Raw genomic sequence first — 57,488 nt, 5'->3', positions numbered from 1 at the left:
CGCGGCACTGCTCTGCGTGGCCACTCTGGTGTTCGCGGTCGTCCTCGTGATCCGCCTGTTCAAGGCCCGCCGCCTGCTGCGCGACGCCGGCATCCCCGTCCAGAACAAGCTCGCGTTCTGGGGCGCCCTGATCTACACGGTCAGCCCGGTCGACCTGATCCCCGACCCGGTCTACCTCGACGACATAGGAGTGCTCCTGCTGGCGCTGCACACCCTCCATGCGGCAGCCCGCAAGACAGGGCTGCCGCAGCGGACCGCCCGCTGAGCCGGCCGCCTACGGAGCGGTGCCCCAGACCAGCGTGCCGTTGACGTAGACCGCGATCTTCGGGGCGTCCGCGAACGCGGTGTTCGTACCCCGGCTGTAGTCGTCCGCCTCACTGAAATTCGACCAGTCGGACTTGTTGAGCCGCAGCTGGATCTCGCCGGTCGAAGCGCCCGCCGCGAGGCTGCCCGCACCCGAGGTGAAGCCCACCTCCAGGTAGCGGTCGGCGCCGGTCTTGGCCGTGGCGGCCGCGACGACCCGGGACGTGATCTTCGCGGCACCGATCGCCGCCCAGTCGCACCAGGTCTGGTACACCGTCGAGCCCGCCTCCCCACTGAACCAATAGCGCACCTTGACCTGCGAGAGATTCAGCGCGCCCGTCCCGGTGTTGACGACCTGCAGGGCCGGGCGGATGGCATTGTCCGTGGGGTTGCTGTCGTTGTTCTTGTACTGGACCTTCGCCGCACCCGTGCCCCCACCGCCCGCGGCCGTCGTGGCGGTCACCGCCGCCGAGAGCGCGGAGGCGTTGCCCGCCGCGTCCTTGGCGCGCACCTGGTAGGCGTACGCGGTGGACGCGCTCAGCCCGGTGTCCGTATAGCCGGCGACCGAGGGGCTGCCCACCACCGTGCCGTCGCGCAGCACGTCGTACGCCGTCACCCCCGTGTCGTCGGTCGAGGCCGTCCAGGACAGCGCGACCGTGCTGCCCGTCGTGGCCGTCACGGCGAGGCCCGCCGGCACCGTCGGCGCCTGGGTGTCGCCGGTGGAGCCGCCCGCCGGGGCGTCGGCGAAGAGGATGCCCCGGCCGTTGGTGCCGAGGTAGACGCGGCCGTAGGTGCGGGGGTCGCCGGTGATCGCCGCGCCCATGTTGCCGTAGCTGTGCTGGTCGTCGTTGATACGCCGCCAGGTGGCACCGGAGTCGTCGGAGGCGTGGACGCCCGTCACGCCGCCCACCGTGCCCGCGAGATAGAGCGCGGCATTGGTGCGTCCCGGGGCGGCCTTTCCGTAGCCGAGGTTCACGCCCGACGTGATCCCTGCGGCCTTGGTGAAGGTCGCGCCGCCGTCCGTCGAGTGCCACAGGCCCCCGGTGCCGGTCAGCCAGATCTCGCCCTCCCTGCCGGGTACGGGCTTGAACGCGGCGTCCGTGGCGGGCAGTCCGGTCGCCGCCGTGGCGGTGAAGGTGGCGCCGCCGTCCGTGGAGGCGTAGAAACGGCCGCCGGAACAGCCGTAGAACTTCTTCGGGTTGACCCGGTCCGCCCGTACGAGCGCGCCCTGCGGAATGCCCGAACCGGCGCTCCAAGAGCTGCCGTTGGTGGTGGTGCGCTGCACCGCCGCACCCTGCGGACTCCATACGACCGCCGAGCCGTCGGCGGCCACGGCGACGGTCCCGCCGCCCGTCACCCCGCTCGGCTCGCTGCTCGCCTGGAACCAGCTGGAGCCTCCGTCGGTGGAGAACCCTGCCCGGTTGACGTTCGGGGACGCGGTCTTGTCGACGTTCCCCACCCGGACGAGGAGCGCGGGCTTGAGCTCCGCGAAGTCGATGCCGGTGGTGCTGGTGAGGTTGGGCTGGGTGTACATCAGCGCCGGGACCTTGGTGAGGTCCGTATGCGCGAAGCCGCCGATGTCGCCGAGTGCGGAGAACAGGGTGGTGCCGGTGGGCGGGCTGATGAGGTCGAGTACGGCGGTCTCCTCCAGGCCCGCCACCATGGGCTTGATCGTGAGCTGGGTGTTCTTGTCCCAGTTGGTGAGGTCGGTGGAGGCGTAGAGGGTGGCGCCGGTGCCGTAGAGGAAGCGGTCCGGGTTGTGCGGGTCGATCTCCAGCGCCTCGGTCATCCAGCCCAGTTTCGGGGTGACTTCGGGGAGGGTGGGGCCGGCGCCGAAGGTCAGCCAGGGGACGGAGGTGACGTCCATGGTGTAACGGAAGGAGCGGGACGGGTAGTTGGCGAAGTCCCAGATGCGGGTCCAGGTCGCACCGGCGTCCGTGGAGCGGAAGATGATGTCGTCGGGCCACCAGGAGATCTGGGTGGCGACCATCAGGGTGTCGGGGTTCGTGCGGTCGATGGACAGGCCCGAGTAGCCGAAGTAGTCGTCCGCGCTGTCGGAGGGGACGGGGCTGATGCGGGTCCAGGTCGCTGCGGTGATGTCGTAGCGCCATACGTCGCCCTTGGCTCCGTCGTAGGGGCCGCCGGTGTCCGAAGTCGCCAGATACAGACGCTTGTTGACGTGGTCGAGTACGCCCTTGTGCGCGATGTAGCCGGTGGGTTGGCCCGCGAGGCGAGACCAGGTGGCGCCCGCGTCGGTGGAGCGGTAGACGGTGTTGTCCTTGTCGGCGACGCCCGCGTAGATGTGCTGGGTGCGGGTGCCCGCGGTGCCGGTGGACGGGTCGAAAGTCACCCAGACGACCCCTTGGAGGTCGGAGTTGTAGCCGCTGGTGTCGCTGGGATCGGCGCGGTACGTACCGGCGTTGGTGAAGCTCGCCACCTTGGCCCAGGTGGCGCCCGAGTCGGTGGAACGCCACAGGCCGTTGCCGCTGGGCGTGCCGAGGTAGAGGACGCTGCCGAGGTTCGGGTCGACGGCCAGCCGCTCGCCCATGCCGCGTCCCGGCATGTTCCCGCCGAGTTTGAAGGGGAGTTGGGCCGACTGCCAGGTGGCGCCGAGGTCGGAGGAGCGGAGCACGGCGCCGTTGCCCGGGTCCCAGCTGTTGGTGTACATCCCCACGGCCGCGTACACCTTGTCGGGGGCGGTCTCGTCGATGGCCATGCTGACCACGCCGTTCCAGCCCCAGTGGTCGTAGCCGACCGAGTCGAGGAGCGGGATCCAGGTGCTGGTGGCCGTGGACCAGCGGTAGGCGCCGCCGATGTCGGTGCGTGCGTAGACGAGGTCCTTGCGGGTGCGGCTGAAGATGATGCCGGGGATGAAGCCGCCGCCGTGGATCGCCACGTTCTTCCAGGCGGCCGCCGCGGCTTCGGCGCCTGCGGCCGGGGCGGTGGCGGCGCGGGCGAGCGGGATCCGCGTGAGTACGGGGACGGCGGCGGTGACGACGGCCAGGCCGATGAAGCGTCTTCTGTCCATGGGTGGAATGCCTTCGGGGGGAGGGGGCGGGGAAGGGGAAAGCCCCGGTGCGGAGCGCGGCAGTTGCCGCTGGGAGGCCCGCACCGGGGCTTGGTGTGCGCGTACGAGGGAGTACGAGGGGAGATGGGGCTTACGGGGCGGTGCCCCAGACGAGCGTGGAGCCGACGTAGACCGCGATCTTCGGGGCGTCCGCGAACGCCGTGTTCGTGCCGCGGCTGTAGTCGTCCGTCTCGCTGAAGTTCGACCAGTCGGTCTTGTTGAAACGCAGCTGCATCTCGCCGGTCGAGGCGCCCGCCGCCAGGCTGCCGCCGGAGAAGCCGACCTCCAGGTAGTGATCGGCGCCCGTCGTGCCCGAACCCGACGTGCCGACCGACTGGTTGACCGAGCCGCAGCCGATCACCGCCCAGTCGCACCAGCTGGAGTACGCGGAGGCACCGGACTCACCGCTGAACCAGTAGCGGACCTTCACCGAGGCGAGGCCGACGGCGCTGCTGCCCGTGTTGACCAGCTGGATCCCCGGTTTGATCTGGTTGTCGCCGGGAGCCGAGTCGTTGTTCTTGTACTGGACCTTCAGCGAGCCGCCGCCGGTCGATCCGCCCGCTGTGGTGCCGGTGACCTCGGCCGTCCGGGCAGAGACGTTGCCCGCCGCGTCCTTGGCGCGCACCGTGTAGGCGTACGCGGTCGAGGGCGTCAGGCCGCTGTCGGTGAAAGCGGCGGCGGTGGACGAACCCACCTGCGTACCGCCGCGGAAGATGTCGTATCCGCTCACCCCGACGTCGTCCGTCGAAGCGGCCCACGACAGGGACACGCTGGAGGACGTGGTGCCCGTGACCGCAAGACCCGTCGGCACCGTCGGGGCCTGCGTGTCCGCCGTGCCGGTGTAGCCGAGGGCCGTGCGCACCGCGTCGAGCACCGGTTTGGGCTGGAGGTTCTCGTCCCACAGGCAGGCCGAGCCCTGTCCGGAGAAGGTGCCCGGAACCCACGAGTACTTGTCCGTGTAGTCCCAGATCGTGATCCCGACGCACCGGGAGACGGCCAGGCACGCCTCGGTGACCTGGCGGTAGTACGTGGACTGGGTGGCCAGTTTCGTGGCGTCCGCGGGCAGCACCATCCGTACGTCGAGTTCGGTGAGCGCGACGTCCACGCCGAGGTCGGCGAAGCGCTGGAGGTTCTGCTGCATCTGCGAGGGGAAGCCGTACTGGGTGGCCAGGTGGGCCTGGAAGCCCACGCCGTCGATGGGCACGCCCGCTGCCTTGAGGTCTCTGACCAGGTTGTACATGGCGTCGCTCTTCGCGCCCATGCCGTCGGTGTTGTAGTCGTTGATGTAGAGCTTCGCGCCCGGGTCGGCGGCGCGGGCGGCCTGCAGCGCGTAGGTGACGTAGCTCTTGCCCATCGCGTTGTAGAACGGCGAAGTCCGGTACGTGCCATCGTCGTTGAAGGGTTCGTTGACCACGTCCCAGGCCTTGACCTGGCCCTTGTAGTGGCCGGCCTCCCCCGCGATGTGGCTCTCCATGGCGGAGCGCACCTCGCTCGCGGGGAGCGCCGAGACCCAGCCGGGGAGCTGGCTGTGCCAGACCAGGGTGTGGCCGCGTACGCCCTCTCCGTGTGCCTGGGCGAAGCTCACGACCGCGTCACCCCGGGCGAAGCTGAACTGGCCGCGCGTGGGCTCGGTGGTGTCCCACTTCATCGAGTTGCCGGGGGTGATCTGCCCGAACTCGCTGCCCAGGGTTGCCGTGTACGCGGTGTCCGACAGCTCCGGATTGTCGGTCGCGGAGGCGAAGTACCGGCCCTTGGCGGCGGCGAGCTGGTTGAGCGTGGGGGGTGCGGCGGCGACGGCCGCACCTGCGGTTCCGGGTGCCGCGGGCGGTGCCGCGGCGGCCGACTGGACCGACAGCAGCGCCACTGCCGCGACGGCCATCGCGATGATCGGACGGCGTCGTAAGGTGCGCTGCCGTCTTCCGTACGGGGGTGCTGGCGCCAGCGTCATCGCTGGGTCCTCTCTCCGTGGTTGCGGGGCCTTGGGAGCGCTCCCACAGTGGAGGGGCGGGCGTGGACCTGTCAAGAGGTGAAGGCATGACGGGCCCACGCACCGCCCGGACTACGCCGCCTGTTCGGGGGCCGGGCTGTCGTCGAGGAAACCGCCCGACTGATGCGTCCACAACTTGGCGTAGACGCCGTCGGACGCCAGCAGCTCCTGGTGCGCGCCCTGTTCGACGATGTGGCCGCGGTCCAGCACGACGAGCCGGTCCATCCCCGCGACCGTGCTCAGCCGGTGCGCCACCACCAGCGCGGTCCTGCCCTCCATGAGCCGCCACAGCGCTTCCTGGACGAGGAGTTCGCTCTCCGAGTCCAGCGCGCTGGTCGCCTCGTCGAGCAGCAGGATCGGCGCATCGCGCAGAATGGCGCGGGCCAGTGCGACGCGCTGGCGCTGACCGCCGGACAGCTTGATGCCGCGCTCGCCCACCATGGTGTCGAAGCCCTCCGGCAGCGCGTCGGCGAACTCCGTGACGTGTGCCGCGTCCGCGGCGCGCCTGACCTCCGCCTCCGTCGCACCCGGCCGGGCGAAGGCGATGTTGTCGCGCAGCGTGCGGTGGAACATCGCCGGGTCCTGCGGGACGTAGGCGATGAGACTGCGCAGGTCCGACTGGCGCAGCCGGCTGATGTCCTGCCCTCCGATGAGGATCCGGCCGCCGTCGATGTCCGTCATCCGCAGCAGCAGCCTGGTCAGCGTGGTCTTGCCCCCGCCTGACCTGCCGACGAAGCCGATCCGCGCCCCGCTCTCGACCTCCAGGTCGAGGCCCTCGAAGAGCGGCGGCCCGCCCGCGTGGGCGAAGTCGACCTTCTCGAAGCGGACGGCCGCACCCTGCTTGCCCTGTGCCGACAGCGCCTGCGGCGACGGCGGGTCGAGCACGGTCGGAGAGTCGAGGAGCAGCTCGGTGAATTGCGCCGCCTCCGTCAGGGAGCTCTCCAGACGGCGGTAGATCTGGTTGAACTCGAACATGATCCGGGTGGCGTTGGAGTAGTACGTGAAGGCCACCACGATCCCCTCCACCCCGTGCGCGCCCCCGCCGAGCGTGACCGCGAGCAGCAGGCCAAGTGCGTTGGTGGCGACGGACATCGGCGCCACCAGGGTGTCGATGCGCAGGTTCCCGTAATCCCACGACCTGATCGTGAGCCGCCTCGACTCGGCGACGCGCGAGCGGTGCTCGGCCGCCTCACGCTCCTCCGCGGCGAAGGCCCTGACCGTGTCCATGTTCATCAGGCTGTCGGCGACATGCCCCGACACCCGGGCGATCGCCGCCTCCCGCTCGGCGACGAGCGCCTGGCGGCGGCGGATGAGAGGCACCACGCACACCCCCGTCACCGCGATCATCACCAACAGGCCGACCACGAGCAGGGGTTCGTACCGCCACAGCACCACGGACCCGAACAGCAGCGGCACGAAACTGCCGACCACATTGAAGGTCAGTGTGTCGACGAGTTCCTCGAAGCGGGTGGCGAAACTCAGGACGCGCTTGGTGAGCGACCCCGCGAAGTTGTCGTGGAAGAAGGCGGCGTCCTTGGCGAACAGCTCGTCCATCCCGACCACGTACAGGCGCTCGATGCCGAGCGCGTCCAGGCGGTTGAGGAAGTGCAGGCCCACCCGCCACAGCGCCTCGGCGCCCAACAGCACGCCGGCGAAGCCGAGTACGTAGGGCAGCGCCGAGCCGACGGAGATCTCCCCGTGGCCCGCGATACGGCCGATGAGCTTGGCGACGACGAGCGGCGCGATGTAGTTGAGGCCGATGTTGCCCACTGCGGGCAGCAGCAGGCCGGGGGCCGCCAGCAGACGTAGCCTGGCCAACTCCCTTGCGTAGTAGCGGATGACGAGCAGTACGGCGCCTCGGCGCGACGGACCCTCGGATTTCTTGCGTAAATCGGACGCTGACATCCCACCCCGTTTCTTCGAGTGGCAGCCGCCGGCCGGCGCGAACGGCCGGCGGGGGAAGGGGTCATTGTCCCGCGACGGCTTCCGCCGCGTCCAAGCGTTTTCCGTCAGCGCCGCGCGCCCGGCATCACCTCTCGTCGCGCAGGCGGGCCGCCAGCGTGGTCAGGGGCTCGGCTTCCTCGGGCCGGCCCAGCGCGGTCAGCCGGGAGGCCGCCGCGTCGAGGCGGGCGAGGGCGGGGGCGGTGCGCTCCAGGTAGATGCCCTCGACGGCACCGGCCAGGCGGATGCTCTCGGCCCACTCGCCGAGGTGGGCGTCCTGCGGACCCGGCTCGCCGAGGAGGCCGAGGGCCTTCTCCAGCGCGGCCAGGGCGCTCTCGTACTCGCCCGCGTAGGCGTAGACGCGTCCGTACTCGTAGGCCAGCGCCGCGTCCAGGGGGCGGCCCTGGGCCTCGTATCCGGCGGTGCGCGCCGCGTCGGCGACCCGGCCGGCGTCGGCGAGCAGGGCGAGGGCGTCGGCCAGGCCTTCGGACCCCTGCCGCTGGCCCTGGAGGCGGGCGATCTCGCGCAGCGCGTTGCTGAGCTGCTCGTGGCGCGGGGCCTGTCCGTGGGCGGCCAGGGCCTGGTCCACGGCCTCGCGCGCACGGCCGAACTCACCTGATTCGGCGAGGAGTACGGCCGCCTCCCCGGCGATCATGGCGTGGCTTCCCGGGTCGTCCTCCCAGCCGGCCGACTCGGCGGCGAGGGCGACGAACTCGGCCGTGGCGGCCTTGAGGTCCTCCCCCGCGTACAGCGCTCTGGCGCGGGTGAGGCGCAGTTGCGCGGCGAGCCGGTCGTCCAACTCGCCCGAGGTGACGTCCGGTTCGGCCAGGATCGAGTCGAGGAGAGCGATGCAGTCCTCGATGCGTCCCAGGTCGAGGCTGAGCTGGGCGGCGTTGCTGTACGTACAGAACGCGTCGATCCGGCTGCCCTCGCGAAGGTGCAGCTCGGCGGCGCGCGTGAGGTGCCGCAGCGCTTCGTCCTGGCTGCCCAGGTGCATGCAGGCCTGGGCCAGATCGCCGTGGAGGCGTCCGGTGTCGACCGCGCCTGCCGCCCAGTCGGCGGCGAGCCGCAGCGCTTCCGTCAGGTTCGCGTGGGCCGCCTTCGCGTCCCCGAGGCCGAGTTGGAGCCGGCCGCGCAGGCCGAGCGCGCGGGGGATGTGCCAGGCGGGGCCGTGCGCGGCGAGCCGGTCGAGCAGACCGTCCATCTCGACGGTCGCGGCGGGCAGGTCGCCGGAGAGCGCGAGCGTGCTGACGCGGAGCAGCAGGGCGGAGGCGAGCGGGCCGGCGAGGTCGTGCCGCGTGGCGAACTCCTGGAACAGGTCCACCTCCGCGAAGGCCGGCGCGACATCCTCGTCGCTGCCCGATGCCTGCAGACGCAGGCCGAGGGCGGACGACCGCAACCGCAGGAGGCGTGCCTCCTGGAGCGGGGTGAGACCGGGCGTCTCCTGGTGCAGACGCACCAGGGACGCGTGGGCGGCGGCCAGTGCGGCGGCCTTCGTCTCCCCGGCGTCCTCCGCCTCCGCCCGCGCGTTCCCCGCGGGAATCTCGGCGGTGGAGATCAGCGCGCAGCCCCGGGCGATCGCCGCGTCGCCCGGCAGGCCGGTGTCCTCGTAGAGGCCCGAGGCCTCCTCGTACAGGCCTGCGGCTTCGGCGTGCTCGTCCTTGACGTCCGCCAGATGGGCCTCGTCGCGCAGCAGGTCCGCGCGCAGCTGTACGAGCGTGCCCACCGCCGGGTCGTCGGGGTGGGTGTAGTCGCGGGCGGCGGCGAGCGTACGCAGCCGTGCCCACAGGGCGACGGCGTCCGGATGCCCGTCGTCGTCCAACACCCTTGCCTGGAGGATGAGTTCGGTCAGCGATTCGGGGACCGCGGCGACCGTACGAGGGGCGGCCGGAGCGACCGCCCCCGCCTGGGCCACGTCGTCGAGACCCCGGGTGCGCAGGGTCAGCTCCAGGGCGTCCAGGAGCGGGCCGCGCTCCAGGCGTGCGCGGCGGTGGCCGGTGTGGGCGCCGGTGCCGTTGCGGGCGTCGAAGCGGGCGGCGAGGTCGTCGGCCCGGCCTCGTACCTCGGCGCGAAGATCCGTCACCGTCCAGACGCGGCCCGCGTATCCGGCGGTGTGAAGCTCGCCACGTCCGAGCAACTCGATGCGCTGCAGCAGGACTTCGACGCCGGTGAGGAAGTCGAGCTGTTCCTGCGGGGAGTCCACCTCCTCGAACAGTCCGCGGTTCTCGGCGAGCAGTTCGAGCCCGCGCGCCTCGTTCCCGGTCAGCGCGCAGAACTCCAGGTGCCGGCCGACCTCCCCGGACATCGAGGGGTTGCGGCGGCAGGCGCGGTAGCCGGCGAGGTGCAGTTCACGGGCCCGGTCGGTGCGGCCCGTGCGCAGCAGCGGGAGCAGGGCGTACGAGATGGAGCGGGCCGGCTCCTCCTTGCAGGAGTCCTTCCCCTCCAGTACGGGCTCCCAGGTGCGCAGCGCCCGCTCGTCGTCGCCCGACGTGACGTGGTGGTTGGCGCGCACGCAGATCTCGCAGGCCTCGCAGTCGCTGAGCCTGCTGCGGTCGCGGCCCGCCCACAGTTCGTAGGCGAGGGCGGTGTCCTCACCGGTGTGGGAGGCGAGTTGGTAGGCCTGCCCGTAGTACGGCTGGAGGTCGATGCCGGCCTTGACGTACCGGTCGCGCATCTCCTTCAGCCACTGGCGCAGGCTGCTCAGCGGTATCTCGGGGATCGCGAGCAGGGCGTGCGCCACCCACTTGAACCGCCAGAAGAGCTGGTGGCGCAGGCGCTCGTCGAAGACGTCGGGCTGCTCGTCGAAGAGGTTGAGCAGGCGCGCGAAGACGACGGGCGACTTACGGGGCTCGGAGCCGTAGGTGTAGGCCTCCTGCAGTTCCAGGAGGGCGTGCACGAGCGTGGTGGGATCCGCGAACTGCTCGGCGGCTTCGACGAGTTCCTCGGCGGTGACGGTACGGGTGCGTCCGTAGGGGCGCCGGTCGTTCTCGCCCAGCGCCTGCATGAGCTCGTCGGTGTTCTGAGGTGCGGTCGGCATCGTCAGCTGTCCTTGCGGAGGGCGTGGGCGAGGAGGTCGAGGAAGGAGCGGTTGATGAGGCTCGACTCGGCGGGCCTGAGCGGACGCCGGGACAGCAGCGCCGCCTGCCCGTAGAGGGCTTCGGCACTGGTGCGGGCCAGTTCGGGCTCGTCGATGGTGACGGCGGTGCGGACCAGCGGGTTGAGCTGGTTGAGGATCAGCTGGGCGCGCGGAACTTCCTGGCGCAGCGCGCCGAGGATGTCGCCCCAGACGCCGCCGTCCTGCTCGCGGGCGAGCTGGGAGCGGGTGCGCTCGTGCCGGGCCTCGCGGCCGTCGACGAGCAGGGCGGGCGCGGAGGCGGGGTGGAAGGTGCGCAGGGCGACATCGCAGTCGAAGACGGCGAGGGCGTCGCGGGCGCGGGCGAGATAGGTCGCCGCGGCCAGTTCCGTCTCCCGGTCGACGGGGTCGAGATGGGCGGTGAGCGTCTCCGGGTCGAGGTCGGCGACCGCGGTCTCCGGCCTGATCTCGGGCAGCCGGTGCACCAGTTCACGGTCGTACGTGTAACCGCCGTTGACGACGCCGAGCCCGGCGGCCGAGGCGATCGCCGCGACCTGCCGGAACTCCTCCACGCTGGAGGTGACGAGCACGGTGCGGTGGGTGCGGGCGAACTCGTCGAGGGTGCAGTGCCCGTCGGTGGTCTCGAACGGCAGCCACGGCAGCAGCATCCGCAGGATCTCGTCGTCGTGCACGGCCAGGGACTTCACGGCCAGGTGGTGGGCCTGCAGGAAGCGCGAGAGCAGGTCGGGGTCGCTGGCGGCGGCCTGGGCGATCCACGCGCGCAGCCGCTCGGCGAGGGCGTCGCGTACGGCGGCGAGGGTGTCGTCCTCGTACAGCGCCTCGCGGGATGCCGTCGGCCGCAGACTCTCGGCGTCGACGACGCAGCGTACGAAGAACGCCCACTCGGGCAGGATCTCCTCGGCCCGCTCGGACAGCAGCATGCCCTTGACGTGCACACGGTGGCCGTGGCGGCGCCCGGCGGGCACCGCCTCGGGAAGGATGCACGCGATGCCCTTGAGGCCGACGGCCGGCAGGTCAAGCTCGATGGTGTCCAGGGGCGTGAACCCGAAGACGTCCTCGCCGTACGCGGCAAGCGCCCGGGAGCGGGCGCCCGGCGTCGGGTAGGTGCGCGCCCAGGGGGCGGGCTCGGGGTTGACGGGGGCGGCCGCGGAGCCCGTGGTGCCGTCGTCGAAGGTCACCGGGTGACGCAGCAGCGAGCCGAAGTGCCGTGCCAGCGCCTGCACTTGCGACGGCTTGGTCCACTCACCGGCATCGGCGCGGGGCGTCAGGGTGACGGTGGTGCCGGGCCGGGGGCGGGCGGATGCGGGCAGGGTGCGGACGGTGTAGCTGCCGTCGCCGCGTCCGCGCCACTCGACGGCGGGCGCGTCGGGCGTACGGGCGGACCGGCTGAGGACGTGGATCTCGTCGGCGACGAGGAAGCAGGAGAGCAGACCGATGCCGAACTGGCCGATGAAATCGGCGCGTTGCTCGGCGATCTTCTCGGCGCGCTTGCTGCTGCGGCCGATCGTGGCGAGGAAGGTGTGGACGTCGGCCTCGGTGAGACCTACGCCGTCGTCCTCGACGCGCACCACCGCGCCGTCGGCGTACAGCCGGATGCCGAAAGCCCCTTCGGGAGCGGCCGGTTCGAGGATGCGCCGGGCGGTCAGGGCGTCCACCGCGTTCTGCAGGAGCTCCCGCAGGTAGACGCGGGGGCTGGAGTAGAGGTGGTGGGAGAGGAGGTCGACGAGGCCGCGCAGATCCACCTGGAAGGTGCGGTCGGCGCCGGCCGGTCCGGAAACGGTTTCGGGCAGAGTCATCGGGCAGTCCGGGGTGAGGTGTTCGACGGATGGCGGACGTACGGGGGCAGAAGCGGGAAGGCGGAGAACCGACCGGCCTCAGGCGCGCTGCCGGAAACGGGCGTACGCCTTCTCCGGGCCCGCCATGTACGTCCACGGCCACGAGGTGTAGGCGCCGCCCAGTTCACGGAAGACGCGCGGGGCCAGCGTGCTGTCGCAGGCCAGCGACAGCGCCATGGCGAACATGTTGAAGTCGTGCTGCCAGCCCGGGCGGCGCTCGTAGCGCGCGTGGAGGATGGTGTGCCAGGCCGCGTTTCTCAGTTCGTCCCTGATCTGCGACGAGTTGAGGACGTTCTCGTCCTCCGACTCCACCCACTCCTCGATGTGGGCCATGGCGATCACACAGCCGAGCCGATGGCCTTCGGGCGTACGGGCAAGAGCCGCGCGGGCGAAGGCCAGAGCCTCCCCCGGCTCGCCGCCCCAGCGGGGCTGCAGCTGTGACACCCACGAGTTGTGGGTCTCCAGGTCCAGCGGATCACGGCGCAGGGCGGCGTCCAGCCGGGCCTCGTTGACCGCGGAACCGAGCGACATGCCCCGCCCGGAGGTCAGCAGCTGACTCCACGGCGTGGCCCAGTCCGGCCGCAGTTCGGCAGCTTCGAGCAGCTGCTCCTCGGCGATGTGGAGCCGCTCGTGGAAGACCCTCCACTGGTCCCGTGAGACATCCGAAGCGCGCGCGGAGGTACGCGCCTCCCAGCCCCACTTGATGTGCCGGGTGCCGGATATCAGGAGCGCGGTCGCCCGGTGCTCCTTGTCCTCCTCGGCCGCCCGCCCGATCCAGTCCTGCAGGCCGTCGATCTCGGCGAACTGACCGAGGACCAGCTGGTCATGGCCCAGGTCGAAGGGGGCCAGCGCTTCCTTGACCGCCTCCCAGTCCTCCGCGTCGGCGGCCTCCACCAGCGCCAGGACGCGCCTGTCCCCCAGCGCACGCAGCGCGTAGACCCCGTTCCGCTGCCTGCGCGTGGCAGGCAGGGCGTACGGATCCGCCCCCGGATCCGCCCCGGGTCTGTCCTCGCCCCTCCCGAACAGCTTGCCGAACATGCCGCACCCTCCCCTGGTCCTGCGCGATCGTCCGGGCAGCATAAGCGGCCCCTATGACAGCGCGTCCACAGGGTTGTCCCCGATGCGGGCAGGTCAGGCGCGCAGCAGCGCGGCGATCTCGTCCTGGCCCTTCTCCTCGGCGTGTTCGAGCGCGGTCTTCCCGTTCTTGTCCTCGATGGACCGGTCCGCGCCTCCGTCCAGGAGGAGCTTCACCGACTCCTGGTGGTCCTCGCCGCCGTCGCCGAGGATCACGGCCTCCAACAGGGCTGTCCAGCCAGGGTTGTTGACGTGGTCGATGTCGACGTCGATGTCCGGGTTGGTGGTGACCTCCCGGATGTAGTCGGCGAATCCGTGCTCGCCGGCCGGGATGAGGGAGGTGCCGCCGAAGCGGTTGAGGATGCTGTAGTCCGGGTCGGCATCGGCCAGTACGCGGGCCATCTTGACGCTGCCGGTCACGCCGGTGACCAGCCACGGGGTGTCGTGCTGCGCGTCCAGGGCATCCGGGTCGGCGCCCGCGTCGACGAGCAGCCGCGCGGCCACGTCGTGGTCGCCGGTGGCGGCGAGGAGCAGCGGCGTACGGCGGTTGCCGTCGCGGGTCTCCAGGTCGGCGCCACGCGCGATGGCGTCGCGTACGGCGTCGGGGTGTCCTTCGCGCGCCGCCGCGAGCAGGTCCCGGCTCGCGGCCGCCGAGGCGGCGGCGGAGGTGGGAGTGGAGGAGGAAGCAGAGGCGGACGCGGACGAGGAAGCGGAAGCGGAGGAAGAAACGGAGGAAGAAACGGAGGCCGACGGCTTCGGACGGTCCTCGGCTTCGGAGGACGTACTGCAGCCGGCCACGAGCACGGCGGTCCCGGCGACCGAGACGAGCAGCAGCGTGGAACGACGGGCGATTCGGCTCGATGCCATGAGCTTCCTCTTCTCTGTGCGGTGGGGGTGAGGGGCCGTACGTCCATGCTCGGGCCGTTCCGCGCCCCCACGGGTCGCCGGACCGACCACGTAATCGGCGGCACTCGGCCGACCCGGGGGTCGTCCGATCGGTTGATGACAGGCGCGGTCGCGCTGCCGCGCCCAGAATCGGGCAGCAGAGACCGAGAACGCACCGGACACCTGGAGGCTCACTCGTGGCGACGACGGACGGACGACCGGACACGGAGCGGCTGCACTGCCTGGTCACCGGGGCGTCCGGGTACGTCGGCGGGCGGCTGGTCCCCGAGCTGCTGGAGGCGGGCCACCGCGTCCGGTGCCTGGCCCGCTCCCCCGGCAAGCTCCGCGACCACCCCTGGGCGCAGGACGTCGAGACGGTCCGCGGGGATGTCACGGACGCCGCATCCGTCGCCGGGGCGATGCGCGGAGTCGACGTCGCGTACTACCTGGTGCACGCACTCGGCACCGGATCCGACTTCGAGAAGACGGACCGCCGCGCGGCCCGGATCTTCGCCGAGCAGGCGTCCGCGGCCGGTGTGCGCCGGATCGTGTACCTCGGCGGACTCACCCCGAAGGACGTACCCGAGCACTCCCTCTCCCCGCATCTGCGCTCCAGGGCCGAGGTCGGCCGCATCTTCCTCGACGGCCCGGTGCCCGCGACCGTGCTGCGCGCGGCGGTGGTCATCGGCTCGGGTTCGGCGTCGTTCGAGATGCTGCGCTACCTCACCGAACGGCTGCCGGTCATGGTGACCCCCAGCTGGGTGCACACCCGTACGCAGCCCATCGGGATCCGTGACGTGCTGCGCTGTCTCGTCGGCTCGGCGGCCATGCCCGCCGACGTGGACCGGGCGTTCGACATCGGAGGCCCCGACGTCCTCACGTACCGCGAGATGATGCGCAGGTACGCCGCCGTGGCCGGCCTCCCGCGACGCCTCATCGTGCCGGTCCCGGTCCTCACCCCGCGCCTGTCCAGCCACTGGGTCGGCCTCGTCACCCCCGTACCGGCTTCCCTCGCCCGCCCGCTGACCGAGTCGCTGCGTCACGAGGTGATCTGCCACGAAAACGACATCGCCCGGTACGTGCCCGAAGGACCGGGCCACCCGCTGCCGTTCGACGAAGCCCTGGCCCTGGCACTGCGGCGGGTCCAGGAGGCCCAGGTGGCCACCCGCTGGTCCTCCGCCGCACTGCCCGGCGCACCCAGCGATCCCTTGCCCACCGACCCGGACTGGGCGGGCGGGAGCCTCTACCAGGACGACCGGCAGCTCACGGTCGACGCGTCCCCGGAGTCGCTGTGGAAGGTGATCGAGGGCATCGGCGGCGACAACGGCTGGTACTCCTTTCCGCTGGCCTGGGCGGTCCGCGGCTGGCTGGACCGCTTCGCCGGCGGAGTGGGCCTGCGCCGCGGCCGACGGGACGCCGAGCGCCTGCGGGTGGGCGATTCCCTGGACTTCTGGCGGGTCGAGGAGATCGAGCCGGGCCACCTGCTGAGGCTGCGCGCCGAGATGCGGCTGCCGGGCCTCGCCTGGCTGGAGATGTACGCCGAGACGGACGACGGGGGCCGCACCCGCTACCGCCAGCGCGCCCTGTTCCACCCGCGCGGCCTGCTCGGCCACGCCTATTGGTGGAGCGTCTCCCCGTTCCACGCCGTCGTCTTCGGCGGCATGGCCCGCAACATCGCCCGGGCCGCCGCCGGGCAGGGGGCCGTCCGTAGCGGCCGTTGACGGGTCGCCGACGGCTGCCTACCGTCCAAGCGCAGCGATACCGAACCGCCGTCGAAATATCGAACGGAAGAAGGTCGGGATGGACGGCATGGAGAAAGCACGTCGATCGCTGTCCGCTCTCGGACTGCCGGACCGGGATCTCGGGGAGCTCCCCGACTCGGACAAACGCTTCCCCGACGGCGCGCAGTACCGGGTGGAGATCCCGTCGGTCGAAGGCCCGGGACCGTTCCAGGCGGTTCTGGAGGAGGCCGAGCGGTACGAGATCCGCGTACACCGCATCAGCCAGGGCAGCGGCATGATGCTGCTCACCGACGCGGAGATCCGGAGGATGGTGTCGCTCGGCCACGAACGCGGCGTCGAGGTCTGCCTCTTCGTCGGGCCGCGCGGCGGCTGGGACATCGGCATCCAGGCGACCTCTGCCGCGGGCGGCGGTGCGGCGGCGGTGCTGCGCGGCGCCGACCAGCTCGCGTACGGGCTGGAGGACGTCATCCGCGGCTGTGAACTCGGCGTGCGCAGCGTGCTGGTGGCCGACATCGGACAGCTGTGGATCATCGGCCGGCTGCGGCGCTCCGGTGACCTGCCGCCGGACCTGGAGATCAAGGCGTCGATCTCGATGCCGACGGCCAATCCGGCGGCCGCCCGGGTCCTCGAGGACCTCGGGGTCACCACGATCAACCTGCCGATCGACCTCACCCTGGCCCAGATGGCGGCGATCCGAAGCGCCGTCGACGTGCCCCTCGACGTGTACGTGGAGAGCTCCGACGACTTCGGCGGCGTCGTCCGCTACTACGAGATCCCGGCCCTCGTGCGGGTGGCGGCCCCGGTCCACCTGAAGTTCACCGTACGGAACGCGCCCCCGCTCTATCCGTCCGGCGCCCACCTCGCCGAGCTCGCCGTGGCGACCGCACGTGAGCGCGTACGGCGGGCGGCGATCGGCCTGTCGGTGCTCCGCCGGCACTACCCGGAGGCTGCGGCCGCAGGCTCTTGACGACCCGTTGGGCCGGTCCTATGTTGCAGGCCACCGAGCCTACCGAACGTTGTTCGAAATGTCGGACGATGCGGGCCGAGCTCACCAGGGTGGGGCCATGAAGAAGATCGATCCTCAGGTGGAAGAGGCCGTCGACACGATCGGCCTGAACGGTATCGCCAGGCGGCGGCTGCTCAGCGGGGCCGGCATGGTGAGCGCCTCGGCCGCCGCGGCCGCGCTGCTGTCCGCCTGCTCGTCCAGCAACAAGAGCGACGACAGTTCATCGGGCGACGGCGTGGGGGACTTCCCGAAGACGCCGAAGTGGAAGTTCGTGTTCGTCAACCACGTCACGACGAACCCTTTCTTCACCCCGACGCAGTACGGCGCGCATGACGCCTGCGCGCTGCTGGGCGCCTCGTTCCAGTGGACCGGTTCGAAGGATTCGAGCGTCCCGGAGATGGTCAGTGCCATGACGTCGGCCGTCACCGCGAAGGCCGACGGCATCGCGATCGCGGTCGTCGACAAGAACGCCTTCACGAAGCCCGTCGACAACGCCCTGCAGGCCGGGATCCCGACCGTCGCGTACAACGCGGACGGCGCGAAGGGAGACCCGGGGACCAGCCGGCTCTGCTACATCGGGCAGGACCTCTACCAGTCCGGGGTCCAGATGGGCCGGCGCATCGCCTCGCTGATGCCGGACGGCGGGGACGCGGTCGGGTTCATCGCCACTCCGGGCGCGCTCAACATCCAGCCGCGTATCGACGGCGCCACCGACGCGATCAAGGCAGCGGGCGCGTCGATCAACTTTGCCACGGTCGCCAGCGGAGCGGAGCTCCCCAAGGAGCTGTCGACCGTCGACGCGTATTCGATCGGGCACAAGAGCCTCAAGGGTCTGTTCGCGGTCGACGCGGGCTCGACGGAGGCCGTCGGCAAGGTCATGAAGAAGTACGGCCTCAAGCAGAAGGGGGTGGTCGCGGGCGGCTTCGACCTGAACCCGAACACCCTCACCGCGATCAAAGAGGGCAGCCTCGACTTCACCATCGACCAACAGCCCTATCTCCAGGGCTTCCTGACGGTTCTTTATCTGTGGATGTACAAACTGTCCGGCGGCCTCATGATGCCGAGCATCACCGACACCGGCCTGCTCTTCGTGACCAAGGGCAACGTCGATCCGTATCTGCAGACCAAGACCCGGTACGAGGGCTCCAGCACGAAGCAGCAGCTGCTCAAGCGCTCCGGACCCATCGCACACGCATGAGCGACAGCACCGCGCAGCGGGCGGTCGGCGGGGAGCCCACCGGGGCAGGCTCCCCGCCGGAAAAGCAACCCGGCCCGCTGCGCCTCGCCTTCGACGCCTTCGTCGTCCGCCGTGAGGCCACGATCTTCATCGTCGCGGCGGGCCTGCTGGTGTACTTCTGGGCCAACAACGCGGACTTCCTCTCCCACAACAACCTGGTCAACCTCTCGCAGCAGACCGCGCCGTACGCGATCGTCGCGGCAGGCATGGTGATGCTGCTGGTCTGCGGGGAGATCGACCTGTCCGTCGGCAGCGTCTTCGCGCTGTCGCCCTTCCTGATGCACTACCTGATCGACTACTACGGCGTGTACCCGATCATCGCGATCATCGGCTCCGTGCTGGCCGGCGCCCTGATCGGGCTGTTCAACGGGTTCGTGGTGGTCGTGCTGCGGGTGCCGTCGTTCGTCGCCACGCTGGGCACGCTCTTCCTCTTCCTGGGCATCATGCTGACCAGCTCGCACGCGTACCCCGCACAGATTCCCGAGGCGGCGCAGGGGCTGCAGGGCTGGTTCGGGGAGTCGGACTGGTCGGAGCTGATCTGGTGCCTGATCATCATCGCGTTCTTCCACGTCCTGCTCACCCGCTCCCGCTGGGGCCTGCACACCGTCGCCACCGGCGGCAATCCGCTCGGCGCGAGCGAGGCCGGCATCAAGACCGGCCGTATCAAGACCGGAAACTTCATGGCCAGCGGTGCGCTCGGGGCCTTCGCCGGACTCCTGGAGGCCTTCCGTGTCAGCTCGATCGACCCGAGCTCGGCGGGCGCGGACGGCGCGGCCCCGATGTTCGTCGCCGTCTCGGCAGCGGTCATCGGCGGTACGGCGCTGGCCGGCGGCTCGGGAACGGTCATCGGCGCGCTGCTCGGCGCGCTCGTCCTCGCGGAGCTGCGCAACGGGTTCAACCTCATCGGCATCAGCGCCAATCCGTTCAACATCATCCTCGGCGCGGCGATCATCATCTCCATGGTGCTCAACGTGCACCTGACCAGGCTGCGAAGGGCGGGCCGCCGATGACGGAGCAGGGGACGACCACACCACCACCTGCGCTCTCGGTGGAGCACATGGCCAAGGGCTACGGCGCGATCACGGCACTGAAGGACGTGAACCTGCGGCTGGAAAAGGGCGAGGTCCTCGCCCTGGTCGGCGACAACGGCGCCGGGAAATCAACACTGCTGAAGATCCTCTGCGGCTTCCACCGCCCCGACTCCGGCCGCATCCTCCTCGACGGCCAGGAGGTGACCCTCAAGTCGGTCGACCACGCCCGCTCGCTCGGCATCGACGCGGTCTACCAGGACCTGGCGCTGGTGAACGAACTGACCGTCTACCACAACATGTTCCTCAACCGGGAGCGGATCGGACCCACCCGACTCCTGCGCAACCGTGCGATGCGCAGGATCGCCAAGGAGCACCTGGCCACCATGGGGGTGAACATCCCGTCGGTCGACGTCGAGGTGGCCAAACTGTCCGGCGGCCAGCGGCAGGCCATCGCCGTGGCCCGCTCGATCTACTCCGAGGCGAGGATCCTGCTCCTCGACGAGCCGCTCGCCGCGATGGGCGCCAAGGAGGGCGCGCTCATCCTCGACCTGGTCAACGACCTCAAGGCGCACGGCGAGGTCTCCGTCGTCATCATCGCGCACAACTACGCGCAGGTCTTCGAGATCTGCGACCGGGTCAACCTGCTCCAGCACGGCGAGATCACCTTCGACAAGCGCACGTCGGAGACCTCGGTGGCCGAGCTGACCGACCTGGTGGTCGAGGAGTACCGCAGGTCCCGCACCACGTAGCCGCCCCGTCCCGGACGAGGACGAGGACGAGGGCACCCGCGTCGCGGGTGCCCTCGGTGTGACCTCTGCCGGTGCTGCTACACGTTGAAGCGGAACTCCACGACGTCGCCGTCCTGCATGACGTACTCCTTGCCCTCCATACGGGCCTTGCCCTTCGCGCGGGCCTCGGCGACCGAGCCGGTCTCCACCAGGTCGGCGAAGGAGATGATCTCCGCCTTGATGAAGCCCTTCTGGAAGTCGGTGTGGATCACACCGGCCGCCTCGGGAGCCGTCGCGCCCTGCGGGATCGTCCAGGCGCGGGACTCCTTGGGGCCTGCCGTGAGGTAGGTCTGGAGGCCCAGCGTGGCGAAGCCGACGCGGCCGAGGGTGGCGAGGCCGGGCTCCTCCTGGCCCATGGACTGGAGGAGTTCGAGGGCCTCGTCGTCGTCGAGCTCGATGAGCTCGGACTCGATCTTGGCGTTCAGGAAGATCGCCTCGGCGGGGGCGACCAGGGCGCGCTGCTCGTTCTTGAACTCCTCGTCGACCAGCTCGTCCTCGTCGACGTTGAAGACGTAGAGGAACGGCTTGGTGGTGAGGAGGTGCAGCTCGTGCAGGAGGTCGCCCTGCTCGGTGCCCTTGGTGATGCCCGCGGAGAACAGCGTCTCGCCGGCCTCCAGGATCTTCTGGGCCTTCTCGACCGCGGCGAGGACGAGGACCTTCTCCTTCTGGAGGCGGGACTCCTTCTGGAGGCGGGGGATCTGCTTCTCGACGGACTGGAGGTCGGCGAGGATCAGCTCGGTGTTGATGGTCTCGATGTCGTCCTTCGGCGAGACCTTGCCGTCGACGTGCACGACGTTCTCGTCCTTGAAGGCCCGGATGACCTGGCAGATCGCGTCGGACTCGCGGATGTTCGCCAGGAACTTGTTGCCCAGGCCCTCACCCTCGGAGGCGCCGCGGACGATGCCCGCGATGTCGACGAAGTCCACCGTGGCGGGGATGAGCTTCTGCGAGCTGAAGATCTCGGCGAGCTTGGTCAGGCGGGCGTCGGGGACACCGACGACGCCGACGTTCGGCTCGATCGTGGCGAACGGGTAGTTGGCCGCCAGCACGTCGTTCTTGGTCAGGGCGTTGAACAGGGTCGACTTGCCGACATTCGGCAGACCGACGATTCCGATCGTGAGCGACACGTTGGCGACTTCCCGTTACGAAGGGTGATGGATCGGCCCTGGTAGAGCGGGCCGGTGTACCAGTTTACGGGCGCGCGGAGGGCGGTCTTCTGTTCCCGTACGTCGAACTCAGCGCCAAGGTCACCCAAAGCGCGTGTCCCGCGCCGGATTCACCCCACCTCGCGACCTACGTTGGTCGGGTGGAGCAGCAACACAGGACCCGGACCCCCCGTCCCGACGTGCCCTCACAGGCCGGTCGCGGCGAGACCGCGACCGTCTACCGGGTCTCCCGGACCCGCCCCGCACGGCCCGTGGCACCTCTGGTGCTGGCCCTGCGGAAGATGCCCAGTCCGCGGCTGACGGGGCTCGGCGGCGGGCTCTTCGCGATGGTGGCCATGCTGGCGGCCGGCGCGCTGGACTGGCTGCTCTTCGGCGGGTCGGCGATCGCGTACGGGCTGCTCTTCCTGCCGGTGAGTGTGGCGACCGCGATGTGGGTGCGGCCGGCCGACCTCGTGACCGCGCCGATCAGCGTGCCGATCGCCTTCGCCGTCGGGTCCGTGCTGATCTCCGACGGGGCGGGCGACGGGCTGGCCGGGAGCCTCATGGGCGTCCTGACCACGCTGGCGCTGCATGCCGGCTGGCTGTACACCGGCACGCTCGTCGCCGCGGTGATCATGGTCGTACGCCGCGTACGCGTGATCTCCGAGCGCCGCCGCGGGCGTTAGCCCTCGCGCTTCGAGGCGGCCATCGCCGCTCCTACGATGCCCGCGTTGTTCTCCAGTTCCGCCGGCACGATCTCGGCCCTGATGTCCTCGATGAGGTGCAGGAACTTGTCCGCCTTGCGGCTCACACCGCCGCCGATGATGAAGAGCTCGGGCGAGAAGAGCATCTCCACATGGGCCAGGTACTTCTGCACCCGGTGCGCCCAGTGCTGCCAGCTCAGGTCCTCGTCTTCCTTGGCCTTGGTGGAGGCGCGGGTCTCCGCGTCGTGGCCGTGCAGTTCCAGGTGTCCGAGCTCGGTGTTCGGGACGAGGAGGCCGCCGCTGAAGACCGCCGAGCCGATGCCCGTACCGAACGTGAGCAGGATGACCGTGCCCTTGCGGTCGCGGCCCGCGCCGAAGGCCATCTCCGCGATGCCGGCCGCGTCCGCGTCGTTCAGGACGGTGACGGGGCGGCCGTCCAGGCGCTGGGAGAGGAGGGTCGCCGCGTCGGTGTCGACCCAGCCCTTGTCCACGTTCGCCGCCGTACGGACCGTGCCGTCCGTGACCACGCCGGGGAACGTGATGCCCACCGGGCCCTCCCAGGAGAAGTGGGAGACGACCTCGGCCACGCAGTCGGCCACACCGTCGGGTGTGGCCGGCTGCGGGGTCAGAACCTTGTGCCGCTCCTGGGCGAGGTCGCCGCGGTCGAGGTCGACCGGAGCGCCCTTGATGCCGGAACCGCCGATGTCCACGCCGAAGATCTGCATGGACTCAACGTTACGGCGTACCGCTGACAGTTACTTGGTGACCGGGGTGACCGGCTGCTTCGCGGACAGCTCGGCCGCTTCGGCGCGCAGGTCGCGGCGGAGCTCCTTGGGCAGCGAGAAAGTGATCGACTCGTCGGCCGTCTTCACCGTCTCCACGTCCGCGTAGCCGCGCTCGGAGAGCCACTCCAGTACGCCGTCGACCAGGACGTCCGGGACCGAGGCGCCCGAGGTCAGGCCGACCGTCGTGACGCCCTCCAGCCAGGCCTCGTCGATCTCGGCGGCGAAGTCCACCAGGTGGGCCGCGGGGGCTCCGGCGTCGAGGGCGACCTCGACCATGCGGATGGAGTTGGAGGAGTTCTTGGAGCCGACGACGATGACCAGTTCGGCGTCCTCGGCGAGCTTCTTCACCGCGATCTGGCGGTTCTGCGTGGCGTAGCAGATGTCGTCGCTCGGCGGCGAGAGGAGGTTGGGGAACTTCGACTTCAGGGCGTCGACCGTCTCCATCGTCTCGTCGACGGAGAGCGTGGTCTGGGAGAGCCAGACGACCTTCGACTCGTCGCGCACGGAGACGTTCGCGACGTCCTCGGGGCCGTCGACCAGCGTGATGTGGTCGGGGGCCTCGCCGCTCGTGCCGATGACCTCCTCGTGGCCCTCGTGGCCGATCAGGAGGATGTCGTAGTCGTCGGCCGCGTACCGGACGGCTTCCTTGTGGACCTTGGTGACCAGGGGGCAGGTCGCGTCGATCGTCGCGAGCCTGCGCTCGGCGGCCTCGGCATGGACGGTCGGGGCCACCCCGTGCGCGGAGAACATCACGATGGAGCCCTCGGGCACCTCGTCCGTGCGCTCGACGAAGATCGCGCCCTTCTTCTCCAGCGTCTGCACCACGTACTTGTTGTGCACGATCTCGTGGCGGACGTAGACCGGCGCGCCGTACTGCTCCAGGGCCTTCTCGACGGCGATCACGGCACGGTCCACACCCGCGCAGTACCCACGGGGCGCGGCGAGCAGGACACGGCGGGCTGTCGTTGCAGTCATGTTCTCCATCGTAAGGCCGTGCCCGGCGGGCCAAAGATCGGCTCTGCGGGAAGACTGTGACGCATGAGCACGGGCAAGAGCACAGACAGTGAAGAGACCGGGACGCTGCGACGGAACCTCGGCTTCCGGGACCTGGTCGTCTACGGGCTGCTCTTCATCGCCCCCATGGCCCCGGTCGGCGTCTTCGGCACGCTCGACGCCAAGTCGCACGGCGCGGTGGCGCTGGTCTATCTGGTCGCGACCGTGGCGATGGCGTTCACCGCTTTCAGCTACGCACAGATGGTGCGGGTCATCCCCAAGACGGGTTCGGTCTTCGCGTACGCCCGAAAGGGCCTCGGCGAGGGGCCCGGTTTCATCGCCGGGTGGATGGCGATGCTGGACTATCTGCTGATCCCGGCCGTCGCGTATCTCTTCTCCGGGATCGCGATGAACGCGCTGGTGCCGTCCGTCTCGCGCTGGGTGTGGACCGCGATCGCCGTCGTCGTGACGACGCTGCTGAACCTGTGGGGCGTTCGGGCGGCCGCGCGGGTCGGCTTCGCGGTGCTCGCCATGGAGATCGTGGTGCTCCTCGTCTTCGTGGTGGCCGCGCTGGTGGAGATCTCGCAGGGCGGGGCGACCCGGGGGCTGATGACGCCGTTCACCAGCGACATCGGGTTCTCGATGAGCGCGGTCCTGGGGGCGGTGTCGGTGGCCGTCCTGTCGTATCTCGGCTTCGACGCGATCGCCTCGTTCGCCGAGGAGGTGACCGGGGGGTCGGCGAAGGTGGCGCGGGCGGTGCTGTTCTGCCTGGTCCTGGCGGGCGTGCTGTTCATCGCGCAGACCTATCTGGCGGCCGTACTCGAACCGGTCTCCTCCGCCCAGCTGGCCGCCGATCCCGCTGCCCAGGGGGATGCGTTCTACACCACGGTGGACGCGGCCGTGGGCGGCTGGCTGCACGACCTCGTCGCGGTGTCCAAGGCGATCGGCGCCGCCTTCGCCGCGCTGGCCGGGCAGGCCGCGGCGGGACGGCTGCTCTTCGCGATGGCCAGGAACCGGCGGCTGCCGCACGTGCTGTCGAAGGTGGACGGCCCGTCCGGGGTGCCGCGGGTCGCACTGCTGCTGGCCGCGGCCGTGACGCTGGTGGCCGCGGTGTGGGCGGCCCGGCGCGACGACGGTCTGGACCATCTCGTCTCGGTGGTCAACGTCGGGGCGCTGACCGCCTTCGTGCTGCTGCACGCCTCGGTGGTGGGCTGGTTCGCCGTACGGAAGATGGAGGGCCCCGTCATCTGGTGGCGGCATGTGCTGGTGCCGGTGCTGGGTGCGGCGATCACCATCGCGGTGATCGTGGAGGCGACGGGGACCGCGCAGGTCGTCGGGCTGATCTGGCTGGGGATCGGACTGGTGGTGCTCGCCGTTCAGCTGGGACGTCCTGTCAGTGCGGACGGCTAGCCTTCCCGTATGGCTCTGAATACGAGTGCGGATGCGCCGCTGCCCGTCGGCGAGGTCTCGCGGCTCATCGGGGGGTGGATCGACCGCCTCGGCGCGGTCTGGGTCGAGGGGCAGATCACGCAGCTGTCCCGGCGTCCCGGGGCAGGGGTCGTCTTCCTGACGCTGCGCGACCCGTCGCACGACATCTCGGTGGGCGTGACCTGTTTCCGGCAGGTCTTCGACGCGGTCGCCGATGTGGTGACCGAGGGCGCGCGGGTCGTCGTCCACGCGAAGCCCGAGTGGTACGCACCGCGGGGGCAGCTGTCGCTGCGCGCCGTGGAGATCAAGCCGGTGGGCATCGGTGAACTGCTCGCCCGCCTGGAGCAGTTGAAGAAGACCCTCGCGGCGGAGGGCCTCTTCGCACTGGACCGCAAGAAGCCGCTGCCGTTCCTGCCGCAGCTGATCGGGCTGGTGACGGGGCGTGCGTCGGCGGCCGAGCGCGATGTCCTGGAGAACGCGCGGCGGCGTTGGCCCGCCGTCCGCTTCGAGGTGCGGAACGTGGCGGTCCAGGGGGTGCACGCGGTGCCGGGAGTCGTCCAGGCGGTGAAGGAGCTGGACGCGCTGCCGGAGGTCGACGTGATCATCGTGGCGCGCGGCGGCGGGAGCGTGGAGGATCTGCTGCCGTTCTCGGACGAGCAGCTGGTGCGTGCGGTGGGCGCGTGCCGTACGCCGGTCGTCTCCGCGATCGGCCACGAGCCCGACTCCCCGCTGCTCGACCTGGTGGCGGACCTGCGGGCCTCGACCCCGACGGACGCGGCGAAGAAGGTCGTCCCCGATGTCGGGGAGGAGCTGGACCGGGTGCAGGGGCTGCGCGACCGGGCGCTGCGCACCGTCCAGGGGGCCCTCGACCGGGAGGAGCGGGGGCTGGCCGCCGCGCTGGCCCGGCCCTCCATGGAGCGGCCGCAGCGGATGGTGGAGGAGCGCGAGGCGGTGGTGGACGCGCTGGTGGAGCGCAGCCGGCGCACGCTGGGGCACCTCCTGGACCGCGCGGACTCCGAGCTCTCGCACACCAGGGCCCGGGTGGTGGCACTCTCGCCCGCGGCGACGCTGGAGCGCGGCTATGCGGTGCTGCAGCGTGCGGACGGTGCGGTCGTACGGGACCCGGCGGAGGTCGGGGACGGGGACGTGCTGCGGGCCCGGGTGGCCGGGGGCGACTTGAACGTGACAGTGACGGCACAGGACTAGGTGGAGATCATGGCGAAGACCGAGACTGCGGAAACAGCGGAAACGGCCCTGGGGTACGAGCAGGCGCGGGACGAACTGATCGAGGTCGTACGGAAGTTGGAGGCAGGCGGCACCACCCTGGAGGAGTCGCTCGCCCTCTGGGAGCGCGGCGAGGAGCTGGCCAAGGTCTGCCGCCGCTGGCTGGACGGAGCACGGGCGCGCCTGAACGCGGCGCTGAAGGAGGACACTGGGGAGGAGTAACCCCAGCTCAGGAGGCGTGGCCTGTGAGGCCGCTCACTCGGGGACGGGTTTAGTTGAAACTTAATCTATTGCGTCGTACAGTCGGAGCATCGCTTGATGCACACGCACGTCCGGAAGGTACGACAGATGTCCCTCGTTCTTGACCCCGCCGCCCAGGACCTCCTGTTCCGCGAGGCCCGCACCGCCAACACCTTCACCGACGAGCCGGTGACCGAGGAGCAGGTGCAGGCGATCTACGACCTGGTCAAGTTCGGGCCGACCGCCTTCAACCAGTCGCCGCTGCGCATCACCCTGGTCCGCTCCCCCGAGGCCCGCGAGCGCCTGGTGAACCTGATGGCCGAGGGCAACCAGCCCAAGACCGCCACCGCCCCGCTGGTCGCGATCCTCTCCGCCGACAACGAGTTCCACGACGAGCTCCCGGCCCTGCTCCCGCACTTCCCGCAGGCCAAGGACATGTTCTTCTCCGAGCGCCCGGTCCGCGAGCAGGCCGCCCTGGTCAACGCCACCCTGCAGGCCGGCTACTTCATCGTCGGCGTCCGCGCCGCCGGTCTGGCCGCGGGCCCGATGACGGGCTTCGACTTCGCCGGTGTCCAGAAGGAGTTCCTGGACGACGACCACACCCCGCTGATGATCATCAACATCGGCAAGCCGGGCGAGGACGCCTGGTTCCCGCGCTCCCCGCGCCTGGAGCTCGACGAGGTCATCACCACCGTCTGAGCCCCCGCTCACTCGCGAAAGAGGCGGTCACCCCCGGTCCCGGGGTGGCCGCCTCTTTCGCGTACACGCGTCTTGGCTTCGCTTCACTTCGTGCGCAGCGCCGCCGCCATCTTCGCCAGCTGCTCGTACGACGCCGTGCCGGTCACCACCGTGGTGGACCCCTTGTCCAGGCGCACCAGGGCGTCGTAGTGCGAGCCCTCCCAGCGCTGCCAGGTCTCGCCGTTGACCTGCTGCGTCTGCGCGGTCTTCTTCGCCTGCTGGCTCACCGCGCGGGCGTACTTGTCCGCCGCAGCCCCGGTCACCGCCGACTGCTCTATGGCCACGTACTGGTCGTCCGGGTCGACGAAGCCCAGGTGCCAGGCCTTGCCGTTCTTCCCGTCGTACGTCACCGAGCTCGCGCGCCACTCCTTGGACAGGCCCTCCGGTGCGGCCACCGGGTACCCGGCGTAGCGCCGCGCCTGCAGGAGCTCGACCCGGTAATCGGTCGGCTTCTTGATCGGACTCGCCTTGTCGTCGTGCGGGACGAACACGTAGATCCCCGCGACGATCACCCCGATCACCGCCAGGGACTGCACCGCACCCCGGACTGTCTGCTTTCGCGCACCTGCCATGTGCCCCATGGTCTCAGGTGGTGACTGTGCTCATACGTGGGGGCCCCTGCTCATTTTATCGCCCAAACGATAGAATCGAACGAACCCTCAACATCTACATACGGCCGTCGTCGTATCAGAAAGGTGCGTGCCGATGACCGAGCATCAGCTTCCTTCCCAGCTCGAGGTCTCTCCCGAGGCCCCCGACCGCAACCTCGCCCTGGAGCTCGTACGGGTCACCGAGGCCGCCGCCATGGCCGCCGGGCGATGGGTCGGGCGCGGCGACAAGATCGGCGCGGACGGCGCGGCCGTCAATGCCATGCGCACCCTGGTCTCCACCGTCTCGATGAACGGCGTCGTCGTCATCGGCGAGGGCGAGAAGGACGAAGCGCCGATGCTCTTCAACGGGGAGCACATCGGTGATGGCACCGGCCCCGAGGTGGACATCGCCGTCGACCCGATCGACGGGACGACGCTGAACGCCAAGGGCCAGCCGAACGCCATCGCGGTGCTCGCGGCCGCCGACCGCGGGACGATGTTCGACCCGTCCGCCGTCTTCTACATGGAGAAGCTGGTCACCGGACCCGAGGCAGCCGACTTCGTCGACATCAACGCCCCGGTCTCGGTCAACATCCGGCGCGTGGCCAAGGCGAAGAACTCCAGCCCCGAAGACGTCACCGTGATGATCCTCGACCGGCCGCGCCACGAGGGCATGGTCAAGGAGATCCGCGAGACGGGCGCGCGGATCAAGTTCATCTCGGACGGCGACGTCGCCGGGTCGATCATGGCCGTACGGGAAGGGACCGGCGTCGACCTGCTGATGGGCATCGGCGGCACCCCCGAGGGCATCATCTCCGCGTGCGCGATCAAGTGCCTCGGCGGCACCATCCAGGGCAAGCTCTGGCCCAAGGACGAGGCCGAGCGGCAGCGGGCGATCGACGCCGGCCACGATCTCGACCGGGTGCTCTCGACCAACGACCTGGTCAGCGGCGACAACGTCTTCTTCGTCGCCACCGGGATCACCGACGGCGAGCTGCTGCGCGGCGTGCGCTACCGCGCGGAGACCGCGACCACCGAGTCGCTGGTGATGCGGTCCAAGTCGGGCACGATCCGCAGGATCGACTCGACGCACCGCCTCTCCAAGCTGCGCGCGTACAGCCAGATCGACTTCGACCGCGCGAAGTAGCAGCGCCGGTAAGCGACTTGGGGCGCCCCCTGTGCGGTGGGGCGCCCCTTTTGCGTACCCGGGACCTTCTTAGAAGACCGGCGTGCCCGCCTGCGTCAGCTTCCAGTTGGAGACCGCGAAGTCCTTCGGGTCGAGGGCGCCCTTGGCGATCACGTAGTCGATCATCGTCTGGCGGATCTCGGTGGTGGAGGAGAAGGCGATCTCGGCGGTCGCGATGTGCGGATAGCCGCTGCCGCCGTTGGCACGGTAGTTGTTGACCGCGATAACGAAGACCTGGGCGTCGTCGATCGCCGCGCCGTTGTGGGTGAGGTTCTTGATGCGTGAGCCGACCGGCTGGGCGATGTCGATCTCGTACGCGACGCCGGCCATGGTGTCGTACATGTAGTCCCAGAAGCTGTTGGCGTTGGTGAGGGTCGCGGTGTCGACCTTCGTGCCCGCCGGGACCTGGGCGTAGTACTTCGCCGCGTACTCCAGGTAGTCCTTGAGCTGGGCGCCGGTGAGCTTCTTTCCGTACAGCGTGTTGTCGTACGTGTAGAGCCCGGCGATGTCGCGGATCGTCACGTCGCCCGCCGGGATGTCCGCGGTGCGGCTGAAGGGCGCGGCGATGGAGACCATCGGCAGGGCGGCGTCGGCGGCCGAGAGACCTGCGGTCACCGTGTCCATCTGGACCTTCTGGATGAAGTCCATGACCGGGACGTCCTTCCAGCACGCCTCAGCGGCCGACAGGTCCTCGGTGCAGGTGCCGATGGCCGTGTTGACGTAGGCGACGGTCGCGTCGTGGTCCGCCTTGACGAGGCGCGTGATGACCGGGTCCTCGTCCTCCTGCTCGGTGGGGAGCGTGTCGGAGGTGACGGAGGTGACCTTCCAGCGGCCGTGCTCCAGCTCCAGTTCGAAGTCGAAGACCGAGAGCCGCTTGCCGTAGCAGAACGGCTCGGAGAGCACGACGTTCTTGCCCGTCTCCTTGTTGGCGACGGTGTATGTGGGGACGTTGGTGTGGGTGTGGCCGACGAGGATCGCGTCGATGCCGGGGACCTCCTCGGCGACCAGGTTCGACGCGTTCTCGACGTACGGCAGCGAATCGCCGTACGAGGACGAGCCGTCGAGACCGGAGTGGTCGGTCAGGAAGATCACGTCGCAGCCGAGCGCGCGCAGCCGCGGGACGTACTTCTTCGCCTGCTCGACCAGGCCGGGGAAGGTCATCTTCCCGGCGACGTTGTCCTTGTCCCACAGGGCGATCCCGGGGTTGGTGAGCCCCAGGATGCCGACCTTGACGTCAGGGCCGCCGTGGACGCGCAGCCGCTTGACGGCGTATGGCGGGAAGCCGGGGCGCAGCGTCTTGGCGTCCAGGGCGTTGGCGCCCAGGAGCGGGAAGTCGAGCTGCTTCTCGAAGGTGCGCAGCAGCGGGATGCCGTAGTTGAACTCATGGTTGCCGAGCGCGGCGGCGTCGTAGCGCATGGCATTCATGGCGAGCGCCATCGGGTGCTTGGGGCCGCGCCTGCCGTCCTTGCCGGTGATGGGGTCGACGCGGGCGAAGTAGTACGCGAGCGAGGTGCCCTGGATGATGTCGCCGGCGTCGACCAACAGACAGCGGTCGGCGCCCTTTTCGGCGCGCAGCTTCTTCACCAGGGTGGCGACCTTGGCGATGCCGACCGCGTCGCCCGCGCTGTCCTTGTACGCCGCGTCCGTGTAGTAGTCCCAGTCGAAGACGTGGCTGTGCAGGTCGGTCGTGCCGAGGATGGAGAAGGAGTGCGTCTTCTTCGGCTTCGCCGCCTTCTCCGGGTTACCCGCCGGCGCGGCGCTCGCGGCGGTGGTTCCTGCTGTGGTGGCGATGGCCATGGCGGCCCCGGTCACGGCTGTCCTGTTGATGAATGCGCGGCGGTCGATCGGCATGCACGTCTCCTGTGGGACGGGGAGGGCTGGTCTGACAGAAGGGGTTACGCGCGTAGATCCTTGCCGCTTCAGGGGTGTTGGCTGAATCCCGATCCGGTCATCTCCCGGTCAAGGGAGCGTATGCACAGGCAGCACACAGGGAAGGGACACCCGGCCGTCCGGGCGTCCCTTCCCTGGCAGAACTGCCAACTCGGCTCTGTCTCAGCCCGCTTGGGCGATGTGATCCGCCGCGGCGCTCCTCAGCTCGACTTCACGGCGGCGGCGCCTGGCCAGCACGACGCGGCGCTCGGCGGCGGTCAGACCTCCCCAGACTCCGTACGGTTCGGGCTGGAGCAGGGCGTGTTCCCGGCAGTCGACCATCACGGGACAGCGCGCACAGACGCGCTTCGCCGCCTCTTCCCGGGCCAGCCGGGCGGCCGTCGGCTCCTTGGACGGGGCGAAGAAGAGGCCCGCCTCGTCCCGGCGGCACACCGCCTCCGCATGCCAGGGGCCGGCCTGATCCTCACGCGCAGGACCTCGCTGCGGCGGGACGGCGGCGACCTGCACGGACTGGTACGGCGGATGCAGCACGGTCTACTCCTGACGACGGCTTCGCGAGCGAGAGACGATGCAGCACTCCCTACCCGCTGTACGCGCGCCTATGCACTGAGTTCCGATGTGCACACGTTCCTACAAACGCGAAAGCTTCAGCCCAGGTGCTTTCGCAGGTGCTTGTCGAGGTGCTTCTCCAGCCGCTTGTGCAGGTCGGTGACGAACTTGCCGCGCTTGGGCTTGGCCTCGATGTTCCCGAAGACCGAGTAGCCGTTGACCACGACGACCGGAGCCTCGGGATTCTCCGACTCCAGGTTCTCCACCTCGAAGTTGCCGAAGATCCCGGTGCCGCTGCCGCGCAGCGAGATGTTCTCCGGGACGGTGATCTCGACGTTGCCGAAGATGGAGGTGGCGTCGATGACGGTGAGGCGCTGCTCGAAGAGGGCCTCGGTGAGGTCGATCTCGATGTTGCCGAAGAGCGAGAAGGCCTTCGTACGGGCCCCGATGCGCCAGCGGCCCTTGCGGGTCGAGCTGGAGAAGACCGCGATCAGGCTCTCCGCGGTGACGGGAACGTTCGGATCGGCCTGCGCCCAGGGGGCGGCGGTCTGGTCGCGCCGGCCGCCGCCGGGCGCGGGCAAGTCCTCGACCAGCGGCTGCAGTTCACCGACGGTCTTGGCGCGGTAGACCGAGTCGATGCGCTCGGCGTGCTCCTCGGCGGTCAGGCGCCCCTCGGCCAGGGCGTCCCTGAGGATGTCCGCGATGCGGTCGCGGTCGGCGTCGGAGGCGCGGAGGCCGGGCGCGGTGGGTGCGGCCTGCGCGACGGGCGCGGCCTGGGCGACAGGCGCGGTGGGTGCGGCCGGGGCCGTCGGCGCCTGGGGCGGGTGGGGGTGCTTTTCGAGGTCCACCGACCCAGCGTACCCAAACGCGATAGATCGCGACTACCCCGTGGTGAGCCTTACCTCACAGACGGACCGGGTCCGCGGGGTTCTACGCTGGTGGGCGCCGGGCCAATGGGGGCCGGGCGCCGTCTGCCGAGTGAGGAATGGCCGTAATGCCAGAGTTTGCGTACTCCGATCTGCTCCCGCTGGGAGAGGACACCACGCCGTACCGGCTGGTGACCGCCGACGGTGTCTCCACCTTCGAGGCCGACGGCCGTACGTTCCTCAAGGTCGACCCCGAGGCACTGCGCAAGCTCTCCGCCGAGGCCATCCACGACATCCAGCACTACCTGCGGCCGGCGCACCTCGCCCAGCTGCGCAAGATCATCGACGACCCCGAGGCCTCGGGCAACGACAAGTTCGTCGCGCTCGACCTCCTCAAGAACGCGAACATCGCGGCAGCCGGGGTCCTCCCGATGTGCCAGGACACCGGCACCGCGATCGTCATGGGCAAGCGCGGCCAGAACGTCCTGACCGAGGGCGGCGACGAGGAGGCCCTGTCGCGGGGCATCTTCGACGCGTACACCCAACTCAACCTGCGCTACTCGCAGATGGCGCCGATCACCATGTGGGAGGAGAAGAACACCGGCTCGAACCTGCCCGCGCAGATCGAGCTGTACGCGACCGACGGCGGCGCGTACAAGTTCCTCTTCATGGCCAAGGGCGGCGGCTCGGCCAACAAGTCCTTCCTCTACCAGGAGACGAAGGCCGTCCTCAACGAGGCGTCCATGATGAAGTTCCTGGAGGAGAAGATCCGCTCCCTGGGCACGGCCGCGTGCCCGCCGTACCACCTGGCGATCACCGTCGGCGGCACGAGCGCCGAGTTCGCCCTGAAGACCGCGAAGTACGCCTCCGCGCACTACCTGGACGAGCTGCCCACCGAGGGCTCGGCGACCGGCCACGGTTTCCGCGATGTCGAGCTGGAGCAGAAGGTCTTCGAGCTGACCCAGAAGATCGGGATCGGCGCGCAGTTCGGCGGCAAGTACTTCTGCCACGACGTACGGGTCGTGCGCCTGCCGCGCCACGGCGCGTCGCTGCCGGTGGCGATCGCCGTCTCCTGTTCGGCGGACCGCCAGGCGCTGGCGAAGATCACCGCCGAGGGCGTCTTCCTGGAGCAGTTGGAGCGCGACCCGGCGCGCTTCCTCCCGGAGACGACGGACGAGCACCTCGACGAGGCCGGCGACGTCGTCAAGATCGACCTCAACCAGCCGATGGACGAGATCCTGGCCGAGCTCTCCAAGTACCCGGTCAAGACCCGCCTCTCCCTCAACGGCCCGCTGGTCGTCGCCCGCGACATCGCGCACGCCAAGATCAAGGAGCGGCTGGACGCGGGCGAGGAGATGCCCCAGTACCTGAAGGACCACCCGGTCTACTACGCGGGCCCCGCCAAGACCCCCGAGGGCTACGCCTCCGGCTCCTTCGGCCCGACCACGGCCGGCCGTATGGACTCCTACGTCGAGCAGTTCCAGGCGGCGGGCGGCTCCAAGGTGATGCTCGCCAAGGGCAACCGGAGCAAGCAGGTCACGGACGCGTGCGACGCGCACGGCGGCTTCTACCTGGGCTCGATCGGCGGCCCGGCGGCGCGGCTGGCGCAGGACTGCATCAAGAAGGTCGAGGTCGTCGAGTACGAGGAGCTCGGCATGGAAGCGGTCTGGAAGATCGAGGTCGAGGACTTCCCCGCGTTCATCGTGGTCGACGACAAGGGAAACGACTTCTTCACGGAACCCGCCCCGGCCCCCACCTTCACCAGCATCCCGGTGCGGGGCCCCGGGCTCGCGTAACCGCTCGGCGGACGGAGTCCGACGCAGCCGCGCGAAGCCTGGGAGGCCCCACGGGCCGAGCAGTGCGAGCGCGGCGTGGAAGAGCGGTGGCCCCCAAGGGCCGAGCAGTGCGAGCGCGGCGTGGAAGAGCGGTGCGAGGCCCCGGGCTCGCGTAAGGCTGTGGCTCCACCAATGGATTACCCTCCGCAGTTCATCGATTGCGGAGGGTGATCACTTGTCTGAGGGTGGGACTCACGCGTGCTTCGTGTGTCCCGTGCGGAAGGAATCCCCACCCTCATGGCCCGCAGAAGAATCTGTCTAGCCGTCACGAAGGACGACAACAAGAACCCTCGCTTCGGCTTCTCCACCTGGACGGCGATCTCGTTCTCGGTGTCGCTGCTGCTGGTCGTGGTGGTGGACCAGACGCAGATCCGGGAGATCGCCGGGGACACCTCGCTCACCTATCTGGAGTACTTCGCGATCGCCCAGTACATCGTGATCATGGGGATCTTCGCCAACGCCATCCTGATCGGGTCCGAGACGAAATTCCGCGCGCTGGAGTGGAAGGACAACCTGCTCCCGACGCTGCTGTACTGGCCGGTCCTGATCGGTCTGTTCTTCGTCTTCACGCTCTTCGTCTTCGCGACGTAGCGCGGGGCCCGGGTGCGGGGACAGGCACCCGGGCCCTGCCGCCGTACCGCTACAACCGGCCCTGCTCGTCATGGAGTCGACGCGCCGCGCCGTCGAACATCGCCCCCCACGCCTCGTCGCCGGCCCCCGCCGAGGTCTGCCGCGCACTCGTCACCCCCACCTGGACGTCCTCGCCCTTCGGGGTGCGCGCGTACCAGGGGCCGCCGCTCGCGCCGTTCGTCATCCGGCACGGCTTGAGCTGCTCGCCGCCGGCGAGGCGGGAGTCGTGGATCGGGGTGGTGGGCCCGGAGCAGTACTGGAGGATCTCCCCGTCGTACGGCTTCACATACGGGTACCCGAGCGCCGTCTTCTCCCCCGCCACCGGGGCGAAGACCGCCTTCCGGGCGCCGACCACGTCCTGGACATGGCGGTTCTTCACGTCGGTGTCGAGCGCGACGAACGCGAAGTCGGCCTTGTGGTCCTCCTTGTCCGCCCAGGCCGGGGCGATGCCCACGGAGCGGGCGGTGAACCCGCCGTGGGGCCAGTCGTCCCTGTCGCACCCCGGCACGAACAGCAGCGACTTCATGAAGCCGCCGTACGCGTGGAGGTGGACACAGTGCCCCGCAGTGGCGATGGTGTCGCGGTTCGGGGAGTCGACGACAGCAGCGGTGCAGGTGGCTTTCTGTCCGGTGGGCAGGACCATGAAGAGACGGCCCACCTGACGGACGGAGCCCCTGCCCAGCACCCAGGGGACACCGTCCGGCGGGGCCGGGTCCGCGGAGGCCGGGGCAGGATCGGAGGCGGCTATCGCCTCGTGCATCCGCTCGGGGGTCCAGTACGCGCGTATGGCGTCCGCGTTCTGGCTCTGCTGGGTGGGCGCGAGAGTCACGGCGAGTGCCGTGGCGACCACGGAGAGTATTCCGATCATAAATCGAACGTAACGCCGGACGGGAACATCCACTACCGGACGGTTGCTGCTCCAGAAGGAGGTACGACGATGACCGAGAAGTTCCGTATCGAGCACGACTCCATGGGTGAGGTACGGGTGCCGGCCGACGCCAAATGGCGGGCCCAGACCCAGCGCGCGGTGGAGAACTTCCCCGTGTCGGGGCAGCGCCTGGAGCGCGCCCACATCGAGGCGCTGGCCCGGATCAAGGCGGCCGCCGCGAAGGTCAACGCGGATCTCGGGGTCCTCGACAAGGACATCGCCGGGGCGGTGGCGGAGGCGGCCGGGGAGGTCGCGGACGGGCGCTGGGACGACCAGTTCCCGGTGGACGTCTTCCAGACCGGCTCGGGCACCTCCTCCAACATGAACATGAACGAGGTCGTGGCGACGCTGGCGGGCGAGCGTCTGGGCCGCGACGTGCACCCGAACGACCACGTGAACGCCTCCCAGTCGTCCAACGACGTCTTCCCCTCCTCGATCCACATCGCGGCGACGGCCGCCGTGACAGCCGATCTGATCCCGGCGCTGGAGCACCTGGCGCTGGCCCTGGAGCGCAAGGCCGAGGAGTTCGCGGAGGTCGTGAAGTCGGGGCGTACGCATCTGATGGACGCGACGCCGGTGACGCTGGGCCAGGAGTTCGGGGGGTACGCGGCGCAGGTGCGGTACGGCGTCGAGCGGCTCTCCGCGTCCCTGCCGCGACTGGCCGAACTCCCGCTCGGGGGAACGGCGGTGGGCACCGGCATCAACACCCCGCCCGGCTTCTCGGCCGCCGTCATCGCGGAGGTCGCGCGGGCGACGGGCCTGCCGCTGACCGAGGCGCGCAACCACTTCGAGGCACAGGGTGCGCGGGACGGTCTGGTGGAGACGTCCGGACAATTGCGGGTGATCGGGGTCGGCCTGACGAAGATCTCGAACGATCTGCGGTGGATGGCGTCGGGGCCGCGCACGGGCCTGGCGGAGATCTCGCTCCCGGATCTGCAGCCGGGCTCCTCGATCATGCCGGGGAAGGTCAACCCGGTGATCCCCGAGGCGGTGCTGATGGTCGCCGCACAGGTGACGGGGAACGACGCGACGGTGGCCGCGGCAGGGGCCGCGGGCAACTTCGAGCTCAATGTGATGCTGCCGGTGATCGCGAAGAACGTGCTGGAGTCGGTGCGGCTGCTCGCCAATGTCTCGCGGCTGCTGGCGGACCGGACGGTGGACGGGATCACGGCGCATGTGGAACGGGCACGGGAGTACGCGGAGTCCTCGCCGTCGGTGGTGACGCCGCTGAACAAGTACATCGGGTACGAGGAGGCGGCGAAGGTGGCCAAGCGGGCGCTGGCCGCGAACCAGACGATCCGCGAGGCGGTCCTTGAAGGCGGCTACGTGGAGCGGGGCGACCTCACGGAGGCCCAGCTGGACGAGGCCCTGGACGTCCTGCGCATGACACGGCCCTGACGCGAGGAACGGGGCCGCACCTGGTGACGTGGATCGCAGCACACCGGACCCCACTCTCACTAAGATCTCCGCATGACAGGCACCGGAGGTAATCAGCACTGGGCGCCCGGAGATCACATCCTCTGGCGCTACCGCGGGCACGCCTCCGGCGACCCGCACATCTGCCGGCCCGTCACCGTCGTCCAGGACACCGACGATCTCCTCGCCGTGTGGATGGCGCCCGGCACCGAGTGCGTACGGCCCGTGCTGGCCGACGGCACCCCCGTGCACCGCGAGCCACTCGCCACCCGCTACACCAAGCCCCGTACCACCGAGCGCTCCCAGTGGTTCGGCATGGGCGTGCTGAAACTGGCGCGGCCCGGGGAGCCCTGGTCGGTGTGGCTGTTCTGGGATCGCGGGTGGCGATTCAAGAACTGGTACGTGAACCTGGAGTCGCCGCGCACCCGTTGGGCCGGCGGCGTCGACTCCGTGGACCACTTTCTGGACATCGCCGTGGAGCCCGACCGCAGCTGGCGCTGGCTGGACGAGGACGAGTTCGCGCAGGCCCAGCGCGACGGGCTGATGAACGCGGACGAGGCACTGCGCGTACAACAGGCGGGGCGGGCCGCGGTCGCGACCGTCGAGTCCTGGGGCGCGCCGTTCTCCGACGGATGGGAGAACTGGCGGCCCGATGCGCGATGGCCGGTTCCCGAGCTGCCGAAGGACTGGGATAGCGCCCCGGCGCATATGCCTGCGTGAGACCCTTGATGCGCCCCCGGGGTGCAAACGTAGGATCGGCTTCCGTAAGGCTGCGCCGTACAACGAACCACCGGGCGCGGTGCACCAACTGACCGAATGTCACTACAGGGGGGTGCGGCCATGACAGCGGGTATACGACCTCACGAAGCGGTTGCACCGCACACCTGCCCCGGACGGACGGAACCCCACGCGTGACGGAGCACTCCACCTCCCACGAAGGCCGGCAGCCCAGCACCGCTGCCAGGCCCTTTGAACGTACCCGGCCGCGCCAGGAGACGGACGAGTCCGGCGCGGCCGTGTCCGCCAAAGCCGCCAAGGACGTCGCCGCGGCCACGGCGGCGGCGGCCATCCCCGCGCCCGCGGCCCCCGCACGCCCCGAAGGCGACAGGCTGCGCTTCGTGGGGGCGGCGACGCGACGGATCGCGCGCGGCATAGACCTCGACGAGATCGTGCTCGGGCTCTGCCGGGCGACCGTGCCGACATTCTCGGACGCGATACTCGTCTTCCTCCGGGATCCGCTGCCGGTGGGCGACGAGCGCCCGGTGACCCCGTTCGTGCTGCGGCTGCGCCGCACCGACCGGCTGCGTTTACCTGAGGAAAGGGATCCCGACGAGGCAGCGGAGACGCTCGAGCCCCTGGCGGCCGAGCTCTGCGAGGTCCGTTCCGGAGGCGCGCTGGCCGAAGTGCTCCGTGGCGTACGCCCGGTCTTCGGCGACTCCGCGGCCGCCCGCGCCGCACTGCCCGAGCTGCTCGGCGGCGGCCACCCGGTCCCGACCGGGCACCGTACGATCCTCGCCCCGCTGCGCGGCAGGCGCCGTGTGATCGGCGCCGCGGTCTTCATCCGGCGCCCCGAGGGGCCCGCCTTCGAGCCCAACGACCTTCTCGTGGCAGCCCAGTTGGCGACGCACACCGCGCTCGGGATCGACAAGGCCGTGCTGTACGGACGCGAGGCGTACATCGCCGACGAGCTCCAGCGCACCATGCTGCCCGACTCCCTCCCCCAGCCGACCGGCGTGAAGCTGGCCTCGCGCTATCTGCCCGCCGCCGAGACGGCACGCGTCGGAGGCGACTGGTACGACGCCATCCCGCTGCCGGGCAGCCGGGTCGCGCTGGTCGTCGGGGACGTCATGGGGCATTCCATGACATCAGCCGCGATCATGGGTCAACTCCGCACCACCGCCCAGACGTTGGCGCAGCTGGACCTCCCGCCCGCCGAGGTACTGCACCACCTCGACGAGCAGGCCCAGCGGCTCGGCTCGGACCGGATGGCGACCTGCCTGTACGCCGTCTACGACCCGGTGGCCCACCGCATCACCATCGCCAACGCCGGGCATCCGCCGCCCGTACTGCTGCACCTGGGCGGCCGCGCCGAGGTGCTGCGCGTCCCGCCCGGGGCGCCGATCGGGGTCGGCGGGGTCGATTTCGAGGCGGTCGAGCTGGACGCACCCGCGGGCGCGACCCTGCTGCTCTACACCGACGGGCTCGTCGAGTCCCGGCTGCGTGACGTGTGGACAGGGATCGAGCAGCTGCGGGAGCGCCTGGCGGCCACCGCCCAGCTGACAGGACCCGACCATCCGCCGCCCCTCGAAGCGCTCTGCGACGACGTCCTGGACATGCTCGGGCCCGGCGACCGGGACGACGACATCGCGCTGCTCGCGGCCCGCTTCGACGGGATCGCGCCGAGCGACGTCGCGTACTGGTACCTCGACCCGGAGGAGCAGGCGCCGGGACGGGCCCGCAGGCTCGCCCGCAAGGCACTCCAGCGCTGGGGTCTGGAGGAGCTGTCGGACTCGATGGAGCTGCTGGTCAGCGAGGTGGTGACCAATGCGGTGCGGTACGCGGAGCGGCCGGTGACGCTGCGCCTGCTGCGTACGGACGTACTGCGCTGCGAGGTCGGCGACGACGCACCCCAGCTCCCCCGCCAGCGGCGCGCCCGCGAGACGGACGAGGGCGGCCGGGGGCTCTTCCTGGTGAACCGGCTGGCCAAGCGGTGGGGGGCCACCCGGCTCTCGACCGGCAAGGTGGTGTGGTTCGAGCTGCCCCTGGGGTGACGGCTGCGGTGACGCCTGCGGTGAGGTCCAGATGTTGCCGACCATGTGTCGGCAGCGTTGACTGGGGAAGTCGGACATAGCGACCTCACACCCCCTATCGACGGGAGGACGCTCGTGACCGAGGCATCGCAGAAGGCCCCGTACACCACGAACAACGTCGGCATTCCAGTGGAGAGCGACGAACACTCGCTCACCGTGAGCCCCGACGGGCCCATCCTGCTCCAGGATCACTACCTCATCGAGAAAATGGCCCAGTTCAACCGCGAACGGGTCCCCGAGCGGGTGGTGCACGCCAAGGGCTCGGGAGCGTACGGCACGTTCGAAGTGACCAATGACGTCAGTCAGTTCACCTCGGCGGACCTCTTCCAGCCGGGCCGGCGGACCGACATGCTGGCGCGGTTCTCGACGGTCGCCGGTGAGCAGGGATCGCCCGACACCTGGCGCGACCCCCGCGGATTTGCCCTCAAGTTCTATACGGAGCACGGCAATTACGACCTGGTGGGGAACAACACCCCGGTCTTCTTCGTCCGTGACCCGATCAAGTTCCAGGACTTCATCCGCAGCCAGAAGCGCCGCCCCGACAACGGTCTGCGCGACAACGACATGCAGTGGGACTTCTGGACGCTGTCGCCGGAGAGCGCACACCAGGTCACCTGGCTGATGGGCGACCGCGGCATCCCCAAGAGCTACCGGCACATGAACGGCTACAGCTCGCACACCTACATGTGGGTCAACGCGGGCGGCGAGCGGTTCTGGGTGAAGTACCACTTCAAGACCGACCAGGGCATCGAGTTCCTGACGCAGCAGGACGCCGACGACATGGCGGGCTGCGACACCGACTACCACCGCCGCGACCTCTTCGAGTCGATCGAGCGCGGTGATGCGCCCACCTGGTCGCTGAAGGTGCAGGTCATGCCCTTCGAGGACGCCGCCGACTACCGCTTCAACCCCTTCGATCTGACCAAGGTGTGGCCGCACGGCGACTACCCGCTGATCGACGTCGGCCGGATGACCCTGAACAAGAACCCCGAGGACTACTTCGTCCACATCGAGCAGGCGAGCTTCGAGCCGTCGAACCTGGTGCCGGGCATCGGCCCCTCGCCGGACAAGATGCTGCTCGGCCGGCTCCACTCGTACCCCGACGCGCACCGCTACCGGATCGGCCCGAACTACACGCAGCTGCCGCCCAACAGGCCGCGCTCGCCGGTCAATTCGTACGCGAAGGACGGCCCGATGCGCTTCGAGGCGTCGAACGCGGCACGTCCGTACGCACCCAACTCCTACGGCGGCCCAGCCGCGGATACCGCGCGCTTCGGCGCGGTCGCGGGCTGGGAGTCGGCGGGCGAGATGGTCCGCCAGGCGTACACGCTGCGCCGCGAGGACGACGACTGGGGCCAGGCGGGCACCCAGGTGCGCCAGGTGCTCGACGACGCGGCGCGCGAGCGGCTGGTGGGCAATGTCGTCGGACATCTGGCCCAGGGCGTCTCGGGGCCGGTCCTGGAGCGTGCGCTGCAGTACTGGCGCAACATCGACAAGGAGGTCGGCGACAGGATCGCCGCCAAGGCGAACGGCGGCTGAGCAGGCCGCACGCACTCGCCTGCACCGGAGCCCCCGCAGCCATCGCTGCGGGGGCTCCGTCGTGCTGTGCCGGTGCCGTCAGCCTTCGTCGGCGTTCTGGCTGCCGCCCGGGTTCGGCGGCGGCGCGCTGCTGCTCCCGCCGGGGTCCGGCGGCCCGCTGCTGGTCTGCCCCGGGTCCGGTTCGACCGGCGTCTCGGACGGGGTCTCCGACGGCGTCTCGGACGGGGTGTTCGACGGGCGCCGGCTCGCGGTGTGGGACGGCGTCTCGGACGGGGTGTTCGACGGCGTCTCGGACGGCGTGAAGCTCGGCTCCACCGCGGCGCCCTGGTCGGTGTCCAGGTCGAACTCGGCCTTGTCCAGGTCGAGTCCGAAGGTGTACGCCGCCCAGATCTGCGCCGGGAAGCCACCACCGTTGATACGGCCCGTGGGGCTGCCGGCGGCACCGCTCATGGTGACCTGGCCGCCCTTGTTGATCTTCTGGCCGTCCACCGTGCGCGGAGTGGCCGCCTCACCGAAGAGGCCGACCGAGGTCACCAGATTCGGCGTGTAGCCGGTGAACCAGGCCGACTTGTTGTTGTCGGAGGTACCGGTCTTGCCCGCCACCTGCTGGTCCTTGTTCTTGACGACCTTGCCGGTGCCCTCGTCGACCACACCGGTCAGCACGGAGGTCAGCGCGTCGGCCGTCGACCGGCTGACCACCTGGTCGCCGATCGCGTCCTTCATCTTCGAGTACGACTCACGGCCCGCGTGCGTCGCGGTCTTGATGATGGTGGGCGTGACCTTCTTGCCGTGGTTGTCGAAGGTGGCGTACGCCCCGGCCATCTCCATGGGGCTCGCGCCGTACGAACCGAGCGTCATCGCGGGCACGTCATCGGCTTTCTCCATCCGGCTGAGACCGAGGTCGACAGCCAGCTTCCTGACCTCGTCGAGCCCGACGTCCACGCCCATCTGCGCGAACACCGAGTTGATCGACTTGTTCATGGCGGTCTGCACGGTGACGTTGCCGTAGCTGACGTCGTCCTCGTTGGGCGGATCGAAGGCGATGTCACTCCCCTCCACCGGCCGCTTGCTCTTGCCGCTGTACTTCGTGTCCGCGGTGATCGACTCGCCATCCTGCGTCTTCGCGTTGTTCTCCAGCGCGGCCGCCAGGATCAGCGGCTTGAAGGTGGAGGCGGGCTGGTAGTCGGTGCGCTTGGCGTTGCTGAACTCGTGCTTGAGGTAGTCCGTGCCGCCGTACAGCGCCAGGATCGCCCCGGTGTGCGGGTCGACGGAGACCGCGCCCGCCTGGAGGTCCGCGTCGACCTTCCGTTCCTTGGGCTTCAGCTTGTCGGTGACCTGCTGCTTGATCGTCTTCTCCAGCGCCGCCTGCTTCGTGGCGTCGATGTTGAGCGTGATCGTCCAGCCGCCGGCGTCGATCTCCTGCTCGGAGATGCCGGATGCCATCATCTCCTGCTTCGCGGCCTTGACCAGATAGCCGGTCTCGCCCTTAAGGCCGGACTCGGCCTTGGGCGCCTTGGGGATCGGCAGCTTCGTCAGGGACGCACGCTCGGAGGCGCTCAGCCAGTTCTTGTCGACCATGTTGTTGAGGGTGTAGTTCCAGCGGTTGGTGACAAGGCGCTTGCCCTCGGCGGTGGCCGCCTGCCAGTCGTACTGGCTCGGCGCCTGGAGCAGCGAGGCGAGATAGGCGCCCTGCGCGACGTTCAGCTTCTTGGCGTCGATGCCGTAGTACGCCTGGGCCGCGGCCTGGATTCCGTACGCCTGGCGGCCGTAGTAACTGGTGTTGATGTAGCCGGACAGGATGTCCTCCTTGGAGAACTTCCGGTCGACCTTGAGCGCGATCACCAGCTCGTTGAGCTTGCGCGTGACGGTCTGGTCCTGGCTGAGGTAGTAGTTCTTCACGTACTGCTGGGTAATGGTCGAGCCACCCTGCTTGCCCTTGCCGCTGGCCGTGTTGTAGAGGCCGCGGGCCAGGCCCTTGAGGTCGATGCCGTTGTCGTCGTAGAACGACTTGTTCTCGGCGGCGACGAAGGTCTTCTGGACATCCCCGGGGACCTGGTCGAGGCCGACCTTCTCGCGGTTGATCTCTCCCGTGCGGGCGATCACCTTGCCGTTGGCGAGCTTGTAGACGTTGCTCTGCTGCTCGGCCTGGGCGTTGGCGGTGGGCACGTCGACGTACAGATAGAGCCCGATGAAGGCGGCCATGCCGAGCAGGACTATTCCGAAGAACGTGCCCAGCATCTTCTTCCAGGTGAAGAGCCGGCGTATGCCGGACTTCTTCGGCTTCCCCCGGCGCGCCCCGCTCTGCCGGGCTCGTCGCTCCTCTGCACGGCCCATCGCTCTGTACGCTCCGCCTTCTTCTCAGCCAGGTCTGCCAGGTCGGCTCAGCTCAGCTCGCAAGCTAACACCGCACGTACGGACAAAGGACGGCTGATCCGTACTTTTCCGTACGTGACAATCAGCACCTGTCTCTAGGGAACCGACGAGCGAAGCGCACACAAGGTTGCCAACCCCGACCGAAGTTGACCGATCACGTACGAAATGTCGCAAAAGTCTGCCACTATGCACTGCGGGTATACGTGGTGTGTATAGTGCTTGGCATGTCAATCGGCCACACCCTGCTCGGGCTCCTGGAGTCCGGACCGCGCCATGGTTACGACCTCAAGCGCGCCTTCGACGAGAAGTTCGGGCACGACCGCCCGCTGCACTACGGCCAGGTCTACTCGACCATGTCGCGCCTGCTGAAGAACGGCCTCGTCGAGGTCGACGGCATCGAGGCCGGCGGCGGTCCCGAGCGCAAGCGCTACGCCATCACCGAGGCCGGCGTCAGCGACGTCGACCAGTGGCTCGCGCAGCCCGAGAAGCCCGAGCCCTACCTCCAGTCGACGCTCTACACCAAGGTCGTCCTGGCCCTGCTGACCGACCGCAGCGCCGCCGACCTCCTCGACACCCAGCGGGGCGAGCACCTGCGCCTCATGCGCATCCTCACCGACCGCAAGCGCCGCGGGGACCTCGCCGACCAACTGATCTGCGACCACGCCCTGTTCCACCTCGAAGCCGATCTGCGCTGGCTGGAACTGACCGCGGCCCGGCTGAACCAGCTCGCCACGGAGGTACGTTCATGACCCCCGCCGGATCCCTGCTCGTCGCCAAGGACCTGCACAAGACGTACGGGCCGACACCCGCCCTGGACGGCGCGTCCTTCTCCATCCACCCCGGTGAGATCGTGGCGGTGATGGGGCCGTCGGGCTCCGGCAAGTCGACGCTGCTGCACTGCCTCGCCGGCATCGTCCGCCCCGACGCCGGGGTCATCACGTACAACGGCCGCGAGCTGTCCTCGATGGCGGACGCCGAGCGCTCCGCGCTGCGCCGCAGCGACTTCGGCTTCGTCTTCCAATTCGGCCAGCTGGTACCCGAGTTGACCTGCGTCGAGAACGTCGCACTGCCGCTCCGCCTCAACGGCGTGAAGCGCAAGGAGGCCGAGCGCCGGGCCGCGGAGTGGCTGGAGCGACTCGAAGTCCAGGACGTCGGCGGCAAGCGTCCTGGCGAGGTCTCCGGCGGCCAGGGCCAGCGCGTCGCCGTCGCCCGCTCCCTGGTCACCTCACCGCGGGTCCTCTTCGCGGACGAGCCGACCGGCGCGCTCGACTCGCTCAACGGCGAGCGCGTCATGGAGCTCTTCACCCAGGCCGCCCGCTCCACCAGCGCGGCCGTCGTCCTGGTCACCCACGAGCCGCGGGTCGCCGCCTACTCGGACCGCGAGATCGTCGTACGGGACGGCAAGTCCCGTGACCTGGAGTTCACTTCATGAGTGCGGCCGCGTGGGGCAGAGACCTCGCCATAGGCGCGAAGTTCGGCGTCGCGGGCGGTCGCGAGGGCTGGCTGCGCACCCTGCTGACCGCCGTCGGCGTCGGCCTCGGAGTCGCCGTACTGCTCTTCACGACCGCGGTGCCGGGTGCACTGTCCGCGCGCGACGCACGCAGCCAGGCGCGCGACGACTTCACGGCGCAGATGACCGACAAGCGCGGGGACACGACCCTGCAGGCGGTCACCGAGACGCAGTACGGAAAGAAGGACGTCCGCGGCCGGCTCGTGCACGGCGAGAGCGCCGACGCACCCGTCCCGCCCGGCCTCACGGCCCTTCCGGCGACCGGTGAGATGGTCGTCTCGCCCGACCTCAAGACGCTCCTCGACACCTCTGCGGGCAAGCTCCTGCGCGAGCGCATCCCGTACAAGGACGTCGGGACGATCTCCGACAGCGGACTGCTCGGCCCGCATGAACTCGCCTACTACGCAGGCGCGGACGCGGACAGCCTCCCGCTGGGCGGGGGCGAGGTCCGGCGGATCAGCTCCTACGGCGGCATCCAGCAGCGGGAGCCCATGGACCCGGTGATGGCGCTCCTGGTCGTCATCATCTTCATCGTGCTGCTGATGCCGGTGGCCGTCTTCATCGCCGCCGCCGTCCGCTTCGGCGGCGACCGCCGCGACCGGAGGCTCGCCGCACTGCGCCTGGTGGGCGCGGACGCGCGGACGACACGGCGCATCGCGGCGGGCGAGGCCCTCGCCGGATCGCTCGTCGGCCTGGTCCTGGGGACCGGATTCTTCTTCCTGGGGCGGCAGTTCATCGGTGACATGACCGTCGCGGGGATCAACCTCTTCCCCGCCGACGTGGACCCCTCCCCCGGGCTCGCCGTGCTCGTCGCGCTCGCCGTGCCGGCGGCGGCGGTCGGTGTGACGCTCCTGTCGATGCGCGGAGTGGTGATCGAGCCGCTCGGTGTCGTACGGACCGCGACCGCACGCCGTCGCCGCCTGTGGTGGAGGCTGCTGCTCCCCGCCGCCGGACTCGCCCTGCTCGCCCCGATGATCGGCCAGGGCCGCAACAGCGGCCGCTTCAACCAGGCCCAGGTCATCGGCGGTACGACGCTGCTCCTCATCGGGGTCGTCGCCCTGCTCCCCTGGGTGGTGGAAGCCGTGGTGAACCGACTCGGAGGGGGCACGACGGCCTGGCAACTGGCGGTGCGCCGACTCCAGTTGACCAGTGGCACGGCGGCCAGGACGGTCAACGGGATCGCCGTCGCCGTCGCCGGGGCGATCGCCCTGCAGATGCTGTTCGCGGGCATCGACGGGGACTACACCAAGCCGACGGGCGCCGATCTCTCCCGGTCCCAGATGTCCGTGTACGGCATCAACGGCAGCGCGGCCGAGAGCAAGGACATCGCGGCGAAACTGCGGTCCACGCACGGGGTGCGCTCGGTGGCCACGCTCGGCAACGCCTCGGTGGCGACGAAGGCCAAGTCCCCCGAGACGTACAGCAACCTCACCGTCGGCGACTGCGCCTCGCTGCGCGAGATCGCGCGCATCGGCTCCTGCAAGGACGGCGACGTCTTCGCCGTGACGGGCGGCTGGGACCAGGGTGCGGTCGAGATGGCCAAGCCCGGCCACAAGGTGTACATCAGCGGCTCGGACCTCCTCCCGACGGACAAGTCGCGCGCCTCGCCGATGGGTTGGACCGTACCGGCGGACATCCGGACCGTGCCCGTACGGAAGTCGCCCGACGGAGGCACGGACGGGGGCGGCCTGGTGCTCACCCCGGGGGCGCTGCCGGCGCTCGATGCGGGTCGGATCAGCCGGAAGATGTTCCTGAGCCTGGATCCCGGGGTGGGTGACGCGGACGACCAGGCACGCAACACCGTCGCGCGGATCTCACCGCTCTACGATGTGCGGCTGCTCACCGACACGGAGGAGTCCAACCGCTTCGCGTCGGTGCGGCGGGGCCTGTACATCGGCACCGCCGGGGTCCTGCTGCTGATCGGCGTGAGCCTGCTGGTGTCGACTCTGGAGCAACTCCGCGACCGCAAGCGGCTGTTGGCGGCGCTGGTGGCTTTCGGGACGCGGCGCTCGACGATGAGCTGGTCGGTGCTCTGGCAGACGGCGATCCCGGTCGCGCTGGGGCTGGCGCTGTCCACGGGAGTGGGTCTGGGGCTCGGCGCGATCCTGCTGGGGATGGTGGGGCACACGGTCGCGGTCGACTGGACCGCGGTGGCGGCGATGACGGGGATCGGCGCGGGCGTCGTACTCCTGGTCACGCTGCTGAGCCTGCCGCCGCTCTGGCGGCTGATGCGGCCGGACGGTCTCCGCACGGAGTAGCCGGGGGACCCCCTCCTTGAGGGGCTCAGTTCAGCCACACCGGCAGCGGCCGCATCGCCTCGCGCAGTGCCGCCGCGAAGGCTTCGAACTCCTCGCCCCGCGCCGCCCCCACCCGCATCGCCAGCGCGATGCGGCGGGACGGTGCGGGGTCCGCGAAGTACGCCGTCGCCAGCTGGTCGTTGCGCCCCGTCTCGACCCGCAGCGCCGTACGCGGCAGCAGCGTCACCCCGAGCCCGCCCGCCACCAGCTGCACCAGCGTGGACAGCCCGGCCGCCGTCGTCGTGACCGCCGCCCCGTCGCTCCTCCCGACCTCACGGCAGACGTCCAGCGCCTGGTCCCGCAGACAGTGCCCCTCGTCGAGCAGCAGCAGGTCCAGCCCCCTGAGCGCCTCCCTCGGCACGTCCTCCCGGCCCGCCAGCCAGTGGTCCCGGGGCGTCACGAGCACGAAGTCCTCCTCGAACAGCGGGAGTTCGGCCACCCCCGGCACCCCGAGCGGCACCGCGAGCAGCAGCAGGTCGAGCCGCCCCGCCCCCAGCCCCTCCAGGAGCGAGGACGTCTGCTCCTCGTGCACCTGCAGATCGAGCTCCGGGTATTCGCGCCGTACGAGACGCAGCACCGTCGGCAGCAGATACGGCGCCACCGTCGGGATCACCCCGAGCCGCAGCACCCCGGTGAAGGGCGCCCGCACCGCCTCCGCCTCCTCCATCAGCACCCCGACCGCGTCCAGCACCGCCTTCGCCCGTACGGCCAGCCGCTCCCCGGCCGGCGAGAGCAGCACCTTGCGCGTGGTGCGCTCCAGGAGCTGTACGCCGAGGGTCTCCTCCAGCGCCGAGACCGCCCCCGACAGGGCGGGCTGGCTCATCCCGATCGCCGCCGCCGCATCGCGGAAGTGAAGATGCTCGGCCACCGCCGCGAAGGCCCGCAGCTGCGCCAGGCTCGGCTGCTTGCCCGGCCTGCTCCTACTTACTGTGGCCACTGATAGGCACCTCCGATCACCACGACCGAGTCTAGCTATTTCCGTGATCAATGCACCTTGTGTCACGCTGTGAGCCGTCCAACCCCCCAGGAAAAGCCCCAAAAGGGTATTCCTAACTGTGCAAGGAGAGCGCGTGCTCACTGTCGGTGACAAGTTCCCCCCGTTCGACCTGACCGCTTGCGTTTCCCTCGAAGCGGGCCAGGAGTTCGCGCAGATCGACCACAAGACCTACGAGGGCAAGTGGAAGATCGTCTTTGCGTGGCCCAAGGACTTCACCTTCGTGTGCCCCACCGAGATCGCCGCCTTCGGCAAGCTGAACGAGGAGTTCGCCGACCGTGACGCGCAGGTCCTCGGCTTCTCCGGTGACTCCGAGTTCGTGCACCACGCCTGGCGCAAGGACCACCCGGACCTGACCGACCTGCCCTTCCCGATGCTCGCGGACTCCAAGCACGAGCTCATGCGCGACCTCGGCATCGAAGGCGAGGACGGCTTCGCGCAGCGCGCCGTCTTCATCGTCGACCAGAACAACGAGATCCAGTTCACGATGGTGACCGCGGGTTCCGTCGGCCGTAACCCGAAGGAGGTCCTCCGGGTCCTCGACGCGCTCCAGACGGACGAGCTGTGCCCGTGCAACTGGACCAAGGGCGAGAACACCCTGGACCCGGTCGCGCTCCTGTCGGGCGAGTGATCTGACATGGCACTCGACGAACTGAAGTCCGCCATACCGGACTACGCCAAGGACCTGAAGCTGAACCTCGGCTCGGTCATCGGCAATTCGGACCTCCCGAAGCAGCAGCTCTGGGGCACCGTTCTGGCCTGCGCGATCGCCTCGCGCTCGCCGAAGGTGCTGCGCGAGCTGGAGCCGGAGGCCAAGGCGAACCTGTCCCCCGAGGCGTACACCGCCGCCAAGTCCGCCGCTGCGGTCATGGCGATGAACAACGTCTTCTACCGGACGCGCCACCTCCTCTCCGACCCCGAGTACGGCACGCTCCGCGCGGGCCTGCGGATGAACGTCATCGGCAATCCGGGCGTCGAGAAGGTCGACTTCGAGCTGTGGTCGCTCGCGGTCTCCGCGATCAACGGCTGCGGCCAGTGCCTCGACTCGCACGAGCAGGTGCTCCGCAAGGCGGGCGTCGACCGCGAGACCATCCAGGAGGCCTTCAAGATCGCGGCCGTCCTGCAGGCGGTCGGCACGACGCTGGACGCGGAAGCGGTGCTGGCGCAGTAGCGCCGTACGACAACAGCAGGGCCCCGGTGACATCAACTGTCGCCGGGGCCCTCGCCGTTACTTCTTGAGCGCCGCCATCAGGGCCCGCATGTCCTCGATCATCGCGGGCTGCAGAGCCGCCATCTCTTCGGCGGTCGGCATCTTGGGCTCCTTGGCGGTGTCGTACCCGACCGACCCCACCGAAACCCTCAGCGTGAGCACCGCGCCGCCGTCCCGCACCCGGAGTTCCGGTTCACGGGGGTCGCTCGACAGGGAGGTCACCATGTACGCCACGTCGCCGAGGCCCGGAACCTCCTCCACCTTCGGACGCTCGTCCGGATTCGTCTGGTCGGTGTCCCTCGTGGCTTCGAACTCGGGCGCGGGATCCGTCACTTTGTGCAGGGCGACGAAGATGTTCACCCCGTAGATGACCCGCGGTGTTCTGTCCTCATCCGAGTCATCGCTGCCATCGGCGCCCAGGTTCGTGATGCAGCCCGCCTGGTCCAACGCGTCGGCGGTCTTCGCCCACTTGTACGGGTCATGGGCGGTCCCGAGTGCGGCCGACAGGGACGTGAGCGCGGCGCTCCGGCAGAGGTCGTCCCCCACCGCGTACCCCTTGGTGTCGATCCCCTCGTCGTGCCCCCGCCCGTACGCGAAGAGCGCCCCGCCCCACACCGCCGAAGCCACCACCGCCCCGCCCAGCGCCCACACCCACGGCCTGCGCGGGCGTGGTGCGCGCGGCGGGTGGGGCTCCAACTCGGCCGGGAGGTCCATGACGTGGCCGTCACCGAACCCCCCGACCATCTCCGGCTCCGATATCACTGCGATTCCTCTGCTTCCCCCGTGTGCGGCAGTACAGGTGCCACTTCCACCGCTGTCGCCCCGTGCGGCTGCGGTGCGGTCTTGAGTGCGTTCTCCCTGCTGTACGCGCGCAGATAGCCCACCATCGTGTTGGTCACCGCCACCAGCGGGACCGCGACCACCGCGCCGCCGATCCCCGCGATCAGCCCGCCGGCCGCCACGGACAGCACCACGGCGAGCGGATGGACCCGCACCGCGCGGCCGAGGATGAACGGCTGCAGGATGTGTCCCTCGATCTGCTGTACGGCAAGGACCACGGCCAGCACCATCAGCGCCGTGAACGGTCCCTCGGTGACCAGGGCGACGACCACCGCGAGCGCGCCCGAAATGACCGCGCCCACCAGCGGGATGAAGGCGAACAGGAAGATGAAGACGGCCAGCGGGACCGCCATGGGCACCTTCAGGAAGAAGATCCCGAGCCCGATGAAGATGGCGTCGATCATGGCCACTATCACCGTCCCGCGCACATAGGCGGTCAGCGTCCGCCAGGCGCGCGGGCCCGCGCCCGCGAGACCCGGACGGGCTGCGGCGGGGGCCAGCTTGAGGCACCACTGCCAGATGCGCGGGCCGTCGTACAGCAGGAAGAGCGTCGAGAACATCGCGAGCAGTATCCCGGTGAGCACCTCCACCAGGACGGTGATGCCCTGCAGACCGGTCGAGGTGATCTCGTTGGTGTTCGCGCCGATCGTGTCGCTGAGGTTCTTGGCGATCTGGTTGATCTGGTCCTCGGTGACATGGAACGGGCTGTTCAGCAGCCAGTTCTTCAGCTCCTGGATACCGTCCTGGACCTTGGTGGAGAGCGTGTCCAGGTTCTCCATGACCTGCCAGACCACGAACCAGCCGACCAGCCCCATGATGACGAAGCCGCCGATCGCGGTGACCGCCGTCGCCACACCGCGCGGCAGGCCCATCCTCTTCAGCCGGGCCACGGTCGGCTGCAGCAGGGCGGTGACAAGCAGGGCCGCGACGAAGGCGAACACCACCAACTGGACGGCGCTGATGACCTTCATCAGGATCCAGAGCGTGCCCGCGAGGACCAGGAAGCGCCAGCCCGCCTCGGCGGCGACCCGCATGCCCCAGGGGACCGCGGCCACCGGATCGGGGCGGGGAGCCACGGCAGGGGCGTAGGCGGGCGGCGGGGGTACGTGTTCGGGGGCCGGCTGCGTCTCTTCTTCGTGGCCCGTCGTCACTTCGTCCTCCGCACGGCGTTCCTCCAGCCGTTCGCCCAAGCTGGTCAGTTCGGCGCCGAGCCGCTCCAGCCATCCCGGCAGTCCTGCCATGTCGATCCCACTTCCCCCGGTTTTTCCCCCGGTCACAGATTCGAGGCTGACCGTACACGCACGGAGCCCCCCACCGAAGGACGGTGAGGGGCTCGTGGAAGTTGACTGCCCGGGCGGACTTCCCGACTCAGTACGAGTGGTGGGTCTGCCAGAACGACCAGGCGCCGCACGGAGAGCCGTAACGGTTCTCCATGTAGTTGAGGCCCCACTTGATCTGGGTCGCCGGGTTGGTCTGCCAGTCGGCTCCGGCCGAGGCCATCTTGGAGCCGGGGTAGGCCTGGACGAGACCGTAGGCACCCGATGAGGGGTTGGTCGCGCGGTAGTTCCAGCCGGACTCGTGGTCCACGATGTTGCTGAAGCACTGGAACTGGTCGGACGCCATCATCGACTGGGCCATCGCCTTGATCTGCGACACCGAGTACGAGCTCTGCTGGGTGTAGCTGATCTTGGAACGGGCCTCGGACCGGCTGGCGGCTTCCTTGGCCTCGCGCTCCTTCTTGACCTTCGCCTCAGCGGCGTCCTTCTTGGCCTTCGCGTCCTTGGCAGCCTGGATGCGGGCCGCGGCCTCGGCATCCTTCTTGGCCGTCGCGTCGGCCTGCTGGGCCTGTACGTCGGCCTGCTGGGACAGGGATGCGGTCTGCACCTGGGCCTGCTGGCCGGTGGGGATGTCCGCGAGGAGCGTCGTGTCCGCGGCAGCTGCGTCCGTGTTGTTGTCATGTGCGGGCAGCGTGCTGCCCGAGGCAACGCCTACGACGGCGCCAACGGTGGTGACCGCGGTGGCAGATGCCACCGCGAATCCGCGAACCGAAATCCGGCTCACACGGTTTCCTTCCAGCAGCGCCCGCTTCGGTGACCCCGCGGACGCAATCGTGCCCCTGGCGCTGGCCTCCCAACTGCTGGGTCACGGGAGGCACGGGCCCGACTGGCAACTCCCTTGCGGGAGAGCCGGATGGTGCTCGGGCGGCATACGGCGTCAGATGTGGAGTTGTGTGGTGATTTCGTGCACGGGTGCCGTATGCGGGGCCTGACGGAAAAGAGACTCTGCCGGACGGGGGCGCCGCAAGGCAATTATCTGCTGGGTGTGAAAGCTCACACCCCGTTTGCCCCGGGAGTTTTCTGGAAACTGCGGCACGGCAAAGAGCCGCCCGGCTAGGCTGCTTCACCTTCGCCGGACGGCTCCCGTTTCGAACCCACGGGTAACAGAGGACGTACGCCTCAGATCTGCCCGTCCTCCAGCATTTCGGTCACCAGCGCGGCGATCTGCGAGCGCTCGGACCTGGTCAGCGTGATGTGCGCGAAGAGCGGATGCCCCTTGAGCTTCTCGACGACGGCGACCACTCCGTCGTACCGGCCGACCCGCAGATTGTCGCGCTGGGCGACATCGTGCGTGAGGACAACCCTGGAGTTTGCCCCGATACGGGACAGAACGGTCAACAGGACGTTCCGCTCCAGGGATTGGGCCTCGTCCACGATGACGAACGCGTCGTGGAGCGAACGGCCCCGGATGTGCGTGAGCGGCAGAACCTCCAGCATGCCGCGCCCGAGCACCTCCTCGATCACCTCGCGCGACGTGACCGACGAGAGGGTGTCGAAGACCGCCTGGGCCCACGGGCCCATCTTGTCGGCCTCGGACCCCGGCAGATAGCCGAGCTCCTGCCCACCGACCGCGTACAGCGGCCTGAAGACCATCACCTTCTTGTGCTGCCCGCGCTCCAGTACGGCCTCAAGTCCCGCGCAGAGCGCCAGCGCCGACTTGCCCGTGCCGGCCCGGCCGCCCATCGAGATGATCCCGATGTCCGGATCGAGCAGCAGATCCAGGGCGATGCGCTGCTCGGCGCTGCGACCGTGCAGCCCGAAGGCCTCGCGATCACCGCGTACGAGACGGACGTTGCCCTCGCCGGTCACCCTGCCCAGTGCCTTGCCGCGCTCCGACTGGAGCACGAGTCCGGTGTGGACGGGGAAGTCCGCCGCCTCGGGGACGTACAGCGTCTCCTCGGAGAAGAGGAGGTCCACCTGGTCGGCGGAGAGCGGCAGTTCGGACATTCCGGTGAAACCGGAGTCCGTGATCGCGAGCTCGGCGCGGTACTCCTCGGCGAGCAGACCGACCGACGACGCCTTGATGCGCAGCGGGAGGTCCTTCGACACGACGGTGACGTCGTATCCCTCCGCCTGGAGATTTCGTGCGACCGCGAGAATCCGGGAGTCGTTGTCCCCCAACCTGTAGCCAGCGGGAAGAACGCTGGGATCGGAGTGGTTCAGCTCGACCCTGAGGGTCCCGCCCAGCTCGCCCATCGGGAGGGGGGCATCGAGGCGTCCGTACTTCACCCGGAAGTCGTCCAGCAGGCGCAGGGCCTGCCGGGCGAAGTAACCGAGCTCCGGATGGTGCCTCTTGGCCTCCAGCTCCGTGACCACGACGATCGGGAGCACGACTTCGTGCTCGTCGAAGCGGGTCATCGCGTTGGGGTCGGCCAGCAGGACGCTGGTGTCGAGAACGTAAGTGCGCCTGTCGGGCATGCGGCGCTTAGTGCTGGTCACCACGGAAGGACGTACCCCCTCGGCAGAGGTTCGGGTGCGACAACGTCGCGGGCGGTGGAACCGGTCTCTGGCCCCGATGCACGGGCCGAGCACCGGCCCTCCACGATCACCGTGTGCAAAGGGCCTCCCGGGTGAGCTGCTGAGAACGCTGCTCAGGAGGGGGTATGCCCTCGAACATGCGAAGCCATGCCACCCACCGCATACGCGGGTGAGGGAGTTGGGCCGAGAGGGGCTGTGTCACCCGGGGGCAACCGCCGGGCCCCCTGCCGGACTAGGAGCCGTAACGCCGGTGTCGTGCGGCGTAGTCGCGCAGGGCGCGCAGGAAGTCCACCTTGCGGAACGCGGGCCAGAAGACTTCGCAGAAGTAGTACTCCGAGTGGGCGCTCTGCCAGAGCATGAAGCCCGAGAGCCGCTGCTCGCCGCTGGTACGGATCACGAGGTCCGGGTCGGGCTGGCCGCGCGTGTAGAGGTGCTCGGAGATGTGCTCGACGTCGACGATCTCGGCGAGCTCCTCGAAGGAGGTGCCCTTCGAGGCGTGCTCCAGGAGGAGCGAGCGGACCGCGTCCGCGATCTCCTGGCGGCCGCCGTAGCCGACGGCGACATTGACGAGTATTCCGTCGCGGTCGTGGGTGGCCTGCTCGGCCTCCTTGATGACCGACTGCGTACGGGAGGGGAGGATGTCGAGCGTGCCGACGTGGTGGACGCGCCAGCGGCCGTCGGAGGCCAGCTCGCGGACCGTGTCCTCGATGATGCCCAGGAGCGGGCCGAGCTCGTCCTCGGGGCGGTCGAAGTTGTCCGTGGAGAGCATCCACAGGGTGACGACCTCGACGTCCGTCTCGTCGCACCAGCCGAGGAACTCGGAGATCTTGTCCGCGCCCGCCTTGTGCCCTTGCGCGGCCGTACCGCCCGAGGCCTTGGCCCAGCGGCGGTTGCCGTCGAGGATGACGCCGATGTGCTTGGGCACCTGGGCGTGGTCGAGGCGGCCTTCCACCCGGCGTGCGTAGAGCCCGTACACCAGGTCGCGCAAGTTCACAGAGGTTCCTCTCACCAGGGCGGTGGGGGCCACCGACTGGCCTGTCGTGTCCGGCCGGGGGGCCGGGGGTCGCCCCCCGGAAATGTCCAGCCCCGAAGCGGCCACACTACTGCGCAGGGGTCACAGCCACCCAACCCGGACTGTCACAGCTCCGTGATAGTCAGGGGACATGACCGATTCTCTTCGTTATCTCGCCGCCGGTGACCGTTATGACTCCATGGAGTACCGGCGGACCGGCCGCAGCGGGCTGAAGCTGCCCGCGATCTCCCTCGGCCTCTGGCACAACTTCGGTGACGACCGCACCCTCGACTCGCAGCGCGAGATCCTTCGCCGCGCCTTTGACATCGGTGTCACCCACTTCGACCTGGCGAACAACTACGGTCCGCCGGCCGGGTCGGCCGAGCTCAACTTCGGCAAGCTCTTCGCCCAGGACTTCGCGCCCTACCGCGACGAGCTGATCATCTCCACCAAGGCCGGCTACCTGATGCACCCCGGCCCGTACGGCGAGTGGGGCTCGCGCAAGTACCTGACCTCGTCGCTGGACGCCTCGCTGCAGCGCATGGGTCTCGACTACGTCGACATCTTCTACTCCCACCGCTTCGACCCCGAGACGCCGCTCGAGGAGACGATGGGCGCGCTGGCCTCCGCGGTCCAGCAGGGCAAGGCGCTGTACGTGGGCGTCTCCTCGTACACCAGCGAGCAGACCGCCGAGGCGGCCCGCATCCTCAAGGAGATGGGCGTACCCGCCCTCATCCACCAGCCGTCGTACTCGATGATCAACCGCTGGACCGAGGACGACGCGCTGCTCGACACCCTGGAGACGGCCGGCATGGGCTGCATCTCCTTCGTGCCGCTCGCGCAGGGCCTGCTCACCGGCAAGTACCTCAAGGGCATCCCGGAGGGCTCACGCGCCACCCAGGGCAAGTCGCTCGACCCGGGCCTGCTCTCGGACGAGGTGCTGCGCCGGCTCCAGGGGCTCAACGAGATCGCGAAGCGCCGCGGCCAGTCCCTCGCACAGCTGGCGCTCAACTGGGTGCTGCGCGACCCGCGGATGACGTCCGCGCTCATCGGCGCCTCCAGCGTGAAGCAGCTGGACGAGAACGTCGCGGCTCTGGCCGGAGCGCCGCTCACCGCCGAGGAGTTGAAGGAGATCGACTCCTTCGCCGTGGACACCGCGGGCGCCAACATCTGGGCCGGGCGCGGCTGACCGCGGGTGCCCGGCGATATCCGGGCACAAAAAACGGGCCGGTCCGTGGGGGGGGATACGGACCGGCCCGAGGGGGGGTTTCCACCATAACCCTTCGTAAGTCGTGCTCGGCGCCACGACGTGCCGTGGCTACGCTCCGAATGCGCCGAGCAGCAGACCCGTGCAGGCGCCGGCCACCATGAAGGGGCCGAAGGGCAGAGCCGTCCTCCGCGTGGCCCGACCCCTCGCCACCTGCGAAATCCCGTACAGGGAGCCGTAGACGAAGCCGGCGAGCGCACCCAGCATCAGCACCCCCCACCCGTACCAGCCGAGTGCCAGTCCCAGTGACATAGCCAACTTGACGTCACCGAAGCCCATCCCTCTCGGGTTGACGAGGAACAACACGAAGTAGCCGCCCGCGAGCGCACAGCCGCCCAGCAGGGCGCCGGTCCAGGAGCCTCTGGCGCCGGGGAGCACAGCCGCGAGGGCGAGCAGGGCGGTGGTGGCGGCGGCGAGCGGGAGGGTCAGTACGTCGGGCAGGCGCTGTACGGCGCGGTCCACCATGGCCAGGAGTACGAACACGGGCGCGATCAGCAGCCAGACGCACAGTTCGGGCACAGGTCCGGCTGCTACGGCGAGTGCGGCGCACAGCAGTGCGGTGACGGTGACCGTGGCGGGCGTGCTCGGGCCGTAGCGCCCGCCGTACGAGGTGCGGGCGGGCCCGAGCCAGCCGCCGACGGGGTGGCCTTCGGGCGTGACCGACCGCCAGGGCTCCTCCGGCTC

The 57,488-nt window shown here is 69.7% G+C and carries 47 protein-coding genes (2 of these 47 only partly in view); 24 read left to right on the top strand and 23 right to left on the bottom strand.

Features of this window, described 5'->3' with window-relative positions:
* Positions 1–265, top strand: the 3' portion of a protein-coding gene (locus AB0H78_RS31690; protein WP_363238124.1) for a YkvA family protein. The gene continues 32 nt to the left of window position 1, outside the view; only the last 265 of its 297 coding nucleotides appear in the window; its start codon lies off the left edge, out of view; the stop codon is at positions 263–265.
* A 9-nt stretch (positions 266–274) separates the two neighbouring features.
* Here AB0H78_RS31690 and AB0H78_RS31685 read toward each other — a convergent pair whose 3' ends face one another.
* The 7 genes from AB0H78_RS31685 to AB0H78_RS31655 all read right to left on the bottom strand — a co-directional run bounded on the left by AB0H78_RS31685 (position 275) and on the right by AB0H78_RS31655 (position 13,934).
* A complete protein-coding gene (locus AB0H78_RS31685) occupies positions 275–3,331 on the bottom strand; it encodes a cellulose binding domain-containing protein (protein WP_363238123.1) in 3,057 nt (1,018 codons plus the stop codon).
* Positions 3,332–3,461: 130 nt separating this feature from the next.
* Positions 3,462–5,318: an endo-1,4-beta-xylanase gene (locus tag AB0H78_RS31680; protein ID WP_363238122.1), complete on the bottom strand. Its 1,857-nt coding sequence runs from the start codon at positions 5,316–5,318 to the stop codon at positions 3,462–3,464.
* Positions 5,319–5,429: 111 nt separating this feature from the next.
* Entirely contained in the window at positions 5,430–7,262 is a 1,833-nt protein-coding gene (locus tag AB0H78_RS31675; protein ID WP_363238121.1) for an ABC transporter ATP-binding protein, read from the bottom strand.
* Positions 7,263–7,386: 124 nt separating this feature from the next.
* The gene (locus AB0H78_RS31670; protein WP_363238120.1) at positions 7,387–10,335 is read right to left on the bottom strand and encodes a hypothetical protein; all 2,949 of its coding nucleotides are present in this window, start codon (positions 10,333–10,335) and stop codon (positions 7,387–7,389) included.
* Positions 10,336–10,337: 2 nt separating this feature from the next.
* Entirely contained in the window at positions 10,338–12,188 is a 1,851-nt protein-coding gene (locus AB0H78_RS31665) for an HSP90 family protein (protein WP_363238119.1), read from the bottom strand.
* Positions 12,189–12,266: 78 nt separating this feature from the next.
* The gene (locus AB0H78_RS31660; RefSeq protein WP_363238118.1) at positions 12,267–13,265 is read right to left on the bottom strand and encodes a hypothetical protein; all 999 of its coding nucleotides are present in this window, start codon (positions 13,263–13,265) and stop codon (positions 12,267–12,269) included.
* 93 nt (positions 13,266–13,358) lie between these two features.
* Positions 13,359–13,934 carry an ankyrin repeat domain-containing protein gene (locus AB0H78_RS31655; protein WP_363238152.1) on the bottom strand — a complete coding sequence of 192 codons (576 nt, stop codon included), beginning with the start codon at positions 13,932–13,934 and terminating at the stop codon, positions 13,359–13,361.
* 449 nt (positions 13,935–14,383) lie between these two features.
* Between AB0H78_RS31655 and AB0H78_RS31650 the strand changes: the two genes are divergently transcribed.
* The 5 genes from AB0H78_RS31650 to AB0H78_RS31630 all read left to right on the top strand — a co-directional run bounded on the left by AB0H78_RS31650 (position 14,384) and on the right by AB0H78_RS31630 (position 19,951).
* Positions 14,384–15,907, top strand: a complete 1,524-nt coding sequence (locus tag AB0H78_RS31650; protein WP_363238117.1) for an SDR family oxidoreductase — start codon at positions 14,384–14,386, stop codon at positions 15,905–15,907.
* Positions 15,908–15,995: 88 nt separating this feature from the next.
* The gene (locus tag AB0H78_RS31645; RefSeq protein ID WP_363238115.1) at positions 15,996–16,895 is read left to right on the top strand and encodes a U32 family peptidase; all 900 of its coding nucleotides are present in this window, start codon (positions 15,996–15,998) and stop codon (positions 16,893–16,895) included.
* A gap of 97 nt (positions 16,896–16,992) precedes the next feature.
* Positions 16,993–18,132, top strand: a complete 1,140-nt coding sequence (locus tag AB0H78_RS31640) for a sugar ABC transporter substrate-binding protein (RefSeq protein WP_363238114.1) — start codon at positions 16,993–16,995, stop codon at positions 18,130–18,132.
* The gene (locus AB0H78_RS31635; protein WP_363238113.1) at positions 18,129–19,181 is read left to right on the top strand and encodes an ABC transporter permease; all 1,053 of its coding nucleotides are present in this window, start codon (positions 18,129–18,131) and stop codon (positions 19,179–19,181) included. The genes AB0H78_RS31640 and AB0H78_RS31635 overlap by 4 nt, the downstream gene beginning before the upstream one ends.
* On the top strand, positions 19,178–19,951 hold the full coding sequence (locus AB0H78_RS31630) for an ATP-binding cassette domain-containing protein (protein ID WP_363238112.1): 774 nt from the start codon (positions 19,178–19,180) through the stop codon (positions 19,949–19,951). The genes AB0H78_RS31635 and AB0H78_RS31630 overlap by 4 nt, the downstream gene beginning before the upstream one ends.
* Before the next feature lie 77 nt (positions 19,952–20,028).
* On the opposite strand, the gene ychF is transcribed toward AB0H78_RS31630, so the two are convergent.
* Positions 20,029–21,117: a redox-regulated ATPase YchF gene (gene ychF / locus AB0H78_RS31625; protein WP_363238111.1), complete on the bottom strand. Its 1,089-nt coding sequence runs from the start codon at positions 21,115–21,117 to the stop codon at positions 20,029–20,031.
* 218 nt (positions 21,118–21,335) lie between these two features.
* On the opposite strand from ychF, the gene AB0H78_RS31620 reads away from it, so the two are divergent.
* Positions 21,336–21,821 carry a DUF6542 domain-containing protein gene (locus AB0H78_RS31620; protein WP_363238151.1) on the top strand — a complete coding sequence of 162 codons (486 nt, stop codon included), beginning with the start codon at positions 21,336–21,338 and terminating at the stop codon, positions 21,819–21,821.
* On the opposite strand, the gene ppgK is transcribed toward AB0H78_RS31620, so the two are convergent.
* Together ppgK and AB0H78_RS31610 are read right to left on the bottom strand one after the other, a co-directional pair.
* Positions 21,818–22,564, bottom strand: coding sequence for a polyphosphate--glucose phosphotransferase (ppgK, locus tag AB0H78_RS31615; RefSeq protein ID WP_363238110.1), 747 nt, complete (start codon positions 22,562–22,564; stop codon positions 21,818–21,820). The two genes, AB0H78_RS31620 and ppgK, sit on opposite strands and share 4 nt — an antisense overlap.
* Before the next feature lie 30 nt (positions 22,565–22,594).
* Entirely contained in the window at positions 22,595–23,608 is a 1,014-nt protein-coding gene (locus tag AB0H78_RS31610) for a 4-hydroxy-3-methylbut-2-enyl diphosphate reductase (protein WP_363238109.1), read from the bottom strand.
* Between the two features lie 54 nt (positions 23,609–23,662).
* Here AB0H78_RS31610 and AB0H78_RS31605 point away from each other — a divergent pair, with 54 nt between their 5' ends.
* From AB0H78_RS31605 to AB0H78_RS31590, 4 genes are all read left to right on the top strand, one after another.
* Positions 23,663–25,027 (top strand): APC family permease, encoded by a 1,365-nt coding sequence (locus AB0H78_RS31605; RefSeq protein ID WP_363238108.1) that lies wholly within the window; start codon positions 23,663–23,665, stop codon positions 25,025–25,027.
* A 9-nt stretch (positions 25,028–25,036) separates the two neighbouring features.
* Positions 25,037–26,251 (top strand): exodeoxyribonuclease VII large subunit, encoded by a 1,215-nt coding sequence (xseA, locus tag AB0H78_RS31600; protein WP_363238107.1) that lies wholly within the window; start codon positions 25,037–25,039, stop codon positions 26,249–26,251.
* Between the two features lie 9 nt (positions 26,252–26,260).
* The gene (locus tag AB0H78_RS31595; RefSeq protein ID WP_363238105.1) at positions 26,261–26,491 is read left to right on the top strand and encodes an exodeoxyribonuclease VII small subunit; all 231 of its coding nucleotides are present in this window, start codon (positions 26,261–26,263) and stop codon (positions 26,489–26,491) included.
* Between the two features lie 126 nt (positions 26,492–26,617).
* Positions 26,618–27,208, top strand: coding sequence for a malonic semialdehyde reductase (locus AB0H78_RS31590; RefSeq protein WP_363238103.1), 591 nt, complete (start codon positions 26,618–26,620; stop codon positions 27,206–27,208).
* 83 nt (positions 27,209–27,291) lie between these two features.
* On the opposite strand, the gene AB0H78_RS31585 is transcribed toward AB0H78_RS31590, so the two are convergent.
* Entirely contained in the window at positions 27,292–27,819 is a 528-nt protein-coding gene (locus AB0H78_RS31585) for a DUF4245 domain-containing protein (protein ID WP_363238102.1), read from the bottom strand.
* A gap of 133 nt (positions 27,820–27,952) precedes the next feature.
* On the opposite strand from AB0H78_RS31585, the gene glpX reads away from it, so the two are divergent.
* A complete protein-coding gene (gene glpX, locus AB0H78_RS31580) occupies positions 27,953–28,984 on the top strand; it encodes a class II fructose-bisphosphatase (RefSeq protein WP_363238101.1) in 1,032 nt (343 codons plus the stop codon).
* Between the two features lie 69 nt (positions 28,985–29,053).
* Here the strand turns inward: glpX and AB0H78_RS31575 are convergent, their stop codons facing one another.
* From AB0H78_RS31575 to AB0H78_RS31565, 3 genes are all read right to left on the bottom strand, one after another.
* Complete coding sequence (locus tag AB0H78_RS31575; protein ID WP_363238100.1) at positions 29,054–30,874, bottom strand: 5'-nucleotidase C-terminal domain-containing protein; 1,821 nt, start codon at positions 30,872–30,874, stop codon at positions 29,054–29,056.
* A 201-nt stretch (positions 30,875–31,075) separates the two neighbouring features.
* Positions 31,076–31,444: a WhiB family transcriptional regulator gene (locus tag AB0H78_RS31570; protein WP_363238098.1), complete on the bottom strand. Its 369-nt coding sequence runs from the start codon at positions 31,442–31,444 to the stop codon at positions 31,076–31,078.
* Positions 31,445–31,560: 116 nt separating this feature from the next.
* Positions 31,561–32,310 carry a DUF1707 domain-containing protein gene (locus AB0H78_RS31565; protein ID WP_363238097.1) on the bottom strand — a complete coding sequence of 250 codons (750 nt, stop codon included), beginning with the start codon at positions 32,308–32,310 and terminating at the stop codon, positions 31,561–31,563.
* A 146-nt stretch (positions 32,311–32,456) separates the two neighbouring features.
* Here AB0H78_RS31565 and AB0H78_RS31560 point away from each other — a divergent pair, with 146 nt between their 5' ends.
* A complete protein-coding gene (locus tag AB0H78_RS31560) occupies positions 32,457–34,124 on the top strand; it encodes a fumarate hydratase (protein WP_363238096.1) in 1,668 nt (555 codons plus the stop codon).
* Positions 34,125–34,400: 276 nt separating this feature from the next.
* Positions 34,401–34,754 carry a hypothetical protein gene (locus AB0H78_RS31555; protein WP_363238095.1) on the top strand — a complete coding sequence of 118 codons (354 nt, stop codon included), beginning with the start codon at positions 34,401–34,403 and terminating at the stop codon, positions 34,752–34,754.
* A 49-nt stretch (positions 34,755–34,803) separates the two neighbouring features.
* Here AB0H78_RS31555 and AB0H78_RS31550 read toward each other — a convergent pair whose 3' ends face one another.
* Positions 34,804–35,661: a trypsin-like serine protease gene (locus AB0H78_RS31550; RefSeq protein WP_363238094.1), complete on the bottom strand. Its 858-nt coding sequence runs from the start codon at positions 35,659–35,661 to the stop codon at positions 34,804–34,806.
* Positions 35,662–35,730: 69 nt separating this feature from the next.
* Here AB0H78_RS31550 and AB0H78_RS31545 point away from each other — a divergent pair, with 69 nt between their 5' ends.
* The 4 genes from AB0H78_RS31545 (at position 35,731) to AB0H78_RS31530 (ending at position 41,486) form a co-directional block, all read left to right on the top strand.
* Positions 35,731–37,119, top strand: a complete 1,389-nt coding sequence (locus AB0H78_RS31545; RefSeq protein ID WP_363238092.1) for a class II fumarate hydratase — start codon at positions 35,731–35,733, stop codon at positions 37,117–37,119.
* A gap of 72 nt (positions 37,120–37,191) precedes the next feature.
* Positions 37,192–37,857 carry a DUF402 domain-containing protein gene (locus tag AB0H78_RS31540; protein WP_363238091.1) on the top strand — a complete coding sequence of 222 codons (666 nt, stop codon included), beginning with the start codon at positions 37,192–37,194 and terminating at the stop codon, positions 37,855–37,857.
* 191 nt (positions 37,858–38,048) lie between these two features.
* Positions 38,049–39,908, top strand: a complete 1,860-nt coding sequence (locus tag AB0H78_RS31535; RefSeq protein WP_363238090.1) for a SpoIIE family protein phosphatase — start codon at positions 38,049–38,051, stop codon at positions 39,906–39,908.
* Positions 39,909–40,022: 114 nt separating this feature from the next.
* Positions 40,023–41,486 (top strand): catalase, encoded by a 1,464-nt coding sequence (locus tag AB0H78_RS31530; protein WP_363238089.1) that lies wholly within the window; start codon positions 40,023–40,025, stop codon positions 41,484–41,486.
* Positions 41,487–41,564: 78 nt separating this feature from the next.
* Here the strand turns inward: AB0H78_RS31530 and AB0H78_RS31525 are convergent, their stop codons facing one another.
* Positions 41,565–43,820: a transglycosylase domain-containing protein gene (locus tag AB0H78_RS31525; RefSeq protein WP_363238088.1), complete on the bottom strand. Its 2,256-nt coding sequence runs from the start codon at positions 43,818–43,820 to the stop codon at positions 41,565–41,567.
* Between the two features lie 263 nt (positions 43,821–44,083).
* Here AB0H78_RS31525 and AB0H78_RS31520 point away from each other — a divergent pair, with 263 nt between their 5' ends.
* The 3 genes from AB0H78_RS31520 to AB0H78_RS31510 are packed head-to-tail and all read left to right on the top strand — an operon-like array spanning position 44,084 to position 47,627.
* On the top strand, positions 44,084–44,608 hold the full coding sequence (locus AB0H78_RS31520; protein ID WP_363238087.1) for a PadR family transcriptional regulator: 525 nt from the start codon (positions 44,084–44,086) through the stop codon (positions 44,606–44,608).
* Positions 44,605–45,291, top strand: coding sequence for an ABC transporter ATP-binding protein (locus tag AB0H78_RS31515; protein WP_363238086.1), 687 nt, complete (start codon positions 44,605–44,607; stop codon positions 45,289–45,291). The genes AB0H78_RS31520 and AB0H78_RS31515 overlap by 4 nt, the downstream gene beginning before the upstream one ends.
* Positions 45,288–47,627: an FtsX-like permease family protein gene (locus AB0H78_RS31510; protein WP_363238085.1), complete on the top strand. Its 2,340-nt coding sequence runs from the start codon at positions 45,288–45,290 to the stop codon at positions 47,625–47,627. The genes AB0H78_RS31515 and AB0H78_RS31510 overlap by 4 nt, the downstream gene beginning before the upstream one ends.
* 25 nt (positions 47,628–47,652) lie before the next feature.
* Here AB0H78_RS31510 and AB0H78_RS31505 read toward each other — a convergent pair whose 3' ends face one another.
* A complete protein-coding gene (locus tag AB0H78_RS31505; protein ID WP_363238084.1) occupies positions 47,653–48,603 on the bottom strand; it encodes a hydrogen peroxide-inducible genes activator in 951 nt (316 codons plus the stop codon).
* 133 nt (positions 48,604–48,736) lie between these two features.
* On the opposite strand from AB0H78_RS31505, the gene AB0H78_RS31500 reads away from it, so the two are divergent.
* Together AB0H78_RS31500 and AB0H78_RS31495 are read left to right on the top strand one after the other, a co-directional pair.
* On the top strand, positions 48,737–49,291 hold the full coding sequence (locus AB0H78_RS31500; RefSeq protein WP_363238083.1) for a peroxiredoxin: 555 nt from the start codon (positions 48,737–48,739) through the stop codon (positions 49,289–49,291).
* Between the two features lie 6 nt (positions 49,292–49,297).
* Positions 49,298–49,831 carry an alkyl hydroperoxide reductase gene (locus tag AB0H78_RS31495; RefSeq protein WP_363238082.1) on the top strand — a complete coding sequence of 178 codons (534 nt, stop codon included), beginning with the start codon at positions 49,298–49,300 and terminating at the stop codon, positions 49,829–49,831.
* 57 nt (positions 49,832–49,888) lie between these two features.
* On the opposite strand, the gene AB0H78_RS31490 is transcribed toward AB0H78_RS31495, so the two are convergent.
* The 5 genes from AB0H78_RS31490 to AB0H78_RS31470 all read right to left on the bottom strand — a co-directional run bounded on the left by AB0H78_RS31490 (position 49,889) and on the right by AB0H78_RS31470 (position 55,519).
* Positions 49,889–50,632 carry a hypothetical protein gene (locus AB0H78_RS31490; RefSeq protein WP_363238080.1) on the bottom strand — a complete coding sequence of 248 codons (744 nt, stop codon included), beginning with the start codon at positions 50,630–50,632 and terminating at the stop codon, positions 49,889–49,891.
* Positions 50,629–51,951: an AI-2E family transporter gene (locus AB0H78_RS31485; protein ID WP_363238079.1), complete on the bottom strand. Its 1,323-nt coding sequence runs from the start codon at positions 51,949–51,951 to the stop codon at positions 50,629–50,631. The genes AB0H78_RS31490 and AB0H78_RS31485 overlap by 4 nt, the downstream gene beginning before the upstream one ends.
* A gap of 127 nt (positions 51,952–52,078) precedes the next feature.
* The gene (locus tag AB0H78_RS31480) at positions 52,079–52,771 is read right to left on the bottom strand and encodes a transglycosylase SLT domain-containing protein (protein WP_363238078.1); all 693 of its coding nucleotides are present in this window, start codon (positions 52,769–52,771) and stop codon (positions 52,079–52,081) included.
* A gap of 395 nt (positions 52,772–53,166) precedes the next feature.
* Entirely contained in the window at positions 53,167–54,489 is a 1,323-nt protein-coding gene (locus tag AB0H78_RS31475) for a PhoH family protein (protein WP_363238077.1), read from the bottom strand.
* A gap of 268 nt (positions 54,490–54,757) precedes the next feature.
* A complete protein-coding gene (locus tag AB0H78_RS31470) occupies positions 54,758–55,519 on the bottom strand; it encodes an isoprenyl transferase (RefSeq protein ID WP_363238076.1) in 762 nt (253 codons plus the stop codon).
* Positions 55,520–55,688: 169 nt separating this feature from the next.
* Between AB0H78_RS31470 and mgrA the strand changes: the two genes are divergently transcribed.
* A complete protein-coding gene (gene mgrA / locus AB0H78_RS31465; RefSeq protein WP_363238074.1) occupies positions 55,689–56,726 on the top strand; it encodes an L-glyceraldehyde 3-phosphate reductase in 1,038 nt (345 codons plus the stop codon).
* A gap of 129 nt (positions 56,727–56,855) precedes the next feature.
* Here the strand turns inward: mgrA and AB0H78_RS31460 are convergent, their stop codons facing one another.
* Positions 56,856–57,488, bottom strand: the 3' portion of a protein-coding gene (locus tag AB0H78_RS31460; RefSeq protein WP_363238150.1) for an A24 family peptidase. It continues 90 nt past the right edge of the window; only the last 633 of its 723 coding nucleotides appear in the window; its start codon lies beyond the right edge, outside the window; it ends in the stop codon at positions 56,856–56,858.

It is taken from the genome of Streptomyces sp. NPDC050738, from assembly GCF_040654175.1.
Lineage (GTDB): Bacteria > Actinomycetota > Actinomycetes > Streptomycetales > Streptomycetaceae > Streptomyces.
This window is presented reverse-complemented; position numbering and strand designations above follow the sequence as displayed.

What these genes read in the sequence shown, in the direction of transcription:
- xseA (WP_363238107.1), top strand. Translation starts at nt 25,037, where the DNA reads ATGGCTCTGAATACGAGTGCGGATGCGCCGCTGCCCGTCGGCGAGGTC.
- AB0H78_RS31485 (WP_363238079.1), bottom strand. Translation starts at nt 51,951, where the DNA reads ATGGCAGGACTGCCGGGATGGCTGGAGCGGCTCGGCGCCGAACTGACC.
- AB0H78_RS31675 (WP_363238121.1), bottom strand. Translation starts at nt 7,262, where the DNA reads ATGTCAGCGTCCGATTTACGCAAGAAATCCGAGGGTCCGTCGCGCCGA.
- AB0H78_RS31685 (WP_363238123.1), bottom strand. Translation starts at nt 3,331, where the DNA reads ATGGACAGAAGACGCTTCATCGGCCTGGCCGTCGTCACCGCCGCCGTC.
- AB0H78_RS31550 (WP_363238094.1), bottom strand. Translation starts at nt 35,661, where the DNA reads ATGATCGGAATACTCTCCGTGGTCGCCACGGCACTCGCCGTGACTCTC.
- AB0H78_RS31635 (WP_363238113.1), top strand. Translation starts at nt 18,129, where the DNA reads ATGAGCGACAGCACCGCGCAGCGGGCGGTCGGCGGGGAGCCCACCGGG.
- AB0H78_RS31520 (WP_363238087.1), top strand. Translation starts at nt 44,084, where the DNA reads ATGTCAATCGGCCACACCCTGCTCGGGCTCCTGGAGTCCGGACCGCGC.
- AB0H78_RS31665 (WP_363238119.1), bottom strand. Translation starts at nt 12,188, where the DNA reads ATGACTCTGCCCGAAACCGTTTCCGGACCGGCCGGCGCCGACCGCACC.
- AB0H78_RS31510 (WP_363238085.1), top strand. Translation starts at nt 45,288, where the DNA reads ATGAGTGCGGCCGCGTGGGGCAGAGACCTCGCCATAGGCGCGAAGTTC.
- AB0H78_RS31645 (WP_363238115.1), top strand. Translation starts at nt 15,996, where the DNA reads ATGGAGAAAGCACGTCGATCGCTGTCCGCTCTCGGACTGCCGGACCGG.
- AB0H78_RS31630 (WP_363238112.1), top strand. Translation starts at nt 19,178, where the DNA reads ATGACGGAGCAGGGGACGACCACACCACCACCTGCGCTCTCGGTGGAG.
- AB0H78_RS31660 (WP_363238118.1), bottom strand. Translation starts at nt 13,265, where the DNA reads ATGTTCGGCAAGCTGTTCGGGAGGGGCGAGGACAGACCCGGGGCGGAT.
- AB0H78_RS31670 (WP_363238120.1), bottom strand. Translation starts at nt 10,335, where the DNA reads ATGCCGACCGCACCTCAGAACACCGACGAGCTCATGCAGGCGCTGGGC.
- AB0H78_RS31595 (WP_363238105.1), top strand. Translation starts at nt 26,261, where the DNA reads ATGGCGAAGACCGAGACTGCGGAAACAGCGGAAACGGCCCTGGGGTAC.
- AB0H78_RS31585 (WP_363238102.1), bottom strand. Translation starts at nt 27,819, where the DNA reads ATGGCAGGTGCGCGAAAGCAGACAGTCCGGGGTGCGGTGCAGTCCCTG.
- AB0H78_RS31545 (WP_363238092.1), top strand. Translation starts at nt 35,731, where the DNA reads ATGACCGAGAAGTTCCGTATCGAGCACGACTCCATGGGTGAGGTACGG.
- AB0H78_RS31680 (WP_363238122.1), bottom strand. Translation starts at nt 5,318, where the DNA reads ATGACGCTGGCGCCAGCACCCCCGTACGGAAGACGGCAGCGCACCTTA.
- AB0H78_RS31495 (WP_363238082.1), top strand. Translation starts at nt 49,298, where the DNA reads ATGGCACTCGACGAACTGAAGTCCGCCATACCGGACTACGCCAAGGAC.
- AB0H78_RS31525 (WP_363238088.1), bottom strand. Translation starts at nt 43,820, where the DNA reads ATGGGCCGTGCAGAGGAGCGACGAGCCCGGCAGAGCGGGGCGCGCCGG.
- AB0H78_RS31555 (WP_363238095.1), top strand. Translation starts at nt 34,401, where the DNA reads ATGGCCCGCAGAAGAATCTGTCTAGCCGTCACGAAGGACGACAACAAG.
- AB0H78_RS31640 (WP_363238114.1), top strand. Translation starts at nt 16,993, where the DNA reads ATGAAGAAGATCGATCCTCAGGTGGAAGAGGCCGTCGACACGATCGGC.
- AB0H78_RS31560 (WP_363238096.1), top strand. Translation starts at nt 32,457, where the DNA reads ATGCCAGAGTTTGCGTACTCCGATCTGCTCCCGCTGGGAGAGGACACC.
- AB0H78_RS31590 (WP_363238103.1), top strand. Translation starts at nt 26,618, where the DNA reads ATGTCCCTCGTTCTTGACCCCGCCGCCCAGGACCTCCTGTTCCGCGAG.
- mgrA (WP_363238074.1), top strand. Translation starts at nt 55,689, where the DNA reads ATGACCGATTCTCTTCGTTATCTCGCCGCCGGTGACCGTTATGACTCC.
- ppgK (WP_363238110.1), bottom strand. Translation starts at nt 22,564, where the DNA reads ATGCAGATCTTCGGCGTGGACATCGGCGGTTCCGGCATCAAGGGCGCT.
- AB0H78_RS31610 (WP_363238109.1), bottom strand. Translation starts at nt 23,608, where the DNA reads ATGGAGAACATGACTGCAACGACAGCCCGCCGTGTCCTGCTCGCCGCG.
- AB0H78_RS31575 (WP_363238100.1), bottom strand. Translation starts at nt 30,874, where the DNA reads ATGCCGATCGACCGCCGCGCATTCATCAACAGGACAGCCGTGACCGGG.
- glpX (WP_363238101.1), top strand. Translation starts at nt 27,953, where the DNA reads ATGACCGAGCATCAGCTTCCTTCCCAGCTCGAGGTCTCTCCCGAGGCC.
- AB0H78_RS31605 (WP_363238108.1), top strand. Translation starts at nt 23,663, where the DNA reads ATGAGCACGGGCAAGAGCACAGACAGTGAAGAGACCGGGACGCTGCGA.
- AB0H78_RS31515 (WP_363238086.1), top strand. Translation starts at nt 44,605, where the DNA reads ATGACCCCCGCCGGATCCCTGCTCGTCGCCAAGGACCTGCACAAGACG.
- AB0H78_RS31540 (WP_363238091.1), top strand. Translation starts at nt 37,192, where the DNA reads ATGACAGGCACCGGAGGTAATCAGCACTGGGCGCCCGGAGATCACATC.